The 57,671-nt window shown below is 40.3% G+C and carries 54 protein-coding genes (1 of these 54 cut by a window edge); 29 read left to right on the forward strand and 25 right to left on the reverse strand.

The window, feature by feature from the left end; genetic code table 11:
• Positions 1-305: 305 nt before the first annotated feature.
• Positions 306-1,607 (reverse strand): two-component system sensor histidine kinase EnvZ, encoded by a 1,302-nt coding sequence (envZ, locus tag KO525_RS04195; RefSeq protein WP_215962533.1) that lies wholly within the window; start codon positions 1,605-1,607, stop codon positions 306-308.
• Positions 1,608-1,640: 33 nt separating this feature from the next.
• On the reverse strand, positions 1,641-2,360 hold the full coding sequence (ompR, locus tag KO525_RS04200; protein WP_215962534.1) for a two-component system response regulator OmpR: 720 nt from the start codon (positions 2,358-2,360) through the stop codon (positions 1,641-1,643).
• 435 nt (positions 2,361-2,795) lie between these two features.
• Here ompR and greB point away from each other — a divergent pair, with 435 nt between their 5' ends.
• From greB to KO525_RS04220, 4 genes are all read left to right on the forward strand, one after another.
• Complete coding sequence (greB, locus tag KO525_RS04205) at positions 2,796-3,278, forward strand: transcription elongation factor GreB (protein WP_215962535.1); 483 nt, start codon at positions 2,796-2,798, stop codon at positions 3,276-3,278.
• Positions 3,279-3,377: 99 nt separating this feature from the next.
• Positions 3,378-5,714, forward strand: a complete 2,337-nt coding sequence (locus KO525_RS04210) for a Tex family protein (RefSeq protein ID WP_215962536.1) — start codon at positions 3,378-3,380, stop codon at positions 5,712-5,714.
• Between the two features lie 379 nt (positions 5,715-6,093).
• Entirely contained in the window at positions 6,094-7,041 is a 948-nt protein-coding gene (locus KO525_RS04215; RefSeq protein WP_215962537.1) for an SRPBCC family protein, read from the forward strand.
• Between the two features lie 190 nt (positions 7,042-7,231).
• Positions 7,232-7,975, forward strand: a complete 744-nt coding sequence (locus KO525_RS04220; RefSeq protein WP_215962538.1) for an ABC transporter substrate-binding protein — start codon at positions 7,232-7,234, stop codon at positions 7,973-7,975.
• A 182-nt stretch (positions 7,976-8,157) separates the two neighbouring features.
• On the opposite strand, the gene KO525_RS04225 is transcribed toward KO525_RS04220, so the two are convergent.
• Together KO525_RS04225 and KO525_RS19855 are read right to left on the reverse strand one after the other, a co-directional pair.
• Positions 8,158-8,559, reverse strand: a complete 402-nt coding sequence (locus tag KO525_RS04225) for a hypothetical protein (RefSeq protein WP_215962539.1) — start codon at positions 8,557-8,559, stop codon at positions 8,158-8,160.
• Between the two features lie 371 nt (positions 8,560-8,930).
• Complete coding sequence (locus KO525_RS19855) at positions 8,931-14,180, reverse strand: S8 family serine peptidase (RefSeq protein ID WP_215962540.1); 5,250 nt, start codon at positions 14,178-14,180, stop codon at positions 8,931-8,933.
• 197 nt (positions 14,181-14,377) lie between these two features.
• Here KO525_RS19855 and KO525_RS04235 point away from each other — a divergent pair, with 197 nt between their 5' ends.
• The 4 genes from KO525_RS04235 to KO525_RS04250 are packed head-to-tail and all read left to right on the forward strand — an operon-like array spanning position 14,378 to position 17,466.
• Entirely contained in the window at positions 14,378-15,205 is an 828-nt protein-coding gene (locus KO525_RS04235; protein ID WP_215962541.1) for a MipA/OmpV family protein, read from the forward strand.
• Positions 15,193-15,564 carry a DUF3019 domain-containing protein gene (locus tag KO525_RS04240; RefSeq protein WP_215962542.1) on the forward strand — a complete coding sequence of 124 codons (372 nt, stop codon included), beginning with the start codon at positions 15,193-15,195 and terminating at the stop codon, positions 15,562-15,564. Before KO525_RS04235 ends, KO525_RS04240 begins: the two co-directional genes overlap by 13 nt.
• Positions 15,564-16,262: a response regulator transcription factor gene (locus KO525_RS04245; RefSeq protein ID WP_215962543.1), complete on the forward strand. Its 699-nt coding sequence runs from the start codon at positions 15,564-15,566 to the stop codon at positions 16,260-16,262. Before KO525_RS04240 ends, KO525_RS04245 begins: the two co-directional genes overlap by 1 nt.
• The gene (locus KO525_RS04250; RefSeq protein ID WP_215962544.1) at positions 16,249-17,466 is read left to right on the forward strand and encodes a sensor histidine kinase KdpD; all 1,218 of its coding nucleotides are present in this window, start codon (positions 16,249-16,251) and stop codon (positions 17,464-17,466) included. The genes KO525_RS04245 and KO525_RS04250 overlap by 14 nt, the downstream gene beginning before the upstream one ends.
• 69 nt (positions 17,467-17,535) lie before the next feature.
• Here the strand turns inward: KO525_RS04250 and KO525_RS04255 are convergent, their stop codons facing one another.
• From KO525_RS04255 to KO525_RS04280, 6 genes are all read right to left on the reverse strand, one after another.
• On the reverse strand, positions 17,536-19,227 hold the full coding sequence (locus KO525_RS04255) for a response regulator (protein ID WP_215962545.1): 1,692 nt from the start codon (positions 19,225-19,227) through the stop codon (positions 17,536-17,538).
• A 183-nt stretch (positions 19,228-19,410) separates the two neighbouring features.
• Entirely contained in the window at positions 19,411-20,343 is a 933-nt protein-coding gene (gene xerC / locus KO525_RS04260; protein WP_303522621.1) for a tyrosine recombinase XerC, read from the reverse strand.
• Positions 20,336-20,995 (reverse strand): DUF484 family protein, encoded by a 660-nt coding sequence (locus KO525_RS04265; protein ID WP_215962546.1) that lies wholly within the window; start codon positions 20,993-20,995, stop codon positions 20,336-20,338. Before KO525_RS04265 ends, xerC begins: the two co-directional genes overlap by 8 nt.
• Positions 20,992-21,822: a diaminopimelate epimerase gene (gene dapF / locus KO525_RS04270; protein ID WP_215962547.1), complete on the reverse strand. Its 831-nt coding sequence runs from the start codon at positions 21,820-21,822 to the stop codon at positions 20,992-20,994. The genes KO525_RS04265 and dapF overlap by 4 nt, the downstream gene beginning before the upstream one ends.
• A 15-nt stretch (positions 21,823-21,837) precedes the next feature.
• Complete coding sequence (lysA, locus tag KO525_RS04275) at positions 21,838-23,088, reverse strand: diaminopimelate decarboxylase (protein ID WP_215962548.1); 1,251 nt, start codon at positions 23,086-23,088, stop codon at positions 21,838-21,840.
• A 48-nt stretch (positions 23,089-23,136) separates the two neighbouring features.
• Positions 23,137-23,361, reverse strand: coding sequence for a lipoprotein (locus tag KO525_RS04280; RefSeq protein WP_252736790.1), 225 nt, complete (start codon positions 23,359-23,361; stop codon positions 23,137-23,139).
• A gap of 70 nt (positions 23,362-23,431) precedes the next feature.
• On the opposite strand from KO525_RS04280, the gene cyaY reads away from it, so the two are divergent.
• The 6 genes from cyaY (at position 23,432) to KO525_RS04310 (ending at position 30,165) form a co-directional block, all read left to right on the forward strand.
• The gene (gene cyaY, locus KO525_RS04285) at positions 23,432-23,749 is read left to right on the forward strand and encodes an iron donor protein CyaY (protein ID WP_215962549.1); all 318 of its coding nucleotides are present in this window, start codon (positions 23,432-23,434) and stop codon (positions 23,747-23,749) included.
• A gap of 303 nt (positions 23,750-24,052) precedes the next feature.
• Positions 24,053-24,457, forward strand: coding sequence for a DUF2914 domain-containing protein (locus tag KO525_RS04290; RefSeq protein ID WP_215962550.1), 405 nt, complete (start codon positions 24,053-24,055; stop codon positions 24,455-24,457).
• Positions 24,458-24,615: 158 nt separating this feature from the next.
• Positions 24,616-25,554, forward strand: coding sequence for a hydroxymethylbilane synthase (gene hemC, locus KO525_RS04295; protein ID WP_215962551.1), 939 nt, complete (start codon positions 24,616-24,618; stop codon positions 25,552-25,554).
• A gap of 1 nt (position 25,555) precedes the next feature.
• On the forward strand, positions 25,556-27,784 hold the full coding sequence (locus tag KO525_RS04300; RefSeq protein WP_215962552.1) for a uroporphyrinogen-III C-methyltransferase: 2,229 nt from the start codon (positions 25,556-25,558) through the stop codon (positions 27,782-27,784).
• A gap of 9 nt (positions 27,785-27,793) precedes the next feature.
• Positions 27,794-28,984: a heme biosynthesis HemY N-terminal domain-containing protein gene (locus KO525_RS04305; protein WP_215962553.1), complete on the forward strand. Its 1,191-nt coding sequence runs from the start codon at positions 27,794-27,796 to the stop codon at positions 28,982-28,984.
• Between the two features lie 29 nt (positions 28,985-29,013).
• Positions 29,014-30,165, forward strand: a complete 1,152-nt coding sequence (locus KO525_RS04310; RefSeq protein WP_215962554.1) for a GGDEF domain-containing protein — start codon at positions 29,014-29,016, stop codon at positions 30,163-30,165.
• On the opposite strand, the gene KO525_RS04315 is transcribed toward KO525_RS04310, so the two are convergent.
• Positions 30,162-31,220 (reverse strand): mechanosensitive ion channel family protein, encoded by a 1,059-nt coding sequence (locus KO525_RS04315; protein WP_215962555.1) that lies wholly within the window; start codon positions 31,218-31,220, stop codon positions 30,162-30,164. The two genes, KO525_RS04310 and KO525_RS04315, sit on opposite strands and share 4 nt — an antisense overlap.
• 76 nt (positions 31,221-31,296) lie before the next feature.
• Here KO525_RS04315 and KO525_RS04320 point away from each other — a divergent pair, with 76 nt between their 5' ends.
• From KO525_RS04320 to KO525_RS04340, 5 genes are all read left to right on the forward strand, one after another.
• Positions 31,297-31,629 carry a DUF2956 domain-containing protein gene (locus KO525_RS04320; protein WP_215962556.1) on the forward strand — a complete coding sequence of 111 codons (333 nt, stop codon included), beginning with the start codon at positions 31,297-31,299 and terminating at the stop codon, positions 31,627-31,629.
• 71 nt (positions 31,630-31,700) lie between these two features.
• Positions 31,701-32,414 (forward strand): ABC transporter substrate-binding protein, encoded by a 714-nt coding sequence (locus tag KO525_RS04325; RefSeq protein WP_215962557.1) that lies wholly within the window; start codon positions 31,701-31,703, stop codon positions 32,412-32,414.
• 56 nt (positions 32,415-32,470) lie between these two features.
• Positions 32,471-32,890 (forward strand): hypothetical protein, encoded by a 420-nt coding sequence (locus tag KO525_RS04330; RefSeq protein WP_215962558.1) that lies wholly within the window; start codon positions 32,471-32,473, stop codon positions 32,888-32,890.
• 145 nt (positions 32,891-33,035) lie between these two features.
• The gene (locus KO525_RS04335) at positions 33,036-33,920 is read left to right on the forward strand and encodes a peptidylprolyl isomerase (protein ID WP_215962559.1); all 885 of its coding nucleotides are present in this window, start codon (positions 33,036-33,038) and stop codon (positions 33,918-33,920) included.
• Between the two features lie 150 nt (positions 33,921-34,070).
• Positions 34,071-34,313 (forward strand): RNA-binding protein, encoded by a 243-nt coding sequence (locus tag KO525_RS04340; RefSeq protein ID WP_215962560.1) that lies wholly within the window; start codon positions 34,071-34,073, stop codon positions 34,311-34,313.
• Between the two features lie 133 nt (positions 34,314-34,446).
• Here KO525_RS04340 and KO525_RS04345 read toward each other — a convergent pair whose 3' ends face one another.
• Entirely contained in the window at positions 34,447-35,124 is a 678-nt protein-coding gene (locus KO525_RS04345; protein WP_215962561.1) for a hypothetical protein, read from the reverse strand.
• A 199-nt stretch (positions 35,125-35,323) separates the two neighbouring features.
• On the opposite strand from KO525_RS04345, the gene KO525_RS04350 reads away from it, so the two are divergent.
• Positions 35,324-36,199 (forward strand): DMT family transporter, encoded by an 876-nt coding sequence (locus tag KO525_RS04350; RefSeq protein ID WP_215962562.1) that lies wholly within the window; start codon positions 35,324-35,326, stop codon positions 36,197-36,199.
• Between the two features lie 86 nt (positions 36,200-36,285).
• On the opposite strand, the gene KO525_RS04355 is transcribed toward KO525_RS04350, so the two are convergent.
• The 6 genes from KO525_RS04355 to KO525_RS04380 all read right to left on the reverse strand — a co-directional run bounded on the left by KO525_RS04355 (position 36,286) and on the right by KO525_RS04380 (position 41,528).
• Positions 36,286-37,269 (reverse strand): rhodanese-related sulfurtransferase, encoded by a 984-nt coding sequence (locus tag KO525_RS04355; RefSeq protein WP_215962563.1) that lies wholly within the window; start codon positions 37,267-37,269, stop codon positions 36,286-36,288.
• 191 nt (positions 37,270-37,460) lie between these two features.
• Positions 37,461-38,783 carry an MFS transporter gene (locus KO525_RS04360; protein ID WP_215962564.1) on the reverse strand — a complete coding sequence of 441 codons (1,323 nt, stop codon included), beginning with the start codon at positions 38,781-38,783 and terminating at the stop codon, positions 37,461-37,463.
• A 164-nt stretch (positions 38,784-38,947) separates the two neighbouring features.
• Positions 38,948-39,433 carry a GNAT family N-acetyltransferase gene (locus KO525_RS04365; RefSeq protein WP_368668263.1) on the reverse strand — a complete coding sequence of 162 codons (486 nt, stop codon included), beginning with the start codon at positions 39,431-39,433 and terminating at the stop codon, positions 38,948-38,950.
• Positions 39,434-39,468: 35 nt separating this feature from the next.
• Positions 39,469-40,077: a peroxiredoxin gene (locus KO525_RS04370; RefSeq protein ID WP_215962565.1), complete on the reverse strand. Its 609-nt coding sequence runs from the start codon at positions 40,075-40,077 to the stop codon at positions 39,469-39,471.
• Positions 40,078-40,214: 137 nt separating this feature from the next.
• Positions 40,215-40,868, reverse strand: coding sequence for a GntR family transcriptional regulator (locus tag KO525_RS04375; protein WP_215962566.1), 654 nt, complete (start codon positions 40,866-40,868; stop codon positions 40,215-40,217).
• A 231-nt stretch (positions 40,869-41,099) separates the two neighbouring features.
• Entirely contained in the window at positions 41,100-41,528 is a 429-nt protein-coding gene (locus tag KO525_RS04380; protein WP_252736791.1) for a MarR family winged helix-turn-helix transcriptional regulator, read from the reverse strand.
• 93 nt (positions 41,529-41,621) lie between these two features.
• On the opposite strand from KO525_RS04380, the gene KO525_RS04385 reads away from it, so the two are divergent.
• Entirely contained in the window at positions 41,622-42,035 is a 414-nt protein-coding gene (locus KO525_RS04385; RefSeq protein WP_215962567.1) for an MAPEG family protein, read from the forward strand.
• Positions 42,036-42,126: 91 nt separating this feature from the next.
• Here KO525_RS04385 and fre read toward each other — a convergent pair whose 3' ends face one another.
• From fre to rho, 4 genes are all read right to left on the reverse strand, one after another.
• The gene (gene fre, locus KO525_RS04390; protein ID WP_215962568.1) at positions 42,127-42,837 is read right to left on the reverse strand and encodes an NAD(P)H-flavin reductase; all 711 of its coding nucleotides are present in this window, start codon (positions 42,835-42,837) and stop codon (positions 42,127-42,129) included.
• 15 nt (positions 42,838-42,852) lie between these two features.
• A complete protein-coding gene (locus KO525_RS04395) occupies positions 42,853-43,146 on the reverse strand; it encodes a 2Fe-2S iron-sulfur cluster-binding protein (protein ID WP_215962569.1) in 294 nt (97 codons plus the stop codon).
• Positions 43,147-44,631, reverse strand: coding sequence for a 4-hydroxy-3-polyprenylbenzoate decarboxylase (ubiD, locus tag KO525_RS04400; protein ID WP_215962570.1), 1,485 nt, complete (start codon positions 44,629-44,631; stop codon positions 43,147-43,149). It abuts the gene before it with no gap.
• A 109-nt stretch (positions 44,632-44,740) separates the two neighbouring features.
• A complete protein-coding gene (gene rho / locus KO525_RS04405) occupies positions 44,741-46,009 on the reverse strand; it encodes a transcription termination factor Rho (RefSeq protein ID WP_215962571.1) in 1,269 nt (422 codons plus the stop codon).
• A gap of 288 nt (positions 46,010-46,297) precedes the next feature.
• Between rho and proB the strand changes: the two genes are divergently transcribed.
• From proB to KO525_RS04420, 3 genes are all read left to right on the forward strand, one after another.
• Positions 46,298-47,410, forward strand: a complete 1,113-nt coding sequence (proB, locus tag KO525_RS04410; RefSeq protein WP_215962572.1) for a glutamate 5-kinase — start codon at positions 46,298-46,300, stop codon at positions 47,408-47,410.
• Positions 47,411-47,412: 2 nt separating this feature from the next.
• Positions 47,413-48,663, forward strand: a complete 1,251-nt coding sequence (locus KO525_RS04415; RefSeq protein WP_215962573.1) for a glutamate-5-semialdehyde dehydrogenase — start codon at positions 47,413-47,415, stop codon at positions 48,661-48,663.
• 160 nt (positions 48,664-48,823) lie between these two features.
• Positions 48,824-49,231, forward strand: a complete 408-nt coding sequence (locus KO525_RS04420; protein ID WP_215962574.1) for a VOC family protein — start codon at positions 48,824-48,826, stop codon at positions 49,229-49,231.
• 240 nt (positions 49,232-49,471) lie between these two features.
• Here the strand turns inward: KO525_RS04420 and KO525_RS19930 are convergent, their stop codons facing one another.
• Both KO525_RS19930 and KO525_RS04430 read right to left on the reverse strand, forming a co-directional pair.
• Positions 49,472-51,625, reverse strand: a complete 2,154-nt coding sequence (locus tag KO525_RS19930) for a response regulator (RefSeq protein ID WP_215962575.1) — start codon at positions 51,623-51,625, stop codon at positions 49,472-49,474.
• A 95-nt stretch (positions 51,626-51,720) separates the two neighbouring features.
• On the reverse strand, positions 51,721-52,962 hold the full coding sequence (locus tag KO525_RS04430; protein ID WP_371744372.1) for a PotD/PotF family extracellular solute-binding protein: 1,242 nt from the start codon (positions 52,960-52,962) through the stop codon (positions 51,721-51,723).
• 292 nt (positions 52,963-53,254) lie between these two features.
• On the opposite strand from KO525_RS04430, the gene KO525_RS04435 reads away from it, so the two are divergent.
• The 3 genes from KO525_RS04435 to KO525_RS04445 all read left to right on the forward strand — a co-directional run bounded on the left by KO525_RS04435 (position 53,255) and on the right by KO525_RS04445 (position 55,177).
• Positions 53,255-53,902: an energy transducer TonB gene (locus KO525_RS04435; RefSeq protein ID WP_252736792.1), complete on the forward strand. Its 648-nt coding sequence runs from the start codon at positions 53,255-53,257 to the stop codon at positions 53,900-53,902.
• Between the two features lie 82 nt (positions 53,903-53,984).
• Entirely contained in the window at positions 53,985-54,575 is a 591-nt protein-coding gene (locus KO525_RS04440) for a sigma-70 family RNA polymerase sigma factor (protein ID WP_215962577.1), read from the forward strand.
• A gap of 2 nt (positions 54,576-54,577) precedes the next feature.
• Positions 54,578-55,177 (forward strand): hypothetical protein, encoded by a 600-nt coding sequence (locus KO525_RS04445; protein ID WP_215962578.1) that lies wholly within the window; start codon positions 54,578-54,580, stop codon positions 55,175-55,177.
• Positions 55,178-55,229: 52 nt separating this feature from the next.
• Here KO525_RS04445 and KO525_RS04450 read toward each other — a convergent pair whose 3' ends face one another.
• Positions 55,230-55,889 carry a CPBP family intramembrane glutamic endopeptidase gene (locus KO525_RS04450; RefSeq protein WP_215962579.1) on the reverse strand — a complete coding sequence of 220 codons (660 nt, stop codon included), beginning with the start codon at positions 55,887-55,889 and terminating at the stop codon, positions 55,230-55,232.
• Positions 55,890-56,090: 201 nt separating this feature from the next.
• On the opposite strand from KO525_RS04450, the gene KO525_RS04455 reads away from it, so the two are divergent.
• Together KO525_RS04455 and KO525_RS04460 are read left to right on the forward strand one after the other, a co-directional pair.
• On the forward strand, positions 56,091-56,966 hold the full coding sequence (locus KO525_RS04455; RefSeq protein WP_215962580.1) for a transporter substrate-binding domain-containing protein: 876 nt from the start codon (positions 56,091-56,093) through the stop codon (positions 56,964-56,966).
• A 497-nt stretch (positions 56,967-57,463) separates the two neighbouring features.
• On the forward strand, positions 57,464-57,671 hold the start of the coding sequence (locus tag KO525_RS04460) for a FlgO family outer membrane protein (RefSeq protein ID WP_215962581.1). Its footprint extends 1,928 nt past the window's final position; 208 of the gene's 2,136 nt are visible here — the first part of the coding sequence; it begins with the start codon at positions 57,464-57,466; its stop codon lies off the right edge, out of view.

A 57,671-nucleotide genomic window follows, 5' to 3' on the forward strand; every position in this document is an offset into this window, starting at 1 on the left:
TCGTAATCAACCTGGAAAGCTGCGCTTAAAAACTTACGTGTTTTTATTGAACGAAAACAAGTCTATCGTAATTCCTGAAAGTTTTGTAGCCCATACTGAAAGTTTTCTTTAGAACTTTCAGTTTTGTTTGGGTAATTATGAGGCATAAGCGGAAAACGCATCAGAGCGGTTATTTTAAAAAATAGAACAGAGATTTATTTGTATATATTTCATATAGATAAACAAAAACCGGAGCATGGGAGCTCCGGTTTTTATATTGTGACTGGATATTTATTCACCGACAAAAAAATGAATATAATATCGAATTAGGTTCGTATTGGCAGAGAAACTGTCGCGGCCAACCCAGGATTTACATTATGTAGCTTAACCTTTCCATCATGCATATCGACAATTTTTTTGATAATAGCCAACCCTAATCCACTGCCTTCGCCACCTCGAGCTAGGTCGCCTTGAGTAAATGGTTCGAACAAACGCTCTAGATCATTTTCATCTATACCAGGGCCTGTATCGCTTACTCGAAAATGCACTTTACGATTTTGTTGGTCGTAATGACTGCAAATAGTTATGTCACCCTCGGAGTATCGGATGGCGTTTTCAATCAAATTTGCAATTACCCTTTTTAAGGCAATCGGTCGTACTTTCACTTGTGGTAATTCAGGGTCAAATACAAGATTAAAGTTACGACCTCTATTATTATTTTCAGAATCGGCCACATCTTGTAGTAACTGGTTTATATCTACCGCTTCTAATTCTTCCAATTTGTGATGTCGGATAAATTCCATGAACTGATCAATAATCGCATTCATATCTTCGATGTCATTGACGATCCCGTCTTTTAAAAATTCATCCGTGCCGCTCATCATTTCAGTCGCTAATCGAATACGGGTTAGCGGCGTTCTTAAATCATGTGATACACCGGCCATCAGTAAGTTACGGTCTTTCTCCAGTTGTTGGATACCCGCCGACATTTGATTAAACGCCTGAGTTACCGCAATAATTTCTTCTGAACCGCGCTCACGTAGGGTTTCTGGAAACTCTCCTTTCCCCACTTCGATTGCCGCATTTTGCAGTGCTTTTAACGGCCGATTAAGCTGCCTCGCAAAGACCCAACCACCAGCCACACTCAACACACCTATTGCCACTAAATAGATAACCAAAGGTGAAAAACTCTTTTGTTGAAAACCATCAAGCGGAATTTTAACCCAGTAGTTTGGCGCTTGAGGTGGTTTTACCCAAAAGAAACTCAGTTCGCCGTGAGATATACGTACTTCCGCTTCACCACCCAATTTCTTAGACATCTGTTCCGAAAAATAAGGGTAATGTGCCGCTTCATCTAATCCATTCCAACGTGCATCTTCCTCCTTCATGACCTGAATTTTGGTCGCCTGGATAAAGTCTTTAGACAGCTGAGTTGGCACACGATAGCCATTTTCTTCGCCTAAAAATAACACTTTCACCTGACTCGCCATCAGATTATTGATCTGTTGGTAAGCCGGTTCGAACAAATAAAATACAACGCTAAGATAGGAAACAATTTGATTGATCAACAACAGCGAACCAATTAAAAATACTGTTTGCCCAAACGCACTACGTGGTAACACCTTCATATGCACACCTAAAGAACAACGTTAATAAAACAATTAACCTTTACCATCTGGGATAAATACATAACCAATTCCCCAGACCGTTTGTATATAACGCGGTTTAGTGTGATCTTCTTCAATCATTTTACGTAATCGACTCACCTGCACGTCGATACTTCGCTCAAGTGCAGAATAATCTCTGCCACGTGCCATGTTCATCAGCTTGTCCCGTGACAATGGCTCTCTTGCGTGGCTAATTAAAGCTTTTAAAACAGCAAACTCGCCACTCGTTAACGGCATTACTTCATCACCGTGATGCATTTCACGGGTCGCTAAGTTTAATTTAAAATCACCAAATTCAACTTCTTCCTCCTCAAGCGTTGGTGCGCCCGGTAGCTCTTTTGTTTTACGACGCAAAATTGCTTTAATACGGGCCAATAGCTCTCGGGGATTAAACGGTTTGGGTAAGTAGTCGTCAGCGCCTAATTCAAGACCGATTATTCTGTCTACTTCATCACCTTTAGCCGTTAGCATAACAATTGGAATTTCGTTGCCTATTTGACGCAATCGGCGACAGATAGACAAACCATCTTCACCAGGTAACATTAAATCGAGTACCAACAGGTGAAAGTTTTCGCGTTCGAGTAATCGGTCCATTTGATCCGAGTTACCTGCACTGCGAACGATATAACCCTGTTCCGTCAAATAACGCTCTAACAAACTGCGTAAACGCATGTCGTCATCTACAACCAAAATTTTCGTGGTTTCTTGTTCCATTTTTAGGTTCCAAATTTGCCTGTCTGTTTACACTCAATTGTTGAGTGTGTTGATCTTTGGTGTCAATTTTCAATTTAGCCCATAGGGTAAATTGGCTAAACGGCCAGTTGAAAGTACATGGGGTTCGGCTAATGTTTACAACAAAGATCAAAACACTATAAAGAATATAAGGCATTTTTTAGGTGGAAGACAGTAAAGGGATGTTACAAAGTTTGTCTTCGTAAATTTTCCAAGTGATTCGGTCACTTTTTGAATCACCCCAAGCATTCAAACCACACGACCATTTAGTTTCGCATTGCTAAATTATATCAACCTGAAAATTGGTGCGCCCCGCGCAGCGCAATATATTTGCTTAAAAAGAGGGATCACCATTGATTTCTTTTTGCAGTCACGACATATTGTGCAGCCAAACATTAAACGAACTTATGCGAGCAAATGAAGACAAATCTAGTCACCCGTGAAGGTTATTTAAAGCTACAAGCTGAACTTGACCATTTATGGCGCACAGAACGACCAGAAGTTACCAGAAAGGTCGCCTGGGCTGCGAGCTTAGGTGACCGCTCCGAGAACGCCGATTATAAAGAAAACAAAAGACTTCTGAGACAAATCGACCGTCGTATAAGGTATTTGCGCAAATGCCTCGAAGAGCTAAAGGTTATCGATTATTCGCCAGAACAAGAAGGCAAAGCCTTTTTTGGGGCATTGGTTCAAATCGAAAACGAACAACAAGAAACCCTTACTTTTCGTATTGTCGGCCCCGATGAAATTTACGGTCGAATGGACTACATTTCCATCGACTCGCCAATGGCAAAGGCAATCTTAAAATGCGAAGTAGATGATGAGTTTTTTGTGCAAACCCCAAGCGGAAAAAAAACCTGGTTTGTTAACTCTATTAGCTACCCCGCAAAACCTAAATAAATGCTTTTCGCACTAAATTTTTAGTTACCGTTTAAAAAGAGCAAATGAACCACCATAAAAGGAGATCATTTTGCTGAATTCAAACCTTGGAAGTGAACTATGTCAGCCAATCAAATAATTCAAATCATCGCAAGCGAGTTAACTGCGCGCCCTGAGCAAGTTTTAGCGGCAGTTAAACTGTTAGACGAAGGTTCTACTGTGCCATTTATCGCACGTTACCGTAAAGAAGCCACAGGCGGCTTAGACGATACCCAATTAAGAAACCTAGATACCCGACTTAGCTATCTGCGAGAACTCGAAGAACGCCGCGCTGTCATTTTAAAGTCGATTACCGAGCAAGATAAATTATCACCGGAGTTGGAAAAAGCCTTATTAAGTGCAGACAACAAGACCCGACTTGAAGATTTATATTTACCCTATAAACCTAAACGCCGTACTAAAGGTGAAATTGCCAAAGAACAAGGTTTAGAACCGCTTGCAGACAAGCTTTATAACGACCCTTCATTAGACCCAGAAGCAGAAGCGAGTCACTTTATCACTAATGATGTCGCTGATACCAAAGCGGCATTAGATGGTGCTAAATATATTTTGATGGAACGCTTTGCTGAGAACGCCGATCTGCTGAATAAAATTCGTCGTCACTTAAAACAAAATGCGTATCTAGAAGCTAAAGTCATTGCCGGTAAAGAAACCGAAGGGGCAAAGTTCAGAGACTATTTTGAACATTCAGAGCTCGCTGTTAAAACGCCATCTCACCGTCTTCTAGCCATGTTACGTGGTCGCAACGAAGGGGTTTTACAACTTACCTTGAATGCCGATCCTGGCTACGAAACACCGGTAAGAGAATCACAATGCGAAACCATTATTGCGCAGCACTTTGACTTAACATTCAATCAAAAAGCCGCCGACAAGTGGCTAAAATCGGTTGTTCAGTGGACGTGGAAAATAAAAATATCCATGTCGATGGAAAACGAACTTTTAACCGAGCTTAGGGAAAAAGCGGAACACGAAGCTATTCGCGTATTTGCTAAAAACTTACACGACTTATTAATGGCCGCCCCTGCGGGTGCAAAAACCACGATTGGCATCGACCCTGGTTTTCGTACCGGCTGTAAAATTGCCGTCATTGATAAAACAGGTAAATTGCTCGACACTGCTACGATTTACCCACATGAACCACAAAACCATTGGGAAAAGTCAAAGCGGACCATTGAACATTTAGCCCGTACTCACAAAGCTGAACTAATTGCCGTCGGCAACGGTACAGCATCTCGTGAAACGGACAAGCTAGCCGCCGATGTAATTACTGCGGCACCTGAACTTAAACTGACTAAAATTATGGTCAGTGAAGCTGGCGCGTCAGTTTATTCAGCCAGTGAATTTGCAGCAAATGAGTTTCCAGACTTAGACGTTTCTATTCGTGGTGCAGTTTCTATTGCTCGCAGACTACAAGACCCGCTAGCGGAGTTAGTGAAAATAGATCCTAAATCAATTGGTGTTGGCCAATATCAACACGACGTAAGTCAAAGTGCCTTATCTAAAAGCCTAGATACTGTTGTTGAAGACTGTGTAAATGCCGTTGGTGTTGATTTAAATACGGCGTCAATCCCACTGTTGACTAAAGTTTCTGGCCTGAACAAAACCCTCGCGTCAAACATTGTTAAATTACGAGATCAAATAGGTGGCTTTAAAAACCGTACAGAACTTAAGAAAGTAGAACGTTTAGGACCAAAAGCGTTTGAACAATGCGCTGGTTTTTTAAAAATTGCTAACGGCACAAATCCGCTAGATGCGTCATCGGTTCACCCTGAAGCTTACCCGGTGGTCACACGGATCATCGATCAAAATAGCAAAGCGGTAAATGATGTTTTAAACAACGCAGAGTTTTTAAAACGCCTTGAGCCTAAACAATACATTGATGAAAATTTTGGTTTACCGACCGTTGAAGACATCATAAAAGAGCTAGAAAAACCAGGCCGTGATCCCCGTCCTGAGTTTAAAACGGCAACATTTAAAGAGGGTGTAGAGTCATTAAATGACCTAAAACCGAATATGACCCTTGAGGGCGTGGTGACTAACGTCACAAACTTTGGTGCATTTGTTGACATAGGTGTGCATCAAGACGGATTAGTTCATATTTCGTCATTGACTGACAAATTTGTTGCTGACCCTTCCGAAGTCGTGAAAGCGGGTGACATAGTAAAAGTTAAAGTCATGGAAGTTGACGTTCAGCGAAAACGCATTAGTTTATCAATGCGGCTCGATGAACAAGCTAGCGCAAAACCGTCACAAGTTAAAAACAATGCGCCGAGTCGAGCGCCGAACAAAAAAGACAATCAACGACCACAGAAGTCTTCTGGTGGTGGCAATAAAAATGCAGGCAACGCTGCGATGGGCAATGCATTTGCCGATGCCTTTGCCAAATTGAAAAAATAGCCAGACCTTAATAATAGTCACCTTGTCTCTAACGTTATGTTAGGGACAAGTGGCTAACTTAATTTTTCAACAAAACACCACCAACTAATGCCCCGAAGTAAAACCCAATTATGACCATCTGTTGGATGCGTTTATAAGCTCCCGTACGACTAGCTAAACGTTCGTTGCTGACTTTGAAAAGAACGTCATCTCTCATAATAAAAGGTCTGCAATTAAATCTTCGTTTTCACCACCTTTCACTATCGCTAAATGAGTTACTCATTGTGCAAAGTGCTACAACGTAATAGAAACCAATCAAACCAGATAATCTTTATAAATAACATGCAATAACAAAAAATTTGCACTAATCTAAAAAAAACAATTATTGGAGCAACGCCCTATGTTTTCTATCCCATTTGAATTAGACCGCACAATAGTTATCAATAAGCCCGTTGCGAGCGTATTTGATGTCCTGGGTGATTTTAATGACTGGGACAAATGGTCGCCGTGGATAATTCAAGAGCCCACATGCCCAATTAAGGTTGAAGGAAACAAAGGGGAATTAGGTCACAAGCAATCATGGAATGGCGAACGTATTGGCTCTGGAACTATAGAAATTATCAATAAAGAAGCGGATAAGAGTATCGAATTTGATCTGCATTTTATTTCACCATGGAAAAGCCATTCTAAAACCCAATTTCAATTTGAAACCATTACTGATGGCGAAGGTAATGACGCGACAAAAGTTACATGGGCCATGCAAGGTACACTGCCTTTCTTTATGTTTTTTATGAAAAAAATGATGTCGGTTTATGTTGGTGGCGATTATGAACGTGGTCTAAAAATGGCCAAAGAGTTTATTGAAACCGGCGTTGTTACATCCAAAGTCGACATCACCGGTGTAGTGCATAAAGATGGTTTTTATTATGCAGGCTGTGCCTGTACATTTGCCGCTAACAAGGTAAGTGAAGCGGTTGGTCCAGCTTTTGAAAAACTCCATGCTATGGACATACCACAACCCGACTTTGTAGCCACTATCGTCAACGAATTTGATTTAGTCAAAAACCAAGGCGATATGATAGCTGCCTTTGGCTATAAACAACGGCCAGACTTTACGCTGCCGCAAGGTATGGTAGAAGGTGAACAACCGCCACATAAAGCCTGTGAAGTGATCCATACTGGCAGTTATTACCATATTCCAAATGGCTGGGTTACTTTGATCAACTATATGCGGTTCGCTAAGTTAAAAAACAATAAAAAAGCAAAAGATTACGAAGTTTATTTAAACTCGCCAATCGAAACAGCGCCAAAAGATTTAAAAACAATGATGGTAACGCCAATTAAGTAAAATGGACGCTTTGTTAATGATATTTAGTCGGTGATATATAGGATCATTTAAAGACCGACATATGGCAATGTCATTGCTTTTTTTTGTTAAAAACTTTGTTACAGTTTTGTACGTCAACCACCAGAGTAATAGAGTAAAGTTGCTATCTTTACTAATAACAATGGCAAGTAGTATTGAATTAGGGAGGAGCATGCTAAAACTTATCTTGATTATATTGACCAATACCTTGGTATTTAATGCGTTTGCGTTCGAACACAAAAAACCTTTTGATCTATTTACTTACATAGATAAGCCCCCTTTTATTCTCGATCAAGAAAAAGAAATTGGTATGAGTTACGACTTAGCTCGTTCACTAGAAGCTTTTGCCCCAACGTATCATTTTCAGGTGGTTTATGTACCTAAAATTAGAGCACTCAAAATGCTCAACGAAAAAAGCGGTGCTTTGTTGTGGACCAACCCTCTTTGGGTAAACGATCGCAAAAAGTCAAAATATGATTGGATTAGCAATTTAATGCTTGATAGCGAACTCTACATAACCAATGATAAAGATTTAGTCTACAAAGATATTTCATCGCTCAATGGTAAAGTCATTGTTGGTGTCAGAGGGTATGTTTACGTAAATTTTGAAGACGGAGCTAGCCAACATAATTTCACTCGGTTTAATGTTAGACATGAATCCTTGGTCGCGGATATGTTATTAAAAAACCGAGCTGATGTTGGCATCATTGGGTTGCAATCATATTGGTTTATGAAACGAAACAACCCCGATATTTCAAAAAAGACTTATATTTTAAATGGCGACGGTACGCCTTTTTACAGAAGCATTCTTACCTCTAAAGCGAGCCCTGAGCTTAACAATATTATGGTCCGTTGGCTAAGGTCTGACCTAGGTAAAAAACAGTGGCAGGCTATTAAAAATAAGTGGTTACATTAATTCAAACTAAGTCTGCCAAATCAGTAATAACTGCAAGCATATCTAATAAAATGCAGACAAGTTCATATTTAATTGTCTCGTCGTTTTAGACATTCCTTAGCTTGTAAAATTAGTTGAACTTAAGCGATATTCAGAGTGTCCTGCCGAGTACGGAGGAATTCCCCTCCACTAACTCCCTTACATTATCCAGATTTTTTACCTGACCTTGATAGTACCGTGGTGTGACTAGCCCCAGTAAAGGTAACAAACAAATCGGTTACATAGACATTATTAACATTGCTACCATCAATAAAACCACCCGATTTTACTTGCTTCAAAATATGGTGTTTCGCTGTCTCGACGCCATTGAGAGTTAACTCTTTTAACGTCAAATTACTCAAAGCCATAGCAATTATTTCTCTTGCGGCCAATGTATCTTCCGCCTGTCCAAATGGTGAATCTACGATAAGATGGATTGTCGCAGTAACTTTATGCGAGGAATCATTATGTGGGTTTATTTCTATATTATTGAAGCTTTCAATAGAGCTCGCATATGACACGCTAGAAACAAACATTAACACCACTAAAAACACTAAATTTTTCATACAAACCCTTGTAAATTAACACCCTATTTAAGTTAAACAAAACGCTGAACTAGTAGAAAAACTCTGTTGGCTAAGGAGTACAAATCGAGGAATGCTGATATTGGCGTATTAAGTTACCTTAAAAACATTCCTTGTTTGAACTCGCTACAACTGATATTCCCTATCGACAGTCACACCTCAATCAGAGGCACACATCTTGTTGTGTGATACTTTAGCGAGTTTGTCGCTATAGTCCAACGGTTTTTTGCTAACAAGTTTTGCAAAGTCACGATTTTTAAAACATGGCTGCGCGGAATACCTGATTAAGGATAAAAATCAGCAAAAAAAAGGTTTTCCAATTTGGAAAACCTTTGATTATCAAAACGAACGTTTTACTTAGTGCGTCTTCTAAACATAAGTAATGGTACTAATAACAAAGATAAAAATGCCATTGAGCCTCCTTTACTGTCTTTTTCTTGTTTAGCGACGGCATACTGGCAGCTATCGTTGCTTTCTGTTGCTTCAGCATCATAGTTAGTTGCTGTTGAGTCCATACAACCTAATACATGTGCCACACCATCAGAAACCACGGTTAACATAAAGGTCGAGTAACCCATGTCTGTAGGATTACTGCTGTCAGCAACTTTCACCATAACTTCAGTTTCACCATACCAGTTGGCTTCTGGGGTTATTGTAACCTTCGAACCAATTTGATGACCATGAACAACCGCGCTAATGTGCTCACCTTCAACTGATATCACGTTAGGGTTAATGTCAGAATCGACATAAGCGACAAGTAAATCAACTGAGCCGTTTTCATCAACTTCTAAGTCATTCATTTGAGGTACCGTTAAGTTACCAACAACTTCAACAGGTGACATTATAGAAACATCGCCCATTCCCGATACATGGCTTTGTAGTTCGATATCAAGCGCTTTGCCCGCTGCAAGTTCAGATACGCGTACTTGGAATGAAACATCAAACTGGCTCGCTTCAGGTCCTGTATAGTCGTAACAAACGGCCATGTTCTCTTGTAATTTAGAGCTCAAGTCGTTGTAAGCATAGTTAACCCCAATCTCTTCACCAAATGGAAAACCAAAGATATCAATTGGGCCGTAATTACCATGTAGACCAACCGAGCCGTAATCACCCACATCTGCGTAATCTAATCCACCGTATGCCATGATAATTTCAAACTGACCTGCACCAAAGCGATTACCATTATGTAGGATTAAATTAAATGTATAGCGGTCGTCACGTTCGCTGTCTGGCACGATATTTTCACCAAACCAACTTGCTTCAATACTTTCCGAGCGTGAATTTAACCACTCAATGATAATATCGTCTTGTTCACTCGCTTCGTCAATGGCATAGGCAACCATCATCCCAGACATTTTTGAAGGATCGCCATAGTCAATATTTAATGGCGTAGATAGTGCTTCAATGACTTGATTAAAGCCTGCGCCTGGTAACGTTTGACCTTTCCACAACACACCAATAAATGGCGCATAAGGGTTCATTAGATAAGGGAACGGTTGACTAACAGCGTGTTGACTTCCTGACCACGCATTATCAAATGAAACAAACCCTTGAGGTGACAAGTAAAGGTTTGAGTATTTACGGTATGACTCATTGTTAAACAAATTAATATGACCGTCTTCGCCCCAAAACTGACTTAACGGTAATTCAAATTGGTTACTAAACTCAGTCCAATCATCATTCCATGAACCAGCCCAATCGATAGAAGACCCACCAACTTCTGGTGTAAATCCATAATTTTCGTAAAGGCCAACAAAACCTCTGTCATTGCTACCATAGTTAGGTACCTGACAAAGTTCATCTTCAACACTTGTTGTAACCTTATAAGAACGAGCCCAATTGGACGAATCAGGTTGTGTCCCGGTTAGTCGAATAACATTGCCATCCATAACTAACCCAGGTGCTAACTCAGGATAATTTACGTTAAGTGAGCCTTCTACCAACGTCACACCTTCTGGTAAAGATAAACTTAGATCAATATCTCTATCCATCCCAGTATTATTCGGTACGACATGGACACTAACGTCTAGCGTTTCACCACCACGAGCGCGGTTTTTATTGGTGATAGTAACGTCATCTGGGCCTCGCTCTAAGCGAAGTGGTACAAAGCCGTATGCATTAGAAACATTATTCGAGCCAATTTCAAATGCGCCGTAAGCTACGTCACCTTCGACTAAATCATCCAAATCCCATGATAGATCTAGGCCAATTTTCGCTTCCGTATTTGCCGCAGGGCCCGTTACGCTCAAGTTATTTTGGTCCATCGGAACTACTGCCGTAGCTATGGAATAAGTATCTTTTAGTAAGTCTGGTGAAAATCCATACCACTCTTCAAAAAACTCAATGTCTTCAACAGCCCAGTCATACATATTGGCAGAGGTATTTGAGTAAACTACCCAATATTGACCGGCATTTGGTTTAGTTAAGCTACAGTAGTTTAATTCGATTTGAGTCGTTGACGAACAAACCCATTCGTTATCAAAATCTGGTAAACCATTACCGTCTGTATCGATACCAATATGAATTGCCAGTGAACCATTAACATTACCGACATTTTCCTGCACACCAGGTCCAGCTTCATGCCCCAACACTTCAACAACAAAACGCGCGGTGTTTTCAGGAATATCAATTAAATCAACTTTGTAATGCTCAGTACTTAGAACTTCATTGCCTTCCCAGTCGGTTGAAGGACCCGAATAGATAGGTTTGTGATTGTTGTCCTGCGGTAACGTAATTTCCGTAACATCCGCTTTCACCGGACCGTGACCAAGATAAGCAATATCACTTGTTACTGGCATTGGTAGGTTGGCAACATGGTATGCACCTTGGTCGCGGTTGACGGTAACATTTACGTTTTCAGGCATACCTTTGCGGTCAAAGTTAATTGATACTGGCCAGTGAGAATCTGGCGTAGTGGCGTTACTAGATGTTAGGTAAACGTTGTTCCATAACTCCAGACCTTCGTAATCACCCGAACCAGTAAGTCGCGTATCATACTGATATTGAACATCTTTAATATCAGCTTTAACAATAATACTTTGTGACTCACCCGCTTTTAAGGTGAATGTCGACGGGTAGAATTCCATTTTGGCGTTTTGTATATTTATTTCGCCTTCATAAAGTGACGTCCAACGGTCATAGACCCAATCGCCCTCGGTAATAGTCCATGTACCATCTTCGGTTGCCGTAACCGTTCTAAGCCACGAACAAACACCACCACGACAATTAGAATCCATTAATTGTGGTAAATTAAGTTGGCGTACATCACCACCTTCCACGGGATTAGCCAATTCAAAGTTTTCAACGGTTTCATCCATTATCAAACCGGCTTTGACTGCGGCCGCAACATCGATACGGCCCGAGCCTGCGCGATGTACGGTTGCCGGTAAACCTTCAGGTGCAATATCTGGTTCAACATTTCTACGAACCGTATTTTGCGACGTCATTTGCAATGCAGACTGCACTTCAGCTGCGGTCCAATCTGGGTTAGCTTGGCGTACTAATGCCATAGCACCAGCCACATGTGGGCTGGCCATCGACGTACCACTGATAACCGTCCAGTCTTGCGACAAAGCTGAGTCAGGGTTTAATGGATGTTCATCCGCGTATGGCGCTAAAATATTAACACCTGGTGCCGAAATATTCGGCGACATGTGATGCTTAAAGGTTGTTGACGGCCCTAAGGAAGAAAAGCCAGCTAGAATATCAGCTGCCGAATCATCTTGGAAAACGTCCACTGAACCTGCGCTAATTGACATTTTGTGGTCTTCACCACCATCATTAATCCAACTAATTATGCTTTCACCGGTTGATCGTCCAACATGCAAACCTGGTAGTGGGAATGTATCGTCGATTAAACCGAGTTCTTGTTCTGTGCCTTCCCAATTATATAAATCGTTATATAAGATAAAACCACCTGCGCCACCAGCCATAACATTGTAAGCTTTAGAAACGCGAGCATTTTCACCTCGTTTACAAATCACGATTTGGTCAGATGTAAATGTGCCTTCCGCAAATGGATTTAGACATAACTCGTCACCGTAATCCACAGCAACAACAGGGGTGCCATTTTCAATTCCAGTTGTGGAATATCCAGCAATACCATCTGGCCAATCAGCGTCTGGATTAACATCTATCCAAGGAACATTAAGACCACCACTTAAGGTCAAAATACTATTATTAACATCAATGACTCGGTCGTGGGTCGACGCCGCAACAACCATAGACCAAGGTGCTGAATGACTCAGGCTAGCAAAGTAAGTGTTGTTATCATCTCCACCGGCATTACCCGCAGAAACTGCGATGGATATACCCGCTTCGCGCGCCGCTAACATCGCAAGTTCAGTAGCGTCTTCCCACGGAAATGGTTCTCCCCCACCTATCGAGAAATTAATAACATCTACGCCATCTTCAATTGCCTGTTCGAGCGCTAATACTAATGCTTCTTCTGGACAGCCCGCTAATTCACATGCTTGGTACGAAATGATATTGGCATGGGGCGCAACACCTGATGTAGATGCAAAAGTATAACCTTTTTCCACCCCATCTCCGTCGCCTAACGATGCTGACAATAACGGTACGTTTTCAACGTAATTACCAGCCGCAGTCCCCGCAGTATGAGAGCCATGGCCTTGATAATCTTCACCGGTAGCAGGCGCTAGATCACCATATGTATCGGTAATAACAGGCCACGAATAGACACCAATTAACTTGTCGTTACATTGCACGGTTCCGTCGGCACAATCACCCAAATAAACGCCAGTGCCCAAAGGATTTGTGTGGTCATAACCATCACCACCGATGTCGGCAAACGCCACATGGTCACTATTAATTCCGGTATCGATAATACCAACGATGATGCCTTCACCTTTGTAACCAACATCTGTTGACGTTTGACCGGCCCACACTTTATCAGCACCGATAAATTGCGGCCCAGTGTCAGTATGTAACTGCAACATTCTTGAAGGTTGAACAAGTTTAACTTCCTTCATTTCCGCTAGATTTAACGCTTCGTTGTACGTTAGATTTAACGACATGCCGTTTAACGAACTAAAATAATCTGCACGGACTTTGTCGTCACCGCCTTTGGCTCTAACGTTATTAAGTACCAGTTGTTTTTTAGAAGTCAGATACGTTTTGTAGGCTTGTGTGCGGGTTTGCTGGATCTGATCTATTGTTTTAGCATTGGCTGCCGGACTGTTACTTCTTGCCCGTTTCACATTACCTTGCTTAGCCGTTAACTCATTTGCAATCGTGCTACGCGCGGTTGCTGGCAAGCCTTTGATATTGCCGGTATAGGTGGCAATTGGTTGATCTTTCAGTTGGATAATGTACGCTCGTTTGCCATCATGAGGTTCTACCTGGGCAAATTTACTTTTAGCAGAGGCATTATTTATTAATTGATTTCTAGCCCCTGGCATTGTTTTAATTCTGTTTAGAGAATTTGGAACTGTGTGATTCCGTTTCTTTATTGTTGTTAAATCGACTTGTTGTATTACCCCATTTGCCGATGTTTTGTTTGATGGCGCTGCATCAACTGATGCTGCTAACCCCAAACCATAAAGCACCGACAAAGCAGTTATTGCTATTTTGCTATTTTTCACATTAACTCCGAAATTTATATACTATTTCTATAATATTTATTGGAATGAGCGCCTTGGAGTTGCTCATTCGTTAAGCGGTTATAACGTGAATTTATTTTTAAAAGAGTGCAAAAGTGTACAGATCAATAATTAGCGATACTTTTATAGGTTTGGATTTGATATAAAATTGATAGAACTTATTTAGGTACCATTTTTTTATGAAAACGTTGCTCCACTTTGCCATTAGCTTAACAATGGTTATTTCCCTAGGTTTTTGTGTAAAAGCGGATGAGGAACAATTAAGTGCCAGTATTGCGATTGGTTATGGTTCATATTCTTCGATTATGGCCGGCGGAAGCGAGCAAAATTTTTACTTGCTGCCTCGTTGGTCTTATTACCACAACAACTTCTATATTGAGAACCTAGATTTAGGTTATAACTTTGCCGAATTAAATGATTGGTCATTCGATTTAACCAGCAAACAGAGTTTTGATTCACTCTTGTTTCGCGGCGATTCGATATCAGATGCATTATTAAGAGGGATAATGGCAAACCCCGATCTGCCTCTAAACGCCCCCTTTAATACACCGTTACAAGATTTACTAACACCACAAACTCGTCGTTCAAGCTACCTCGCAGGTGCCAGTGTATTTTGGCATTCTGAGCATTTTCAATTCAAATCAGCGATGCATACTGACATCACTTCGGTTCATAACGGGTATGAGTTTTCCAATGAATTACGAGGGCTATACCAAACAGAACATTTTTCCATCGCGACGACCGCGGGCATTCGTTATTTAGATAAGAAATACAGCGATTACTATTTTAGTGTAACCCATGCAGACACCACTGGTAGTTATCAATTTTTGCCCGGTGCGAGTTGGCTACCATCCTTTAAACTAGAAACGAGTTGGAAGCTCAATGAGGAACTCCGCATTTTGCTCCATGCGCGCCGAGAGTGGATGCCTTCAAATTTTGACGGCAGTATTCATATCGTTAAACAACATCACGATATTATGTTTATGGGATTAATATGGATGCCGTAGGCAAATTACTTTGTGTATTTATTACCCTCAATAGCCTTAAGTCTTTTAGTGCTGATGCGACTTTCGACGTACTGCCCAGAGTTTGCTTATATCAAACCGATCCCATCTGTAATGTCGATTTGACAATAAGTTGGCGACATAACAAAACCGCCTGCCTAAAAATATCCGGCCATGAACACCAAATCCAATGCGCTAAATCAGTAGAAAACATCCACCTCAGCATCCAACTTTACAGCGACACCACTATTCAATTAGTGGATGCCAAAACAAGCCAACAAGTCGACAGTCACACAATAAAACTACTAAGTGCAGAGCGCCCAGCTTTAAAAAAACGTCGGCTAAGCTGGAGTTTATTTTAATGAAACGTCATATTTTAATTTTAGAAGACGACCTTGAACTCGCTCGTTTGATAAAGGCCTATTTGCAAGACCAGAGGTTTATTGTGACTCACTTTAGTCAGGCCCATACGGCGCTAAAACAATTGCCCGAGCAACAATTTGACATGTTACTTTGCGACATTAATCTGCCGGGCAAAAATGGCTTCGAATTTGTACAAGAAGTCCGCGCAGAGTTTGCCGGCCCTATTTTATTTATGACAGCCCTGACTGACACAAAAAGCCAATTAAAAGGTTATGAGTTAGGGGCTGAGGACTATTTAGTTAAACCGATAAACCCCGAACTATTGCTGGCAAAAATAAATGTGTTTTTCAAATTGGATAGGCAAGTTAAACCCCAGCAAACTTTATTTCAAATGGGTAACCTGACGTTAGATACAAACTCTAAAACAAGTTACCTAAATGGCGAAAAGTTAAATCTAACCTCTGCTGAATTTAGGTTGTTAACCGCTTTACTGGCTCAGTTTGGACACGTAGTCAGTCGCGAATGGTTGTTTCAGCACCATCTTGGTCGTGAATACGACGGTATCGACCGCGCAATGGATGGCAGAGCATCTCGGCTTCGTAAAAAACTGCAATTAATCGACCCGAGCTGGAATGTGATTACCGCCTGGGGTGAAGGATATTACTTGTCAAAGGATGATCACATTGAAGGTCAATAACCCTTTATTACGATTCTATTTCGCTTTAGCTATCACTTTGTTGTTGCTGATATTTAGTGTCGACCAAATTTTTGAATCAGCCCAAAGTGATCAACCGCCAGTAATTGACGCCGCACTTGTGTTGCAAAACGTTCAACAGCTTACAGCTAAAAATCGGCCGATTCGATGCGATGCGCAGTCAAAATCGTCATGTGACGGTGCTTTATTTGTTGAATATCCTGCTGAATACTGGGCCGGCGCATTACCAACAAATGAGCAGCCGCTATTTGAATTGACCGACAGCCAAGGCAAAAGAATGTTATGTCTTACCGACAATAGCGATAAGTTACTTTGCATTAACCGGATAGATTGGCCGGCGTCTGCTGAGTTTACTCTAGACCTTGTTTACTTATTTTACTTTTTGCTGTTCCTTATTCTATTTCTATTCAGTCGGTCATTATTCAACGACATTGAAATTTTACGCAACAGTGCCCTTGATGAGATCAAGTTTGGGAAGTTCCCCAAGTTTAGCCTAAGTTCTCGTTCCTATTTACAACCTCTTGCGGAGTCACTGAGAAACTTAACCACACGGATTGAGCACCTAAATCGCTTTCAGGCGGAAATGGCGGAAACCGTTTGTCATGATATAAAAACGCCCCTTGCTCGGCTGAAGTTTATCAACCATATGAGCAAACAAGAAACCCTTGCACAGTCGAAAGGTCAAATTGAAAATAATCTTAACGATATTGAAGCGAATATTTATGATTATCTGCGGCTTGCAAAAAATGAATACCGGGAGCAACCGCTTAATATAACGTCCACCGAATTACTTCGCGAAGTAAAAGCATTAACCGAAGTATTTATTGAAGATAAAGATCGCACTATTCATTTAAACATTGCAGAAGGAATAGTAATTAATGCGGATATAAAACTGCTTGCCCGGGCGATAACGAACTTAGTGAGCAATGCCCTTCGATTCTGCCAACATAATATATGGATAACTGCCAGCGTAGAGCATAAAACGTTATTGTTGGCTGTTGAAGACGATGGTTTAGGATGGGATCAGACATCTTCGAATGACGATATTATTCCGGAACATCACCAAATTGGACTTGCAGTCGTTCGCCGTGTGACAGAGCAACATGACGGCCAAATGGCAATTTCTAAGTCTGTATACGGTGGTGCGAAAGTGGCACTGCATTTACCAATAGTTATGTCGCAGTAACGATGCTCAATTACTGCGACTATTAACGTCTAAAGAGATAATCAAAGGTAACACTAAGGTCTTTCCTAGTTAGATTGGTGTGACGATATCACCCTCTTCAACATCACCGGCTTCATCAACACATACAATTGGTCCTAACTCCGCTCGTATTTCGTCATAGTGCAATTTTTGTTTATCTTCGAGCTCGCCACTGTCAATCATTTGCAATGTACTTTTAGCAAGTTCTTTCTGGTCTAAATCCAACCCTTCAGAGCGATGTATTGCCTGGATAACCTTTAACAAGCTTAAAGCCACCTTGATATTCCTAGGCGTGAGCCTTAGTGCTTTATGCAATGAATCTAACGCTGGTGCCATTTTCTTGCGCTTGAAAAACTCTACGGCCATGCTATTTAACTGCTTAGGGGTAAAATGAATTTCCGCTTTTTCTTCCGCTTCTTGCTCAACAAATTTATTTGTAACTGCACCGGCTAATGAATCACAGGCAATTTGCTTTTTCACCGCCTCAAGTAACGCTAGGGCTTCTTCTCGCATACCTAGTTCGTGGAAAACTTTTACCTTGTCCAAATTGTCCTCTACTGACATATTTGGTCTAGGCGAAACTTGCATTTCAACTAACCTAAGCGCCTTTTGCTTTTCTTCTCTAGCATTAAATATTCGAGCTCTTGCAACAATCAGTTGCTCTTTAAAATGCCCCGCATCTTCGTAATCGACTTCGAGTTGATGAATGTATTTATCGGCTTTCCCCAATAAATCTAGCGACTCATGCACATCAACTGACGTTGCCAAGTCGATGGCTGAACGGATCACATTTAGAAGTAACTCAGGGGAGTCGTGAACTGACTTTTTAGCAAATTTAGCCATGTTAACCGTTGCGTGGTACTGCTCACGTTGATCATGATTCAGTCGTGCTAAATCCCAAACTTTTTTGTTTCTTGCGATATTTCTCGGCGCTAACTCAGCCGCTTTTTTAATTTCATCGTAGGCTTTTACATAGTCTTCATTGTCAACATAGTATTGCGCTAAAAGGTCGTAGGTCGCAAATCGGGTGTCCACTCTGTGGGTCATTGAGTCAAGCAACTGATCAATTTCATCGATCTTATTTTGCTTTAACAACGCATTTACAAAACCGAGGTAGACCCAAGACATTTTATATTTTTGACGTAACTCACGGTAATATTCTTCCGCATCCACAAATTCCATCAACGACAACAAACATTCACCTTTTAGGCGTCTGAGGTTCATGTGGTATTTTTTTAGTTCAGGGTTTTTAATATGTCGTTCAGCGTAATAAATTGCCTTACTAAAATCGCCATTATCAATGCATTCAAAAACATTAAATAACTTACGCTTAACATCCAGAATATAACTCAAGCGAGTCGTTACATTTTTTGCGTTTAGAGGTTTAACCCAAAAATCATCAGGTTGCAATTCAGCGATACTATTAACTAAGGTTTCGTCTGTTTCAGAACTTAAAAATATCAGTACGGTTTGTTTAGTCACAAAGCCTTTAAATTTCATTTCTTCTAAAATATGAAATCCATCTTTATCACTTTTTACATTAAACGCACAGATCACGATATGAAATTGCATTTCGGTACACAGTCTTAAACCATAAAACGCATTTTCGGCACAACGCACATTAACAATACCCATATCATAGAAGGTATGTTTTATAAGGTCGTGAACCAATATATTGTCATCAATAACTAATACATTAAGCTCATTGAAGTTTGTTATTTTGTTTAACCCAATATGTTCCATTTGATCCTACATCTCTTAGTTCCGGACATATTATTGACAATTTCGGTAATCGCCAACGGTACATTAATACTAGTTAATCTACACTCTCATCCATTATTTATGGCCATCACTTGAGCACCTTACGAGGGTTGCTATTTCTAAATTATAGGCTGGTTAGTCAAATTTACAGCTTAGTTTTCTAATTTAGTTAGACTTTTTTGCTCTTGGATGTGCCTGATCATACACTTTGGCTAAATGTTGAAAGTCCAAATGTGTATAAATTTGTGTTGTACTTAAATTTGCGTGACCTAATAATTCTTGCACTGAACGCAGATCGGCACTTGATTCTAAAATATGCGTAGCAAAGGAATGACGTAATTTATGGGGGTGGACCGTATTGGCCATTCCAAGCTTTTGACCCCAATATTTTAATCGCTGTTGAATTTGTCTCGCGCTTAAACGGTTACCCAGCTTACTGATGAAAAGCGCATCGATATTGTGTTTATTTAAGCTTGGTCGTACTTTTATCCAGTCAACAATCGCGTTAATCGCTACGCTGCCAACAGGCACGATTCGTTGTTTGTTGCCTTTACCAGTGACTTTAACCATACATTCTTGCACATCAACATCGACAACGTCTAACCCGGTCAATTCAGCTAAACGTAACCCAGATGAATAAAATAGTTCCATATAAGCTTTGTCGCGAAATTCAATATCTGATTCCGGAATAAACGACAATAAGTGATGCACTTCATCGGTTTCTAAATTTTTAGGTAACGGTCTATCTTGTTTAGGAGAAACCAGCAAGTCGGCTGGATTTATTGCAATCTCGCGCTTTGACACCAAATATTTAAACAAGCCACGAACCGCAGACAAATGAAGTTGGATCGAACTAGCCTTTAATCCTTCTCGTTTAAACTGACCAATCCACTGCTTCAACAACGTATCGTCAATATCTTGCCAGCGAACAAGGTTTTTTTCCGCAGAAAACGTCATTAAACTTATTAATGTATGGCTATAATTGCTAACGGTATGGTCAGAATAAGCGCGTTCAAACTTGAGGTATTGTAAATATCGAGTGGTTAGGTCAACCAACTCTGTGGGGAGCGTGTCTGAGTTTAACTCAATCTTATTCACGTACTAAATGCACAAAGTGCTGACTGAGAAGCCGCGCGAGTTCACGGATAAAAAATGTATCCATGTGTGGTTGGAAATGGTCGTGTTGCTTTGCTGCAAACGCTCCGATACCAAAAATTTGCTCGTCATCTTCAGACTCGTGCACAACTTCTATTAATGCAACCGAGCCAGCGGGTTGATCAAAAACAACGTCCATTAGGTCGGCTTTAAGGCGACCTAAATACGTGCCTTTGGAATTTAATTTAGCTTGTAGGTGCAAGTAAGCTTCGTCTTCAGGTTGCAGCAACCTAAATTGCACTAAATACAAATGCTCTTGGCAGACTTTATTAACCGCCTGTTCTAAATCACTAATCGATTGGCAACCAACCAATGAAATATAGATTTGGCTAATCGCTTTAAAAATAATCTCATTGGCACGGGCATGGCCCATTAATGAGGTTAATTCTTCTTCCATCAGCGTAATTTTATCGCGTTGTACCTCTTGACGTTTTTCCAATAGAGAAATCGCCCCCTTTGCTACATGGGGGATTTTTAACTGAGTCACTAGCTCAGGATGCTGGAGAAAAAAGTCGGGATTTTGCTGTAGGTATTCTTTTACCAATTCAGCATCCAATTCCAACTCGTCAAAATTAGGTGTCAACGCTTTACTCATAAATGTAATTGTCCATCAAAAACATATTCTGCAGGTCCAGTCATTTTGACCGGTGAGTTTTCATCATGCCATCGAATATGTAATGTGCCACCTGGTAAATCTACTTGAACTTTACTGTTTAGTAAATCTTGAATTCGCCCGACGACCACAGCGGCACATGCGCCACTGCCGCAAGCCAGTGTTTCACCTGCACCTCGTTCGTAAACACGCAATTTAACGTGGTCACGGGACAGGATCTGCATAAAACCAATATTGGCTTTTTCTGGGAACCGTTCATGGCATTCTAAACGAGCACCGAGATCTTCAACCGATGCGGTGTCTACGTCATCGACAATTACCACGCAATGCGGGTTACCCATAGAGGCGACACCACACATTACCGTGTCGTTGTTACTGCGAAGCAAATAAGTATTTTCTTGTTGCTGTGCAGTAAACGGCACTTTTTTGGGTTCTAATATCGGACGGCCCATGTTTACAGTAACTTGGTTGTTGTTTTCGAGGTACAACACCATATTGCCAGATTTTGTACTGACCTTAATCGCCGTTTTATTGGTTAGGCCTTTTAAATGCACAAAGCGAGCAAAACAACGAGCGCCGTTTCCACACTGTGACACTTCCGTTCCGTCAGCGTTAAATATTCGATAATGAAAATCTAAGTCTGGGTCATAAGGCGGTTCGACCAACAACAATTGGTCGAAGCCAATACCAAAATTTCTATCGGCTAACTTTTTAATATGATCCGGTGACAAAAACACATTTTGTGTCACGCCATCAACAACCATAAAGTCATTACCTAAGCCGTGCATTTTGGTGAAATTTAACATCATGTTCGATATTCCAAATTACTTATCTAAGACTGATTCACCAGCCCACAATGAACTCAATGTTTCTCGTTGTCGAATAACATGTGTTTGATCACCATCAACCATTAACTCAATCGCTCTAACTCGAGAGTTATAATTTGAACTCATGGTAAAACCGTAGGCACCAGAAGAACGAATAACAAGGTAATCACCTTCTGCAACCGCTAAATCACGATTTTTCCCCAAAAAGTCACCTGTTTCACAAATAGGGCCAACAATATCGTAATTATTTACTGGACGGTCTAATTGCGCAATAGGTTCGATTTTTTGCCACGCAGAATACAATGCCGGTCGAATAAGATCGTTCATCGCAGCATCTACAATACAAAAGTGTTTGCCTTCGTTTTCTTTCAAAAATTCTACTTTAGTCAATAAAATTCCAGCGTTGGCCATAATCGCACGACCTGGCTCAAACAAAATAGTTAGGTGCTTATGATTCTCTAAACGCGCCATCAATGCTGAAATATATTCACTTGGCTGCGGAGGTTGTTCATTGTCGTATGTCACGCCTAAACCGCCCCCTAAATCTAAGTGCTTAATATCAACACCAAGATCGGCTAGTTGGTCGATTAGTTTTAATAAAATATCAAGAGCATCTAAAAATGGTTCGATCTCAGTAAGTTGAGAACCAATGTGGCAATCGATGCCTTGTACATCTAGATGTTTGTTGTCATTTGCCCAAGGATATATCGATAAGGCTTTTTCTACGCTAATGCCAAACTTGTTTTCTTTTAATCCAGTTGAAATATACGGGTGAGTCCCTGCGTCGACATTTGGATTAACGCGAATTGACACCGGGGCCACTTTATTTAGTGCCTTTGCAACTTTGGCAATACGATGTAATTCAGGTTCAGACTCAACATTAAAACATTTAATTTCAGCTTCTAAGGCGTATTCGATTTCGGCTTCTGTTTTACCAACACCTGAGAAAACAACCTTGTTCGGGTTGCCACCAGCTTCAATCACACGGGCGAGTTCACCACCAGATACAATGTCAAAACCAGAACCCAATCGCGCCATGACATTAAGTACGGCTAAGTTTGAGTTTGCTTTTACAGCATAACAAATGAGGTGTGGATGATCTTGAATGGCGTTATCAAATGCTTTCCAGTGGCGTTCAATTGTCGCACGTGAATAAACATAGGCAGGTGTGCCAAAATTAGCAACGAGGTGCTGACTAGCGACGTCTTCGGCAAATAATTGACCGTCGCGAAAATTAAAGTAATCCAAAGTTATGTTCCCAAAATAATTATCAAAATATGTGGTTTACACCAAAGTCTATTTATTATCTTTTTTTTGTTGTGTGGGTTCAGACTGTTTTGACGATTGTTCTTCTTTTTGTTTTTCTGTTTGTGTTACTTCAGCTTTTTCTGGTTGGTCAGGTAAATATAACGGCCCTTTAAGGCCACAACCAGACACAGCAACGAGTAAAGTCGTTGTAAACAACATCTTCATTATAAAATATGCAAAAATTTTACGGTAAAAATTAAACGGACGTTTCATGTTTTTACGGTATCTATTATAGTTGCCGCTATAATCTCACTATCAACAACAAATGCAAGTAGGATCTACTATGAATGACTCTGAATATCATCAACTCGCTGACGATTTTTTAATGAAATTACAAGACGCCGTTGATGAAGTCGACTTTGATCTCGATTACGAAAGCGCTGGCGGCATTGTTGAAATCATATTCCCTAACGGCACAAAGATTATCGTGAATAAACAAGCACCACTGCAACAGCTATGGGTTGCCACTAAATTTAATGGTCATCACTTTGAATATAAAGATGGTCTGTGGATTGATAATCGAGGCGGGTCTGAACTTTGGGCGCTTATTAGTGATGCAGCAACAAAACAAGCTGGTGAGCCAATTTCGATTGCGCCTTAAGCTAACGGAAAATAAATAGTCACGAAATAAACGTTATCGAGTGCCAATATCAGGTTTTATTGGCACCTTTAAATTCCTGCAACATTTGTTTCTAAATATTTTGTTGTTAAACCCCACCTGTTTTCGACCCTTTCTTCACGCATATGGTTAAATATGCATAAAATTCAAAAATCTACTTATCGCTTACGGAATATTTCACTACACTATTAATTGTGCGATTTAATGTAATATTCAATACATTATTTTTTACGCCACTAAAGACATTCAGCATGTTAATTCTAAATCGATTAAAGGGTCAGCCTTATGAAATTTTTTATCCACACTTTAGTTAGCCTTGTTGTATTTTTATCGAGTTTTTCTGCATCTAGTGAAACAATCGCACCATCGGTTAACCGCGCGATTATTACAACCGCCATTGCCGATCGCGAGCCCGTTGATAATTACAACGAGCAAACTTTGCCCTCTGGCACAAACAAAGTATTTTTCTTTACTGAAGTCATGAATCAAGCAGATTCGAACGTCACGCATCGCTGGTTTTTAAATGGCAAATTGGAGGCCGAAGTTAAGCTTAATATTGGTTCTAATCGCTGGCGTACACGTTCAAGTAAAAACTTAGATGCTAATTTTCACTCTGGTAGTTGGGAAGTGATGGTTGTTGCGGCCGACGGAACCATATTAACGACTGAGACTTTTTTATTTGAGCCTTAAGTTTTCAACAAAATGAACAACGACATTTTATTGTCTTTATTTTCAGCGTAAAGTTGATGTATATCAGGCATAAACAATAAGAATACCAGTTAGTCTTTAGCAATAATGTCTTAACTGGTATTCTCTGACTATAACTTTAAGCGATGGTTTCTAAATTAATGACAGCTGTATCTCCTATTCTACGTATCGCTACGCGAGAAAGCGCGTTAGCTATGTGGCAAGCAAATTACGTAAAAGACAAACTTGAACAAGCCCACCCAAATTTGACGGTTAAGTTAGTGCCGATGACAACAAAAGGCGATCAAATTTTGGACACGCCGTTGGCTAAAATAGGTGGCAAAGCACTATTTGTTAAAGAACTCGAAGTGGCCATGTTAGAAGACCGAGCTGATATCGCGGTACATTCGATGAAAGATGTCCCTGTCGACTTCCCAGATGGTCTTATGTTGTACACCATTTGTGAACGTGAAGACCCACGTGACGCCTTTGTTTCAAATACCGTGACTGACTTTGAAAGTTTGCCGACCGGCGCCGTTGTCGGAACATCGAGTCTGCGTCGTCAGTGCCAAATTAAAGCGCTGCGCCCAGATATTAAAATTAAAGACTTACGCGGCAATGTGAATACTCGTCTAAGAAAGTTAGATGAAGGCGAATACGATGCCATCATTCTTGCCTCAGCAGGCCTCATTCGCTTAGGCATGATTGAACGAATTAAGCAGTATTTACCTGTTGAGTTTATTCTACCGGCCAATGGTCAAGGTGCCGTTGGCATTGAGTGTCGAGTGGACGACACTCAAGTACAACAATGGCTATCTGTACTAGAACACTCTGAAACTCGATTTCGTGTGACCGCAGAACGCGCCATGAACCGAGCGTTGCAAGGTGGTTGCCAAGTACCGATTGGCGCTTATGCTGAAGTCATCGACAACGAACTATTACTTAAAGGTTTAGTGGGCAGCTTAGATGGCGATAGTATCATCGAAGGTGAGATTTCTGGTCCTTGTGCTGACGCAGAAAAACTAGGTGAAATTCTTGCCAATGAACTGTTGGAAAAAGGCGCTGACAAAATTTTAACAGAAGTGTATAAAACGGTTTAAAATGAGCAAATTAACTGACGCAGCTGCGTTACCCAATACACGGTTACTCAATACACGTCCGTCGCCTATGGCTGAAGAGCTTTCAGCACTCTGCGAACAAGTGAATGTGGAAACACACGTTGCGCCAATTATAACGACAGCCCCATTTGCGAAAGAAACACTTGATGTAAGTTTGACTGCGTTATTAAAAAATACCCCTGATCCAGATTTTATTTGGATTTTTGTCAGTCGTACCGCAGTCAGACATTTTGCGACGTATTTACTACAAAACAAAATTGCTTTTATGCCCAAAGGTAAAATAATTGCCGTCGGGCCAGGGAGCCGAGATGAACTGATTGCGGCATTTAGTCATCTTAATGACCAGATCATCTGCCCGGAAGAGTCGAATAGCGAATCGTTAATTTTATTGCCCGATTTAAACGACGATAAAAAAATTAACGCTGCCATACTAAAAGGCAAAGGCGGCCGCGACGTGATTAAACGTCATATAGAAAGTCAACTAGGGGTCGTTACTGAAGTTGATTTATATGAACGTCAAGTCACCAAGCACGCTACAAATGACATAAAAAACTGGCTTACTGCCGACTTTATATTGGCAACAAGTATCGATATCGCCGATGGCATTTTCGAGAACGTTGTGTCAGCTGTAGATAAGGCACAGATATCAACGCTTACCAATAAAAATTGGATTGTCATTAGTCACCGTATCCGTGACCATGTCATAGCGTTAGGTGTTGATAAGAACAAGGTAAAAGTCTCTGAACACACGACTAATCAGTCGATTATTCAGTTGTTAACCCAATGGCAAGGCGAAATTTCGATGAGTAATAAAGATAACAAAACCTCAACAACGCAATCTTCTAGTAAGGAAGCGCCTGCTTTGAATAAAGACAAACAGAAACAAGAAGCCGCGTTGAAAAAACCAGACACGTCGGAAAAATCCGTTGATGAAGCTCAAAATAAAAGCAATGAGGCGTTAAAGAAACTCGAGCAACAAGTACGTGCCGAAAACGAAGCTATCGCTAAAGAAAAAGAAAAAATAGCGGCGAAAGCAACAGCGACAACACCACCTGAAACAGCGACAAACCCTAAAGCAACAGAGTCTAAAACCCAGACCAAATCAAAACCTACCTCGAAAACCGAACATAAAACGGCGCAAACTGAGCCTACGCCAAAACAAACGGCGAAACCTCACAATACGTCAAAAGAGTCCAATTCAAGATTAAGTAAAACAGCGGTTTTTGCCTTATTGCTCAGTTTTGTTGCAATCGGAGCCATTGGTTTTGTCTGGTGGCAGGGCCAAATGTGGCTTAAAACGCAAAGTCAGGTTGAAACGTTAAACCAACAAGCGGTTAATAATAATGTCGCAGAAATCAAAAACCTTAAATCGCAAATCAGTCAATTAAGTGGTCAACTTAATAGCCAACTGAAAGTCCAACAAAGTCAGGATAAATCGATTGCGAATAATGTTAAAACGTTAACCAATCGAGTAAAAGAATTAGGCCAAAGCCAACCGAATGAATGGTTAGCCTCTGAAGCCTTATACTTAGTTAACCTAGCTGAGCGAAAAATCATTATCGATCAGGATGTCGACACTGCCCTAATGTTGCTAGCAAATGCCAATAATCGACTGGCTGCAATGAATGACCCAAGTGTTTTTCCACTTCGCCAAAGCATCAGTGAAGATGTTGCAAAACTCCATGGCGCTAAACAACCAGACCGAGACAGTTTATATTTAAGCCTGTCTGGTATTCTCGACCAAGTGAATACCTTAAAGTTCTCACATATATATATCCCAACAGCAACGGCGATCGAACCAGACTCGGCTGTGTCTGATGAAATTCAAGATTGGCAGGCCAACTTAAAAACCAGTTTTAATCGATTTATGACAAACTTTGTCACGATTAAACATCGAGAACTTGCCATAGAACCGCAAATTCCGGCTCAGCAACAATGGTTTATTAGAGCAAATATTACACGCCAGTTGTTAATAGCACAGCAAAATATTTTGTTGCAAAACAACGCACTATATAACGATGGTATTGTACGGAGTCTATCTTGGATGCAGCAATATTTTGACCTAAACGACCCACAGGTGGTTGCAACTATCAATACCTTAAGCGAATTGCAAAACCGCAACATCGAACTCAACTTGCCAACCAAATTGGGCAGTCAGTCTGAATTAACTAATTATGTCTCGCGCCAACAGTCGCGCATGTCTGGGCAATAGGTTATACCGATGATGAAATTTACTAAGCAAATCGTCGCGCTTTTAATTATTGGACTGTTTCTAATATTTGCGCCGAATATTAAAGGCGACCAAGGCTACGTGTTAATTGCGATAGGCAACTACACAATCGAAGGCAGTATTGTCGAATTTGGCGCTACTATTGTCATGTTTGTTGTTGCGTTATGGATGGTGGTTTGGCTATTAAAGCTGGTTTATACCACATTGATTTTGCCTACTTTGTGGTGGCAGTCACGTCAAAATAAAAATCAGGCAAATTACCTCCAAGCCGGAATTGACTACATGACGTTGGGCCAATGGCAGCAAGCAATTAATCAATTTGCCAAAGTAAAACGCACCGAACGATTGGAATCTGCAAATAAACTTACGGGCGTATGCCGTGCTCAATTAAATGAGTCAGATACTTTACTGCTGACCGACGACATAGCAAAAGATACTAAGTTAACTACCCCATTTGCGACCTTAGCCGGACTTATGAAAGCGCACAAATATGAAGACGCGAACCTGCTAGTGCAAAGCCTAAAATTGCCTATTGCCAAACAACCACTGCCTTTTCAGCAACTATGTTTAAGCGTGTATGCTCAAAACTTTAACTGGAATGAAGTGGCTAGCCATTTACCTCGTCTAAATAAACTGGCTAAAAAACACAGTGACGTTAACGCCTTTGATGAATTACAGCAGCTTAATCAAACCATGTTCTACAAAGCGTTTACGCGCTATATCTCTGCGTTTTCCATTAATCAACTTCAGACGGTTTGGACCGGTTGGCACAAAGCGATTAGGTCAGATAGAGCATTACAAACGTCTTACATCTTAGCGTTGTCAGAACAACAACAGAGCCAACTTATTGAACCGATATTATTGGAAAACGATTTATTGAAGCAACAGGATTGGTTGCTAGAAGTGATCCGACATATATTCAAAAATACGACGTTTGTGTCAATGGATCTGCTGTTTTCGCAAATACAGAAACACATCACCAAGCAACCGGATAATAAAACACTATTAACTATTTATGCTTATCTAGCTGCCGGACAAAAAGATTTTCAGCTGGCAAAACAAGCCCTCGAACAAGTTGTTTATTCCAATAACAACTTGGTAGACAAGCGTTTATACGCCATGGTTCTAGCTGAGTTAGGTGAATTACGCTACAGTGTAGATGTCTTTAAGTCTATTACGTGACTTTTTAAATACGTTTCCAGGAGACGCGATTGACAGCTGAATTAATAGGACAACTTACTTTTATCATCGTAATTTTATGCAGCAGTATCATATCCGCTGCATTTATGATGTTTAGTCCTGTTGCCGAATCGACTAATGCTAAAATAGTGACTCGCTATTTCTCGTTATTTTTTTTCCTTACTTGTTTTGCTTTTTGTTTTTATTTATTCCGGCCATTTATTCCTGAACTTTTATCAATTTTAATCGCTAATTTGTTCTTTCTAGGCAATTTATATGCTTTAAAATTTGGGTTACATTGGCGAATTAGTCAGTATCATCATATCCACCAATGTCCCAAAGCAATAACACACATCTCTATTTTTGTAGTGTCTCAAGTCGGCTTATACCTTTTTTTAGACGACAGCCAGCTCGCACGTTCTACAAATCACGCTTTAAATTCTATCTACATTTTGGCAACATCGCTCACCATTATTTGGCACGATAAAACACGCCCACCCACTTTTGGTGAGAAGTCGTTAAAAATTGCCGTCTATTTTGCCATCATGTGTTTTGTTACGGTTCCAATCGCCTATGTTTATATTCCAAACAACTACCAGTACATGAGCGTATTGCTATTACTGCAGGTGTTATCCGTATTAATGATGATGGGAGGATTACAATCTTTGCTTATGTCAGACACGATTAATCAGCACTATGAATTATCAATCCGCGACCCGCTTACGGGGATCTATAACCGCAGGTACTTTTTCGATAAAGTTAAAGACTGCCATATGGATTTTGACAAAGAACCGCATTCCATCATCATGTGCGACATCGACTTTTTTAAACGCATTAATGATAATTATGGTCATGATATTGGTGATTTGGTTATTGTCGAGATTGCGACCCTTATCACTCGACATACCGGAGAATTGGGTATTGCCGCCAGATTTGGCGGGGAAGAATTTACGATTTTATTGCACAACCATGGCCTAAAGAAAGGCCTCGATTTTGCAGAAGAATTGCGGCATTTAGTGCGCGCAATCCGCGTTAACACTCACAAGGGACAAATTAGGGTTACGGCAAGTTTTGGTGTCGCGGAAGTTTGGGATATTCCGGATATCGACTTAACCATTAAACTTGCCGATCAAGCTTTACTCGCTGCGAAGGCAAATGGCAGAAACCAAGTATGTGCTGGTTAAGCTTCTGGTTCTGCAACTGCCATTTTTATTGTTTGAGTTGGGAACGCAAACTCTGCCCCATGACTTTCAACAATGCCCGCAATATCTAGCAATAGTGTTTCTTTATGTTGATGAAACGTAACCCAGTCAATCGTTTTGGTCATACAGTAAACCAAAATATTAAGCGACGAAGTACCAAAGCCATTAAAATTAACAATAATCACTTGGTCCTGAGCAATTAAATCAGATCCGCTAATATAGTTCCGAATTGCTTCCACAATATCATGCACTTGTTCGACATCATCATAGCGAACACCTATTGTTTCATTGATCCTACGGTGCGTCATTCTCGACGGATTTTGCACTGTAATGTTATTAAACATTGCATTTGGGACATATAAAGGCCGTCTATCAAATGTTTTAATCCGAGTGATCCGCCAGCCAATATACTCGACCGTGCCTTCAATTTCGCGGTCAGGGCTTCGGATCCAATCGCCCACTTTAAACGGTTTGTCTAAGTACAACATCACACCACCAAACCAATTTGATACCAAGTCCTTTGATGCAAAAGCTAAGGCTGCGCCTGAGACACTACCAACTGCAATTAAACCCCGAGGGTCGAGACCTAGCAGATCAAACGCGACAATCATGCAGATCACCGCAAGGAGCAAACGAAATATCTTCGCAATTCCAATTACTGCCGTTGCGTCAAGCATTGTCGGTTCTGTTTCGTTTAATGTTTCACTTTCAATAGTATTAACGACTCGGAAGCCATACCAACTTAAATGCAAGACCGCGAGTAATTGCACAATTGGGTATTTATCAAACTCAAAATAATCACCACCGAGCACGTTGAACAAATCAATTAAGTGCCAGGTCGACAGCAAAATAAGGAAAAACTTCGCGGGTAAATACAATGCATAAACACTGGCATTGAGGAGAGATTGTTTACTTCTATTAATTAATCGTCCTTTAAAAGTACGCAGAATAAGTAACGAAACAATGGACGTGAATAAGGCAAAAAACTGTTGGAAATAATAATTATTTGGATCAAGTAGTTCTCGCATCCATTCCATAAAAGAAAACCTTAATTTGAAATTACAACTGAATGGCAGTAGGTTAAACCAAATTTGATGAGAAACCAAAATCTGTATGACAAAAAACACCATTTCAGCACAAACCGAAAACGAAGCGATGACAATTGCCAAAGCGACACAAAAACCAAATCAAACCAAAGAGCAAACTAAGTTGATTGCTAAAGGCATCGAAAAAGGCATCGCCGAGTACAAAAAGAGACATAAAGCCAAATCACGAGATTTAGACAAAAAGCGAAAGAAACTAGAAACCAAAATACAATCTGAACACCCTCAGCCTAATGACGACAATGTGGTCACCAATCGTCCAAACCACAATTATTTGATTATTAATCTAATATTAGCCGTCAGTTTAATTATAAATGTCCTACAATTTATAAACATCATCTAGTTCAATCAGTCATTGAATAAAGTCGATTTTTGAAAAATCGACATTTGTATTTTATAACTTGCGGAGACCCAATGAAATTATTTGCGGTTTTGTTGTTATTTATTGGGAATAGTTTTGCAGAAGGATTTCATTTTTCATCCATTAATTTTTTGACCGAGCAAGAAGTTGGTCGCATTGTTTTACCCCAAATATATTCAGAGCTTGGTATCGTCATTAGCATTACACCGCTGCCGGCTCAACGTGCCCAGCTCTCAGCAACTTCTGGCGTTAGTGATGGCGAAATAATGAGGATATTCAGTTATGGTATTGAAAACCCAACCACAATAAGAGTACCAACGCCTTATTACTACCTTGAGACCACAGCCTTTGTGCATAAAGACAAAGATATCGTAATTGAGAAAAAAGACCATCTAGAAAAATACTTTGTCGCAAAAGTTCGTGGAGTAAAACATACAAACAGAATTACTGAGGGCCACTCTCAGGTGATAGACATGAACTCAACCATTGAGATAATGCGCATGGTTGATTCAGGCCGCGTTGACGTTGCATTAACCAATACCATTGATGGTTTAATGGCACTTAAAGAACTTGGTTTAAAAAACGTAATCGCTATTAAAAAACCGTTAGCGACTTTCGATTTGTATCATTACATCCATCTTGACCACAAACATCTTGTTCCAATTGTTGACGCAAAAATCATTGAAATGACAAAAAATGGAAAACTCGCAAAAATTGTTAATGCCGCTGAGCAAAAAACGTTATTGTCTAAATATCAAACCAATTAATAACTCGATTAAAAAACCAGTATTGGCCTCCCTTTAGGCCACCAAAGAGAGACACAATGTACCGACCTATTTTGCAACTCAGATTTATTTTTCTTTTTGCCGTTTTTAGTAGCAGCGTTGTCAAAGCAAGTGAACTAAACCATAACCTAGGAACAGGATTACAGTATTCCGGTTTAATTGGCTATCAAATCTCACTACAGAAAGAGCAGCATCTTTTGCGAGGTGCGGTTGGTTTAATAGGCGCTAGCGCAGGCTATGATTATTTGCTTAACAGTAACTGGTCAATCGGAGCGACATATACAGCTACCATACGATCGGTTTATTCTCTAAATATTAACTACTACCCACAAAGTTTAACTGATGGTTTCCGAGTTGGACTGGATTTGGGCCATATGCCGGATACCGATGGCGACGGTTTTTTTAGCACCGATGGCGCCAAAAATGTAATTTGGTTAAGTGCAGGATTCGCTTTTTAGACCAGTGTATATCCGTTAAGGTTGGCATCTAGTATTTACAAAATGCACAATTGGTAAAGTCTAGAACAACATCGATGTATTGAATTGGCGTATAAAAAAGGTCACAGTATCGGCTTAAAATCAATCTGCTCACTGGAGTGAACGTATGTTGGCCAAAACCTGTAAAGCCACATTTGGACTTTTGTTTTTTATTTTCTGCTCAGCGGCAATAAGCCAAGAAAACGAATATTCAGTTCCGCAGTCAGACTTAGTCTATTTAGAAACCACCGAAGGTTTAGTGATCATTCAACTATTGCCACAGGTATCACCAAAACATGTTGAACAGTTTAAGCAACTTGTCAGCAGCCAATGGTACAACGGCCTCCCTTTTTACCGAGTCATTGAAGGCTTTGTTGCTCAAGCCGGTGAAGGTGAAGGCGAATGGAATAATGTAAAAGGAAAACCCTCTAAATTTAAACAGCCATTAAAGGCCGAGTTTACCCAGCCAGTCTCAGATAGCTTTACCTTAATCCAAAGCCCCGATCTATTGGCTCCACAAACGGGCTTTATTAATTCAGTTCCCGCTGGCCGTGATCTTACAACTAATGAACAGTGGTTTTTGCACTGCTCCGGCACAGTGGCGATGGCAAGGGGCAACGGTGCTGATAGTGCCAGTTCTGAGTTTTATATCGTCATAGGGCACGCTCCGCGTCATCTCGACCGTAATATGTCGGTGTTTGGTCGAGTTGTTTTCGGTATGGACGTTGTACAACGACTGCCTCGAGGAGATAAGCTCAAGGGGGGCATAATTGATAGCGACCAACCAAAAGGAATGATTAACAGTGCGCACATTGGCGATACATTAACTACAAACAAGCAATATACCGTAAAGGTACAAATGGTCGAATCGGCTGCATTTCAACAACGAATCGACTCGTCTAAAAACCGGACCCATGAGTTTTATACGTACCCTGGGAATGGAAATATCGATGTTTGTTATTACCAGCCAAGTGTTAACGCGACACCTACGGCGAATAACCTCATCAAATAGTGCCAAATTGGCACGCTTTTATGGGGTTATATTTGATTGAAGTGATACATTTACTTGTGGTCGCGTTCATTCACTCTTATCATGACCAGCATACCCTTATTTACCGTGTTGAGTTACGCGGTAATTTGAGTTCATTACAAATGAGATCACATGAAAATAATTGCTAGAAATTTATCCCGTTCAACAACCGAAGAGCAGCTTACTGAAGCTTTCACCCAGTTTGCTGAATTAGAATACTGTACATTGGTATTGGACAAAGTCACCGGTAAATCCAAGGGATTTGGGTTTGTTGAAATTAATGACGACAAAAAAGCCCTTTTAGCCATAGTTAAGTTAAACGGCACAAAGCTAGACGGCAAAGTAATCCGAGTAAAAAAAGCTGAAGATCAATAAACACTAAGGCTTGGTTAAACATCTCGCTGTTGTCTAAAGACGGCACCAAAAAACTGCTAGCCGCTTGTATTTATTGACGTGGCTATCAGTTTTAATTTTTCTATCGCGGGTAATTCAGAAACGTCCCTTAGCATCAAAGCCGAACACCAGTGACAAAACTACAATTTGGGAAAAATCGATATTGGTCGACTGGCTTTAACTCTACTATTTGGATTTTACTGACCTTATCAACTTCAATTTTTTGTTCAATTTCAAAATAGAACCACCATTGCTCATTCAGCGAAGTGAGCTCTAGATACGGGTAACTTCTTACCTTCCAGTAGCCATTTAGGTGATCTGCTTTACTCTCTTTGTTTTCAGAAAACATCATCGTATAACGGTTGTCATCTTTAAGACTAATTTTCACCGACTCATTACAGTTACGACTTTGGTAATCATCGGCTAAATCTTGAGTCGCGACTTTATTAGCCGTTTTAACGCCGTCTGGCAATAAGTACAAACCGACGCTATTTTTGGTATACCAATGATTTCCTGCAACAAGTGCCCGCGTTTGTTGGATAGGCCAGCCAATCTCAGTAAGTGTTTTAGTCAACAATGAGACACTTTTGTCATCTTGAATAAATAAAGAATATAACACTGCAGACTGTTCTATGTCCTCGGGAAAAGCATATCTATTTTTAACGACAGTAAAGTTGGCGTCCTCTAATGCTTTGGTTATTTTTGAGACATCTGTGGTGGGTAAATATCGGGTGTAAAAATGAACTTTAGTGCTAGTACAGCCAGTCAAATAGAGGCAAAATAAAATACTCATTATGAACCGCATTTTACCTCCCTAATATATTTTCTCTCTTAAATATTCTGCTTAAGAGCTTGAGTTCGATAAGCCATTAACCACTGACAATAGCAAATTCAGGTAGCTAATATAAGATATAAAACAAATCCTATTGTCATAAACAATGGTTAGAGTAATCTTCTGTTTTCTTTAAATATAATATTTTCAGGGCAATGTAATGACTTGGGTTTTATTTACGTTACTAGCGGTTGTTATGCAAACATGGCGCAACGCCTTGCAAAGCAAACTGAGTGCACATGTACACACGTCTGGCGTGACTTTGTCGCGCTTTTTGTTTGCGCCACCTATCGTCGCGATTTACCTATACGGTTTGTATTTGTACCAGCCAATGGCGATACCTGAATTTAATACCCGCTTTATTATTTATGCCTGTATTGCGGCGGCCACCCAAATTGCAGCGACGGCTTTTATGGTTATCTTGTTTAAGCAAAAAAACTTTGCGGTTGGCGCCGGACTGGCAAAAAGTGAAGCGCTTGTGGCCGGCGTTTTAGGTGTGTTGTTTTTTGGTAGCAATTTGTCATTGTTAGGTTGGCTTGGGATTTTTATCGGGTCTATAGCCATTTTTGTTTTAAGTAGTGCCGGCAAAAAAGGGTCGTTAAGCCCTAAAACCTTGATGATTGGACTTGCCTGCGGCACTTGTTTCGCCCTTACCTCTTTGCTAGCAAGAGAAGCAAGCCATTTACTTGATGTGCCATTTCATGTCGGCGCGGCGTGGTCTTTATTGTGGGTTTTGTGTATTCAAACTTTAGCGCTAACACTTTATATTTTTAAACAACAACCACAGGTTTTAGCTGAATTAAGTCAACATAAAATCATGACAATCGCCACTAGTATAACGAGTTGTATTGGCTCTATCGGTTGGTTTACGGCAATGGCATTACAGCACGTGGCCTTAGTTAAAACATTGGGCCAAACCGAAGTGTTATTTACGATTATGATCTCGGTATGGTGGTTGAAAAAGCCAGTACAACGTTATGAAATTATTGGTTTATTGTTAATTGCAGTGGCGGCAATACTTGTGATGTGGAGTTAATTTTGAAGAACGAATAAAACAAAAAAGGCAACGTAATACCGATTAGTATAATACGTTGCCTTCGCTAAAGAACGGCGTCTTAAAAATTACGCCTTAGCGTTTCTAGCTTGTTCTTTTTTTTGCAGTTTTAGCGCTTTTCTAGCTTCAATAACGTCTTTGGCTTCTGAGCCAATATGTTCTTCGCCACGTTGTTTCGCCAATTCCATTTGCTTTTGACGCTCCGCAAATCGTTCACGCTGTTCATCTGTAACTTTGTCGATGCAATGTGGGCATGAAATACCGACAACATAGTGCTCTGATTGTTTTTCTTCTTCAGTGATCGGCATACGACACGCATGACACTGGTCATATTCGCCTTTTTCTAAATCATGATTTACCGTTACACGATTGTCAAAAACAAAACACTCACCTTGCCATTTGGTCTCTTCTTTTGGCACGTCTTCAAGGTATTTTAAGATACCGCCTTCAAGATGGTAAACTTCTTCGAAGCCTTGCTCTTTTAGATAGGCTGTAGATTTTTCGCAGCGAATGCCACCAGTACAAAACATCGCAACTTTTTTATGTTGTTTCGGATCAAGATTTTTTTCGACATATTCAGGAAATTCGCGAAACGTTTCAGTGTTAGGATTTACCGCCCCTTCAAATGTACCAATTTGCACTTCATAGTCATTACGAGTGTCAACCAATACCACTTCTGGGTCACTTATTAACGCATTCCAATCTTTGGGTTTAACATAGGTGCCAACCACTTCTCTAGGGTCAATACCTTCAACCCCCATTGTCACGATTTCTTTTTTAAGCTTAACTTTGCAGCGATAAAATGGCATTTCATCGTCGAAGCTTTCTTTAGTCGAAATATCAACTAAACGAGGATCCTGACGAAGCCAAGTTAATAACGCGTCTATTCCTTCACGATGACCGGCTACCGTACCGTTAATCCCCTCTTCCGCTAACAACAAAGTACCTTTGATACCGTTAGCTTCCATTGTATTTTGTAATGGCTGACGGAGTTCTTGAAAATTTTCTAAGCGCACAAACTTATACATTGCGCACACTACTACTTGTGACATGTCGATTCCTCTTGCCCCCCGGAACGTAAAACCGGAGCATATGGATAATTTTGGAGCGCGATTATACCCAATAATTAACAAAAAAAAAGCCAAGCTGACTAAATTTCAATCAGATGCCTCGGTACGGCACCAAAACATTGATCTCGCTCAATATGATTTAGATCACTCCTCGCGATTAAAAGTTCATCCGTTTATCGTTGCCCAGTAGATTTAGCTTCGGTTTTAACGTCAGGTCCCGACATATGTTCCAAAACGTGATACAGATAAATGATAAACAAAGCCAACAAACCACACCCCAAAAAGAGTATCGGTCCGCCGAAATAATCTAAAATGATACCACCGCCTAACGGTGCAAAGGCAAAGCCAAAATCATAAAACGATGCTGCACCAAAGTACGCACCTCTTAAATGCGCGGGCGCAATCCGGTCGATATGAACGTTCATCGTTGGGAACAAAATCGCTTCCGCTAGACTCATAATAATCACCGCTGCAATCCAGCCCCAAAACATAGTGACCGGGTTTAACGCAAACCAAAGTTGCGATATGGCTAATAACAACAAGCCGATTTGTACTCGCCTTATGAGACTTTGTTTAGACATCATTTTAAGCAAAATAAATTGGCACGTTATGATCACCATCGCATTGGTAAATATCATTGACGATACCAACTCCAATAAGTCGGTTACTTTTTCACGGGTTAAGTATTGTATTAATGAACTGTCCATTTGGCCGTAAATAAACATACACAACACGTTCGCCAAGATTAAATATTGCAGCAGTTTGTCTTGTCCTAAGATCCGTAAAACATATTTTAATCCGCTTTTTGGTTTATCACTTTTAGACTCATTATTAGTTAATGTTTGTCGCTTATCGAACTGAACCTGAACCATATCTTCAATGGGATCTAACGTGTCGATTTTGGCTTGGCGGTCAAAATGACGGAAGCCCAAAAACAATAAAACGAGCAAAAATCCAAACGCATAAGTTGTGAAATAAAAGCTCGACTGTTGACCTGTTAACCCCAGCCAAACACCGACAATTGGACCAATAGCACAGCCAACATTTACGGCAAAATACAATGACTGCATGGCAAGCTCTCTGACGCCTGAATCATCAATAACATCGCCAATTAACGCCGAGGTAAGCGGACGCCAAAGTGCGGTGGCAATGGAACACAACGTAATAACAATTACAAAGCCATTTACTGTATTTGCTTCAGCTAAAAGACTAAAGGAAATGATATACAACACGCCCGTGGCATACATCATAGGCCGTCGACCTATTCGGTCTGATAAACTGCTGACTACAAAACTGACTAAGACCGAGACTACCGCTGCTGAGGACAAGATAAGCCCGATTCTAGTAGCCGAAAGCTGAAACTTTTCAAAAAGTATCACCGCCAAAAACGGCCAAACCATATAAAAGCTGCCACGGGTGATAAAAGACCCAAATAGTAATATCCACATTAACAACGGAAATCGTTTAACAGTTTTAAACGATACGGACTGAGTCATAAACATTCCTAATAAAAGTGGAGCTTATTACCGAGAAATAAAAGCATATAAATTTAAGAGAAGTAAGTCGAAGTATTAAACAGATAACGAGTTAAGTATCGACAGGACGTATTAATACTAAGTCGTAGAATTATTAACCGTCCTGTTTGAACAACGCGGATAAATTATTTAATTGGCTTTTCCCAGAACATCGCTTTGCCCATTTTGGGGTCAAGCTCGTATCCAGTAAAACCGTATTTTAGATAAGCATTTTTGGCAACCTCATTGCCTTCCAATACTTCTAGGGTAATTTTGCATGCGCCACGTTCTTTCGCCACTTGTTCTATCATTGCGATCATTTTCTGACTTAGGCCTAATCCCCTATAGCCATCATTAACCCCCATATCATGGATATTGACAATAGGTTTGCATTTGAAAGTTGAAAACGTCTGGAAACAATTTCCCAACCCTGCAATTTTACCGTCAACAAAAGCCAAAACGGTAAACGCATTTGGCGTGGATTGTAGGCCAGCTATCAAATTTGCCTGAGCAAATTCTGATAATGCTTGGCCGCCACCCATAGGGTCTTTGGCGTACATATTTAAGGCCAAAACAATTGCAGAAGCGTCCTCAGCGTCGTCGTAATTTGCTAATCTAATATCAATATTCACATTTATTGCCTTTTATCCCACAGTGGAACATTTTGTTAATTAGTTGATGGTTTAGATATTAATGCTTTTACTTGCTCTAACAACTGTTCACCCGTTGGTCGGGTGGTATGGTCGGTTGAAACGTAATACCAGGCCACTTCCGACTCCGAAAGCGTCGGTGCCTGTTTAATCAAAAATACCGCAGGATGCGGCAACCCTTCTTCTGAATTAATGCCGTATTGTTTTGTGACCTGCAGGTCAGTGTCCATCAAAAAAGTATAATCTTGGCCAAATTTGCGTTGCGTATTTTGAGCAGCACTTTGTTGATCTGGCGAAACCGCGACTAACTTAACATTATATTGTTTCAGCTGTGGCAGTACTGGCTGAATCGTACTGAATTGATCAATACAATACGGGCACCAATCTCCACGGTAAAAAACCAAAAGCACATGTTGGTCGGTTAGTATATCAGCTAGACTTAATTTCCCCCCTGAAGCACTCGGTAAATTAAACCCAATTGGAGATTGACCTTTTTGAATATTAAAACCGGCAAGATCGGAGTAGTGCCCCGCCAAATTTTGATTGTTCGCAGGACTAATTGAGCATGCTACTGTGACAAATAACAAGGTTACGATTGAAAGTAGTTGAACAAGTTGCTGTTTCATTTCAGTTCCTAATTTATGCCACACTGTAATTTATGGCACACTTTAATTTATGGCACACCGTAATGATAATAAGAACCAACTTTTACTGATTTTATTGCAGATGAAAAGACTAAATCGCGTTATTGTTCTATTTTGCTTTAACGCGACTCACTTGCTTCTATTAACGTAATAATATTGTATTTTGCTTTAAGAATATGATCCCGCAAATATTCACAAGCCGCGTTAATTCGTTTTTCAGCACAAAGTACCAATAATTTTTTATGCTCAATTTGTGACGACTTGTCCCCGCCCGCTAACGTCAAGTGCATTCGAATATAGCGCAGCGAGTTTTTAATCAGGACGTCCGCAAGCTCAAATGTATGGGGCCGGTCTGCGCGGCTATATAGAATATTATGAAATCGATAGTTGAGTTCGCCTAGTGTTGTACCGTGATCTTGGCACTCGGCCATTTTATCCATGAGTTCTTGCGCATAGGCAATATCGTCATCTGTTAGATTGGGAATTGAATAAGACAATAATTCGGTTTCAAGTAAACAACGTAATTCAAATACTTCATCAACTTGTTTTGCAGACATATCGGCTGCCGTTGCTCCTTTATGCGGTTCGAAATTAACTAGGCCTTCCGCTTCTAGTTGCAACAACGCTTCTCTAACCGGGATCCGACTAACATTAAGTTCTTCAGCTAATGCCGCTTGACGTAAAGGTTCTCCGGCTTTAATTTCGCCCTGCAAAATTCGCTCTCTAATTGCCTCTGCAACAAGCTGGGTACGAGTTTTATGTACTATAGCCATATGTGTCCTTTTATATTGCGTGTTTAAATCCGCTTTCCAACTCACATGGTGTTACATGACCGATGAACACTAGAAAGCGAATTTAATTATACAAGCTAAAGGCTGACGGTCTAAGGATTCAATTGTTACAATTTGCTATAAATAAAAATAAAATGCTTTGCTCATTCTTTAGACTGAATCGGACTAGATTAACTCAATTGGCAATAACTTTGCTGGGTAAACGGTCTGACATTACTCAATTAAGTTTTCCACCAATTTGTCGGTAAGCGTTTTAAGTAATAAAACCTCTTCTCTCGACATATTAGAAACCTGACACATTAATTTTTCAGGAATACCACTCGCTTCTTGCTGCAATAGCCAGCCCTTGTCAGATAATTGAACATGTTTAATTCTTTTATCCAGTTCCGACGGCACAATATTGATAAGATTTTTGGCTGATAACTTTTTTAAAATCAGCGATAAAGCGCCGCCATCGATATGAGTCTTGGCCTTAACTTGTTTCACTTCAACATTGTCTTCTTCCCATAATGCCATTAATACAACATACTGAGGATAGGTGAGCCCAAGCTCATCTAAAAGTGGGCGATACGCCCTTGTTATCGCATTAGATGCGACGTAATAACGATGACAGATTTGGTTAGATAATTTTAGCTGTTCCATAATTCCAAATTTATTTTGTACACAAACAAATTGATTTTAGCAGATTACCCTAGTATTATAATTTGCATACAAACTAATAACTGAGGAAACAAAATGTTTGAACAATACACACAGGTTTTATTTGTCGTCACATCCTTACTTGCCATGATGGTTCTGCAAGCCTTAATTGCGACAGGAGCTCATAGAAAACAAACTGAATATGTGCCAGGAATTGTCAGCGCAGAACTTGATCATTTTTCCTTTGTATTCCGCAGTAATCGTACTTTTCTTAATTCACTGGAAAACGTGCCTTTGTTTGTACTTTCAGTTTTAGTTGCATGCTTAGTTGGTGTAAATGCTGAGCACTTATTAACAGTAACCGTGATATTTTTTGTTGCTCGTTTGGTTCATATGGTGTTGTTTTATGCTATCGCGACCAATAAAAACCCAAGCCCTCGCAGTTACTTTTATATGATTGGTTTATTTGCCCAGTTGTACTTGATAGGCGTTATCTATGCGTCATTTTAACTGCTAAAAACCGTAATTTGATAAAACCAAGACATAAAAAAACCGTAATTAATATTACGGTTTTTTTGTAAATCGTGTATTAACCAATATGTTAAATAAAGGCAAAAGCGTCAGCGTATAAGTGCTCTAAAACAGCGCCATGTTTGACAAAATCTTCACGAGCAACTCCTGCCATTTTAAATGGCCCGGCTAAATAAACATCAAATGCTTCTAAGCTCGCAAAGTCAGCCATAACCGCTTGGTGAACATAACCCGTTTTCCCCTGCCATTCCGCCGTAGCTTCTTCAATTACCGGGACATAAGTAAAATTAGGGTTTTGTTTTGCCCATATCATCATTTCGTCACTGGCATAAAGACTCTCTTCATCCTTTGCGCCCCAGTAAAAAGTGACATTACGCTCCGGATAATGATTTTTAATATGTTCTGCAATCGAACGGGCATACGAAAAACCAGTTCCACCCGCCATTAAAATAATTGGTCTAACGCTTTTCTCTTGATAAAACGCGTTACCAAGCCCAATTTCAAGCGTCACAACATCATTGTTCGCCATGTGATCCAAAGCACCACGCGGATAAGCGTCATCAGGTCCCGCACCTATATGCAATTCGATATGTTGGTCATCTGGGCAACTGGCAATCGAAAAAATCCGCTTGTCTTCGTCCGACAAAACAATTTGCAGATATTGACCAGCAAGGTAACTTGGCTTTGTTAAAGGCTGTAGTTTCACTACATTTACAAAATCGGTCACGGCTGTTATTGAAATCACTTCTGCCTGAATCGTTTGAGCACTAACAACTTGCATTAAATCTTTACTCTTTTATTTAATAAATGGATGGTGCAATACCATGTCCGTTAATGGATACCCGATACAACTATAGGTATATTTTTGAGGGTTGTCTGGATCTGTGCCCATCGTTAACGATAAGGACTCTGGATCACGGTCGCCATAACTGACTTCCCCACTTAATGTTTTACAAACACATGCTGTACACACGCCTTGTCTGCAACGATATGGAAATTCGATGGAATTTCGTTCTGCAGCTTCTAAAATCGTTTCGCCTACGGCAACGTCAAACTCAATATTGTTTGGCTGAATGGTTACTTTAGTCATTTATTTATCTCCATCCGGCAGAGGAATGTTTAGGTCATCCCAAATAGCATCAATTCGTGTTTTTACAGCTTCATCCATCACAATGGGAATACCCCATTCGCGGTCGGTTTCACCCTGCCATTTGTTTGTGGCATCAAGGCCCATTTTAGAGCCTAAGCCAGAAACCGGTGAGGCAAAATCCAAATAGTCGATTGGGGTATTTTCAATTAATACGGTATCTCTAGCCGGATCCATGCGGGTCGTTATTGCCCACATAACATCTTCCCAGTTTCTTGCGTTAATGTCGTCATCACACACAATAACAAACTTAGTATACATAAATTGGCGTAGGAAAGACCAAACGCCCATCATCACGCGTTTGGCATGACCTGGATACTGCTTTTTCATGGTAACGACCGCTATACGGTATGAACAGCCTTCTGGCGGTAAATAAAAATCAACAATTTCAGGGAATTGCTTTTGGATAATCGGCACAAAAACTTCGTTTAATGCCACTCCCAAAATAGCTGGTTCGTCTGGTGGACGACCGGTATAAGTGCTGTGGTAAATCGGGTCTTTACGGTGAGTAATATGCGTTACCGTAAATACTGGGAAGTCATCAACTTCATTATAGTAACCAGTATGGTCACCATATGGTCCTTCTGGTGCCATCTCATTTGGGTCTATGTATCCTTCTAGTACGAATTCCGCAGAGGCCGGAACTTGTAGATCATTAGAAATACATTTTGTCACTTCAGTTTTGCTACCACGCAATAAGCCAGCAAAACCATATTCAGACAGAGTGTCAGGAACCGGCGTTACTGCGCCTAATATCGTTGCAGGGTCGGCACCTAATGCTACCGACACTGGGTAATTCTCGCCTGGATTAGCCTTTTTAAATTCGAGAAAATCTAATGCGCCGCCACGGTGCGACAACCAACGCATAATCAGTTTATTTGGCCCCAATAACTGTTGACGATATATCCCCAAGTTTTGTCTTGGTTTATTAGGACCCTTAGTGACGGTTAATCCCCATGTCACCAGTGGCGCGACATCACCAGGCCAACAATGTTGGATTGGCAACTGGGTCAAATCTACGTCGTCACCTTCAATAATAACTTGCTGACAAGGTGCTTTTTTCACTTCTTTTGGCGCTAAATTTAACACTTGTTTAAAAATAGGCAATTTTGAAAATGCATCTTTAAGACCCGCCGGCGGCTCCGGTTCTTTCAAAAATGCTAACGTTTCACCGACACCACGTAATGCCGATACATCTTCTTGTCCCATACCCAGAGCAACACGTTTTGGTGTACCAAACAAATTCACTAGGACGGGAATGCTTGAGCCTTTTGGATTTTCAAACAAAATGGCAGGACCTTTGGCACGCAAAGTACGGTCGGCTATTTCGGTCATCTCAAGATAAGTATCAACTTCAGTGGTGACGCGAACCAATTCGCCTTTCTCTTCCAAAAGTGCAATAAAATCGCGTAGATCTTTGTATTTCATTTCAGGGTACCAACAGATAAAGAAGTGTTTTTATTGCTTTGAAACTAAAAATAAACCCCAATCTAAGTTGGGGTTTATTATCAATCAACTAACTAAATTGATCGGATGGTTAGTTGCCTTTTTGGCGCTTCATTGAATCGAAAAACTCTTCATTCGTTTTGGTCAACGAAAGCTTGTCGATCAAAAACTCCATCGCTTCAATTTCTTGCATCGGATGAACAATTTTGCGCAGGATCCACATTTTTTGTAGTTCATCTGCCGATGTCATCAACTCTTCACGACGCGTACCACTGCGGTTAAAGTCGATAGCAGGGAATACACGGCGCTCAGCAATCTTACGATTTAGATGTAACTCCATGTTACCCGTACCTTTAAATTCTTCGTAGATAACTTCATCCATCTTAGAACCGGTATCTACTAACGCAGTTGCGATAATCGTTAAACTACCACCTTCTTCTACGTTACGAGCAGCACCAAAGAAACGTTTTGGTTTGTGCAGAGCATTTGCGTCAACACCACCTGTCAGTACTTTACCTGACGAAGGGATTACGGTGTTGTATGCACGAGCCAAACGCGTTATTGAGTCAAGTAAGATAACAACATCTTTTTTGTGCTCAACTAATCGCTTCGCTTTTTCAATTACCATTTCAGCAACTTGTACGTGACGACTCGCTGGTTCGTCAAACGTCGATGCAATAACTTCACCTTTTACTAGGCGTTGCATTTCGGTTACTTCTTCTGGACGTTCATCAATAAGTAGAACCATTAACGTCGCTTCAGGGTGGTTAGCGGCAATTGAAGTTGCAATATTTTGCATCAACATTGTTTTACCCGCTTTAGGTGGTGCAACGATCAATCCACGTTGTCCACGACCAATTGGTGAAGCCAAATCTAAAACTCGAGCTGTAATATCTTCAGTCGATCCATTGCCGCGTTCCATAGTAAAACGGTCAGTTGCGTGCAGAGGAGTAAGGTTTTCGAAAAGAATTTTATTGCGGGAGATTTCTGGTTTGTCGTGATTGACTTGTTCAATTTTTAATAGTGCGAAATAACGTTCAGAGTCCTTCGGAGGGCGAATTAAGCCTGAAATGGAGTCCCCTGTTCGCAAATTGAATCGTCTAATTTGACTAGGAGAGACGTAAATATCGTCTGGGCCTGCCAAATAAGAGGAATCGGCACTGCGTAAAAATCCAAATCCGTCTTGTAATATTTCTAAAACACCATCACCGTAAATGGATTCTCCACTCTTGGCGTGTTTTTTTAGGATGGAAAATATGATGTCTTGTTTGCGTAGACGAGCCATATTTTCTAAGCCCATCGATTCCGACAGCTTAACTAACTCGTTAATCGGCTTATTTTTTAATTCACTTAAATGCATATAGGATGTCTTTATATTTGATATGAGCTATCTGAAGTTATTGTTTGTTTAGAGTAACTAGGCGTGCGGGGTTTGCACAAACTGTTAAGTAAGTTAGCAGTATTTTTAACCAGCGTAAAGCTAACAGAGCCAAATCTTAATATAAAATCGTTTTTTTTTCTATTTTTTTCTATTTAACCGACATTACACCGTAAAAACATACATTATTACTTTTCGATGTCGACCGAACGCACAATATTGGGTAGAGTCCCTTTAAAGTATTTATTCTATTTCAGGGTATCGGTAAAAATGGCAAACGAAGGGTTAAATTGGCAACGTGCAGTAATAAAAGTTGGTAGTGCACTCATTGCTCCCGATGGCAAACAAGTTAGTGGCCAATATGTATTACCCATTGCAAAATTTATCAACGAACTAAAAGCGCTTGGTAAAGAAGTGGTTTTAGTCTCTTCCGGTTCTGTGGCAGCAGGTCGTGGTTTAATTAATAGCCATGAACAAGGCACCACGATCGCAGAAAAACAAGCGATGGCTGCGGTAGGTCAAGCAAAAATGATGGCCAATTGGCAACATCACTTTAACTTCCCCTGTGGCCAGCTTTTAATTACCCAGGGCGATTTAAAAGACCGCCGTCGTTACGTTAATATCAAAAATACAGTACGTGAATTATTGGCGAATCAAGTATTGCCAATCATCAATGAAAACGACACTGTGGCGACAGCAGAGATAAAAGTAGGCGATAACGACAATCTTGCGGCTTTAGTTGCGCTCGTTTGTGAAGCCGATGCACTATTTATATGTAGTGACATCGATGGCCTATTTGACGCCGATCCAAATCGTTTTCCAAATGCCAAACTGATCCCTGAAGTCAATCAGATTACACCTGAGATATATAAATTAGCCGGCGGTACAAAAAATAAAATCGCAACCGGTGGAATGAAGACTAAACTTCAGGCAGCTGAAAAAGCCACAAGTAACGGCGTAAATACATTTATTATTAACGGTAAAAAAAGTAGCGTATTTAATGATATTTTAGAAAACAAATCGGTGGGGACCTGGTTTAAACCGCTAGCACTAAAAGATAGTGCAAAAAAACAATGGTTAAGACACACGTTAAAAGCGGCAGGTTCACTGCAAATTGACGACGGCGCCGCAAATGCTCTACTCACGTTAGGTGCGTCACTTCTGGCAAAAGGCATTACTGCTGTACACGGAGAGTTTGCTCGAGGTGAAGCCATAGATATACTAGCAAACAATAAAGTGATTGCCCGTGGTTTAAGCCAATATTCTAGTGCCGAGTTACTTCAAATTTCCGGCCTAGAAAGCAAAAATTTCGAAACAATCTTAGGTTTCAAACACAAAAATGAGGTCGTTCACCGTGATGACCTTGTGTTATTCAAGGACTAATTATGACTTTTTCTATACAACAAATGGCAAAAGACGCAAAAGCTGCGTCGGTACAAGTTGCCAATTTATCGACTCAAACAAAAAATGATGCACTGCTTAGCATTGCGCGTCATTTACGTTCAAATACACCAGCAATTATTGAAGCAAACAAACTGGATTTAATCGACGCCGAAAAAAATGGCTTAGCTGCGGCTATGATTGACCGTTTAATGTTAGATGCAACTCGTATCGACAGCATAGCAGCCGCGGTAGAACATATTGTCTCGTTGCCAGACCCTGTTGGCATGATCACAAAAAACGATGTGCGCCCAAATGGCATTAAAATCGCTAAACAACGTATTCCATTAGGTGTTATTGCAATGGTATACGAAAGTCGTCCAAACGTTACCGTTGACGCCGCCGTATTATGTTTTAAAGCAGGTAATGCAGTTGTATTACGTGGCGGTAAAGAAGCGATTAACAGCAATAAAGCTTTAGCTGAATGTATCCATCAAGCCTTTGTCGAACATAACATCGAGCCTGCTGCAGTTAGTTTAGTACCAAATCCTGACCGCGAGATCATGAACGAAATGTTAACGTTATCGGACACTATCGATTTGGTCATTCCGCGTGGTGGTGAAGGTCTAATTCGATTTGTGACTAAAACCAGTCAAATTCCAGTGATCCAACACTTTAAAGGGGTGTGTCATTTATACATCGACAACCAAGCTAATTTAGACAAAGGATTAGCAATATTATTAAACGGTAAAGTTCAGCGTCCTGGTGTATGTAATTCATTAGAAACTTTACTTGTCCATAAAGATGTAGCTGCAACGTTTTTACCACAAGTGGCCACGGAATTTGCCAAAGCTGGTGTAAAAGTTCATGCCTGCGATAAGTCACTTCCATATTTCGAAAATGCCGACCTAGCTACCGATTTGGATTACGACGCGGAATACTTGGCACTTGAAATTGCTATCCGTGTTGTCGACGACTTTGAACAAGCCGTACTGCACATTCAACGTTTTAGCTCAGGTCACACTGAAGTTATCATTAGCCAAGACATTTCAAAAACCCAAGAGTTTGTTCGCCGTATTAACTCTGCAGTTGTAATGGTTAATGCCTCGTCACGATTCTCAGATGGCGGAGAATTAGGACTAGGTGCTGAGATTGGTATTTCCACCAGCAAATTGCATGCGTACGGTCCAATGGGACTAGAGTCGCTAACAACGGAAAAATTTGTTGTAACCGGCGATGGTCAGATCCGAGGGTAGTTGTTAGTCAAATAGTTCTAATGATAACTATTTTTGTAATAGCCAATAAACGGAGTGCCTTTAATTAGGTTCTCCGTTTTTTTATGGCATTAATTTACTAAATGGCGCTATTAGTTATTATTAGCAATACTAGTTTCACAAAACTTTTGAGGTAATGGCCATGTCAAAAATGATCTTTATAAATCTACCAGTTAGTGACCTGCCAACATCCGTCGCGTTTTATCTATCCCTTGGCTTTACAAATAATCAAAATTTTACGGATGAAACTGCCGCTTGCATGGTTTGGAGTGATGCAATAAATGTGATGTTACTCACACATCCTAAATGGCAAACATTTACAAATCGTCCAATTCCACCGTCAAATTCAAGTGAGGTTATGTTGGCGTTATCTTTTGATTCACGAGAAGCCGTTGACCAATTTAAAGATGCCGCTATGGAAAATGGTGGCACCTTGGATATTAACCCACCTCAGGATCTAGGTTTTATGTACAATCGAAATATTGCCGATCCAGATGGTCATGTTTGGGAAGCATTCTGGATGGATCCGGCTTCCATACCAGGCAATTAATAATTCAGTTCCGATCTTCTTCGAAGTCGGGGATAATTTCATAAATTGTTTTTAATCGGTTAGTTAATTCAGAACAAAAAACGTCATCCTAAAATAGCCACAGCGATATTTGGGATCTCCAACCAAGTGCAGAGGAATTGACAAAATCAGCAACACTGACCTCATTGGTTTTACCATTGGTTTGGGCTTCATTGGTTTCGGAGGACGTTCGTCATTTGCATTCCATTGTGAGAACAGGACTTATATTAATGCCTGTTTTAACTTTTCTGGTTCAATTGGCTTAGCTAAAAATTCGTCCATTCCCGCGTCAAAACAGGACTGTTGATCTTCAACTAACACATTGGCCGTTAACGCCACTATTTTTTTTGATTTGTAATTTATCAGTTTGCGGATTTCTCGAGTCGCTGTTAAGCCATCCATTATTGGCATTTGCATATCCATTAAAATAATATCAAATTCAAACTCATGACAAAGTTGCACTGCAATTGCGCCATTATCGGCTATTTTAATATCTTTGAACCCAAACCCTTTTAACATGGCATTTAACACCGTTTGGTTAATTTTATTGTCCTCTACTATCAAAATACGCTTTGCAGGATCAATTACGATCTTTTTGTTTTCATTTTCAAGCTTATGGGTTTGACCCGTGCTAATTGGTAATAATAAAGAAAATGAAAACTTGGAGCCTTTACCAATCATACTTTCTACTTTGAGGGGCGCGCCCATTAACGTCAACAAACGATTTGAAATCGTCAATCCTAAACCCGTTCCACCGAATCTGCGCGTTATCGACGTATCTCCCTGCGAGAAAGCATCAAACAGTTTTTTGATGACTTTATGTTCAATGCCTATTCCGGTGTCGACGACGGCTATATTCAAACTGACATTTTTATCCGTCAAATTATCCACCGCGATTCGCAAAGTTACGGTGCCATGTTCAGTAAATTTGACGGCATTGCTTAACAAATTAATGAGTACCTGCTTTAAGCGGGTCACATCCCCAACAACATTTATTAAAGCGAGTTCTGGCACAGACGTAATATGGAACTCAATATTTTTCTCAGCAACTAATGGCTCAAACATGTGGCGCAGTTCGACGATAACGTCGTTAAACTTAAATGGTTTTTGCTCTAACAGCACTTTGCCAGACTCTATCTTACTGATATCCAAAATGTCATTAAGTACCACCATAAGGCCTTGTCCGGATGACTCGATAACGCCAACCATTTCACCTTGCTGCGGTGACAGTGTCGTTTTCCCGAGCAAATTAACCATTCCCAAAATGCCATTCATTGGCGTTCTGATTTCATGGCTCATATTAGCTAAAAATTCGGTTTTTATTTTGCTGGTTTTCTCAGCCTCACGTTTGGCCTTTAACAAATCTTGGTTCATTTTTTTAAATTCACTGGCCGCTTTAGCTAATAAACCTATTTCATCTTTACGTTCTGTATCTGATATTTTGGGGGAGAAATCGCCAGTCAAAAATGACTTAAATGCATAAGTTAAACGCTTAATTGCAGCGGTAATATGCAACTGAAAGAATAACGCGAATCCCAAGAACAAAATCAATCCAACGGCGATAGAAGCTTTAATAATAACCTCAGTAATTTCAACAGCTTCCGCACCTGACTTTTTGATCGCACTTAACAACCCCAAGGATTGGGTTTTTAATAACTTTGCTTGATTAGTAAATTCAACGGCGTCACCTGCCATTACAACATTAATCAGCCCAAGAAAGTTTCTGTTGGCTTGAACGCTTTTAGCAAAGAGGGTTTGATATCTGTTGGTTAATGCTAACAAGGATGCAAAGTGAACCTCCGAATTCGCTTCGCTTGTTTGAGCTAATTCTGTGAGCTTCTGATTCAGTTGACTTATCGACTGATTTACAACGCTACGTTGTTTAAACTGTTTTTTATTAAAAAATAGTGTTGAACTGCGCTCCATTTGCAACCAAAGGTTATGCGCGACGAGCGCCTCAAAAAGTAACTTTTGATTGTTATTCACTTTCGCTATTTGGTTAAATGCTTTTACGCCCTGTTGGAACACTTCCGGTAGTTCAATGTCGATATAATTACTTTTAGTTTGATATAGCTGAACCAAAACCCCCAAGTTTTCACCATAGCGAACCACCAACGATTTCATATTTTGAATGGTATTGAGTAACTCGTCGTTTTCTGTTTGTCTTCGGACCTCCTCCAATCGACTTTTGATACTGTCATGAGTTGTCATCATCTTAGCAAATATCGTGGTACTTCCACCCTGTCCAAACACTGTGACGTCACGTTGTAATTCAACAATGTCCTTGTTGATTTCTAGTACAATAATTGAATTATTTGATATCTGTAAAATTCGTTCTACTGAATATTGAACAGCGCTAATTTTATTTGTTAGCACTCTGTAGTTTGCTAATAACGTTAATATTATTAAAAATAATAACACCCCGATTTTTAAGGCTATGGTATTTTGTAATTTAACAATCATATAGGTATTTACGCATTTAGAAGCTCAAACCAACGATCTAAACTATAATCATAATTGTCCATTACCGTATTCCACACCGCGATATTTGAAAAACGCTTAACGTAACTTCCGCCATCTCTTATCTCACCAGCTTCGACTGAAACACGACCATCCGTTCCTTTTAATTGCGTGTTAGACTGTTTACCGTCATACCAGTAATCCCATTCGTTTCGGTGCATCAAGGACCGACTCCGTTCTGGATTTGAGATGTAATACCCTTGTCTTGCGATAAACGCACCAGGGTAACCAGATAGCCACCAATTCATATAATCATACGCGGCATCTTTAACATGGCCGTTGGTCATTGCCGATAGACACATAACCCCATGCCACGCTCGGTACCCTTCTTTAGGAGAAGCATAACGCACAGGAACCCCTTGGCCACGACATGCACTCACAGCAGGAGAAAACATACTCTGAATATGCACACGCTTGTTCGTCATAAACTCCACTGACTGAGGTACAGAGGTCCAAAAGCCAGCAAACTGCCCGTTACGTTTTTTCTCTAGTAATATGCTAAACAAGGTGTCTATTTCATCGATGGTCATGTTTGCGATATCACCAAACTTCATCAATCCTTTAGCTTGAGCCGCTAAGGCAGCGTCAAATATTCCTATGGTCGGCGCATTAACCAATGCGACGCGTCCTCGGTTGGCGTCATCGAGTAACCATCCCCAAGACTCAGTTTTATAAGCTTCTTCAGGTTTTATAAAATTTGTGTTGTAACCAAACGAATCGACATTGTGGACATAGGGCATAAAGCTAACTTTTGAACTTGCGGCTTTACCTAAAGAGCCGTCTTGCTGCACATAAAGCAGTTTATTTGGGGAATCACCAGCACCGTATTTTGCTGAGGGAACTATTTTCCCTGTTTTTGTTAATGGGTTAATCTCATTCCAGTATTTTAAGCGTTCGATTTCTATTGGCTGAATCGAGCCTGCATGCCATAACACGTTGATTGAGTCTGACCATTGTTCATATAAATCAAAAGAATGAGGCGCAGCCGCCGCTTTTTGCAGTACCGCAGCACTGCCCATTGCGGTGAACTCTAGATTAATCCCTAACTCTCGCATCGCCTGTTGTCGTAGCTCTTCTTGCAAGGTGACATGAGTGCCCAACACCCTTAACGTAACAGGCTTAGAACGGGAAAAAACATATGGTGCGTTTAATATAAGTGCAGCACTTGTTGATGTCGCTGCAACGTTTTTTATAAATTTCCGGCGAGATTGATTTGTCGGCACTCTCGTTCCTAGTTTGTTGTATTAACTGAAGTATAGACAGTGAATTTCAATTTATCGTTTTTTATAAGAATATATGAAATGTTTAATACAGATAACGAGCTGCCTTTTCCTCCAAGTCGCTATTATTTAAGGGAGTCTCTTAAGCTAGCAATATTTTTTATAACATTTAACCCCTTTTCTAATGACCAAACGTTTTATTAATAAGGTTATTCATTTGGTGCCAACTGACCTTTTAAATTAATGACAATGTGAGGAAATACAGATGAACCAAGCCACAACTAAAATTGCCCCAGAAATAAAGAGTATAGGTAAATTTACTGCCTTTACTTTACTCGGCGCGACGGCATGTTTTGCCCTTTTTGTTTTGATGGGAAAGTTAATAGAAAACGATAACCTTTCTTTTGCGGAACCCAGTGAAACATTTATAACTGAATTACTCGCGGTGCAAGAAGAAAAACCGACAATAGTAAAACCAAATGTTTTACCGCCACCGCCTATAGCAAAAGCGCCGCCCCCACCACCGCCAATTCCAGTGGATACGACCAGCGAAAATTTGTTGGCTATGAATACAAACTTTGGTATCAAGATCCCCCCTACCCAACTTGGCCCTATTGTGTTTGAAGGTCGCCAGGACAACTCCGCAACGCCAATTGTCAGGGTACAACCAAGATACCCAATTAAAGCAGCGCGGGATGGCATCGAAGGATGGGTTAGTTTGTCATTTAGCATAGATGCCGTAGGTCGTGTTATCGATATTGCTGTTATAGAGTCCCAACCTGCAAGGGTCTTTGACAACGAAGCTAAAAAAGCGTTAAAAAGGTGGAAGTACAAACCACAGATTAAAAACGGTAAAGCAATCACGTTGCAAAACCAACAGATAATGCTCGAGTTTAATTTGGGCCAAAGCTAAGTTATTACAACTTCAAGCCGCGATAGACTAGCCGTTTTAGCTAACAAAAAACGGTTAGTAAACGCCGAAGTTAAGGATGTTGATGAATATTACGATCGGATTGAAGAACTGGCTTAATATTGCCGAATCAAACGAAAATCTCATGTTGAAATATGCGGACTCGGGCGAATTAAAATACATAAAAGAAATCGTAAAACGACTCGAAAAAGATCTTTACCATTACTTGTTTAGCCAAGTAGGCCCTGAACTAGCCTCCGATGTCTGCCAAATGGCATGGGAAAAAGTCATTAAAAATAGACGCTCATTTTCTGACACAGGCACAGTAAAAAGTTGGTTGTTTAAAATTGCCCGAAGCGCACTTATTGACGAATTACGAAAACAACAGCGATGGCAAGTTGAAGAGTTTGACGAATCAAATATAAATGACCATTCAACACCATCCAAAGCTCAATTTGATGTTATGAATGAAATAGAACAACAACAGCGTTTCGACGCGGCCTTTAATGAATTACCTTTTCTCCAAAGAGAAGCGTTTATTTTGCAGCAAGAGGGGTTTAGATTGAGAGAAATTGCTCAAATTACTCATTGCGAAATGGAGACAGTTAAAAGTCGCTTACGTTATGCTAAACAAACACTAACCACCCTCATTGGCGAAACACGAGAGGGGGAGTAATTATGTCAAACAAACACACAGAAACTCGATTACAAGAATGTTACGAAAATCGAAAAAAAAACGTAATTCCACCGCCTAATTTGCAGGAAGCCATATTGGCAAATGCTAAACAAACAAAACCCTCTATTTGGAAATGGGTGAGCTGGCAGTACGCCATGGGCATATTTGTCGCCGTTATTATATTTGGTTGGAATAGAAACGACGCCCCACTACAGACTAATGAGCAGTATTCCGTTGTAGCTACTTATAATACGGACCATACAACAACCTATTACCACGATGTAACGTTTTTAAGTGCCGACCAAAACGATGTTAAAAACATTAAAGAAAATGCACATTACCAGCAATACCTTGCCGCCATCGAATCATTAAAAGATAAACGTAAGTTGCCCGGTATCGTAAAAAGCATAGACAATGAAATTGTCATCCAAGTATGTGATGTTGGTGTATTTCAGCTGTCGCGAGAAATGGTTAATCACCTTCTTCATGCACCAAGCCATAGTCAGATGGTTGCTGGCAAAGCGGTTTATCTTATGGCGGATGAAAATGGATTTATTACCGCAATTGAAAACCGAGATTCGCTTCAACAATGCCCGTCATAATCATCAATTAAACATGTCATTCGACAGCGGCTGACAGTCCCAGCTTTTAGGCTTAGGTCAACATGCCGCTGTCAAAATGTATGCCTAGACCGGCAGTAAATAACCAACAGCCCCATAAACTGTGCTCTAGAGTCACAAGTAAAGTTGAACGACTGTGCATATAAGTATAAGCAAAGACCAATCCTGCAAAAAATGACCCCACAACTGCTATCCAGTTGGCAAACATTAAATGTGCTAATGCAAAGCTGAGTGCACTTAACCAGGCTCGTAAATTTTTACTTTTGAATATATGTTTATATCGATGAAATAGGTAAGTTCTGAAAATTACTTCCTGTGGCCATGCGGATAAAACCGGATATAAAAATAGCAGGGCAATCCACATTAGGGTTTGCTCTAATGGCAGTGAGAATAGCCACTGGGGCGTAAACCACCAACTCGCCAACGTGATAACAAACGCCGCCAGTAAAAAGGTCTTCATGACATTAGGCAGAAATTCTCGCAGTTTTTCTAAGTTCCACAACCTGAAGCGCTTAAAACGCGGGTCTGTTACCAGTGACAACAAACACCAAAGTAAAATTGTGATCAGACACAATAATAAATAGGGTGCTACTGTATGCCTTAAAAAATAAACAACGATGGGTAAAACGATAAACAACAAAACAAACTCAACATACATTACTGGCTTGTAATAAGCCTTGGTCAAACTAACCACCGAGTTCTCCACACAAAACAACTAATAAATATAAGCTTAAGCTAAATATCTAGATAAACTTCGATTCACAAAAATTTAATATAAGTGGTGATAAATGGTGGGGCGACAGGCTAAATTTAATATTCTCAACCGCATTTAAAATCTACTGCTATATTTTTAATATAGGTTTCGCATTTTATAATCCAAATTTGGGTGTCGTTTTTGAAAATAACAAAAAGTCAGCTCTACATCCTTTCTTTTACCTTGCTCTTGGTCGGGATGGGACTTAATGCCCAGACAAACATAAAGTACATGGCGCAGCTCGATACAGCGGCACAAAATACAAGTTATAGCGTTAGGATGTTAGAAGAAGTCTGCCTTGTCATTAATCGCGATTTCGGTGGCTGTAAATTAGAGCCGGTGTCGGTCCCAATGTTACAGCGAAGGCAGCTTAAAAGTTTGACTCAAAAAAAGCTCGATATTGTTTGGACGGTAACCACCGCCGAGCGTGAAAAAAATTATCGACCGATACGCATCCCCTTAATGAAAGGGTTTATCGGGTACCGAATTGCCACAACGAACACCAACACCAAACATCATTTTACTCAGCCGGAAAACCTGCCAGCCATAAAAAGCCTTTTAGCCGCCCAGGGCCACGATTGGCCAGATTCAACAATCCTAAGGAACAATGGATTTAACGTGTTTGAAACCACACTGCTAGATCAAATATACCAAAATGTTGGGCGCAGTATTTATGACTATACGTTAAGAGGTGTGCTTGAAACCTATTCAGACTTATCAAATGTAAAGGGGAAAAACCTCCACGTAGATGAAAATTTGTTATTTAGATACCGCTCTGCCATTTACTATTTTGTTCGGGCTGAAGATGAGGCATTGGCAAATAAAATACAACAAGCGCTTTTGGTACTGATCAAAAACGGCACCTTTGACAAGATATTTTATGAGTTTAATGACCACCAAAAAATTATTAACGATGCCAACCTAGAGCAACGCCACATAATCGAATTGCAAAACGACGTTGACTTTTCTTTGATCCCGTCAGGCTTTAAACCTTGGTATGACATAAAACCGAGCTAACAATTGTAGTTTTGTTTGCGTTAACTAATCGCGATAAAGGTTACAAAATAAAAAACCAGAATAACACAGCGCATTATTCAGGTTTTTCTTCAAGGGGTAGAGCTAACTCAAGAGCAAGACTTTACTAAATCAAGATGCGAAGATTTACCCAACGTACATAATTTTTAACCTAGTATCTGTCTCAAGACTTTATTTGCTTTCTGTTCGTTCATTCTGCTAAGCATTTACATAATTATGAAGAACTTTCAAAGTATGTTGTTGAATTAGGCATTAGGGATACGCTCCAACAGCCATTTACCAATTATTTTCAAAACTAGCGACAGTCGACTTTTGGCTAGCTGAATGAGTTTCCAATGATCACTCGCTTAATGTAAACAACATTAATCTGCACCTGTAGTGGAATCGTGCGGTTTAAACTTTAGATTGATTTGTATATCTATTGTACTGTTGTTGTTAATCCATTATTGTTAATTTATAAAAAATAATGAGCATCACGGATGACATTTTTTACCGAATTAAAACGCCGAAATGTATTTAAGGTTGCCAGTGTTTATTTGGTAACCTGCTGGATTATCCTGCAAATTGTTGCGGTGATTTCACCCGCTTTACACTTGCCTATTTTATTCAGCACCATTACCACGGTTATTCTGACGATTGCCTTTCCTTTTGTATGCATTTTTGCCTGGGCATTTGAACTCACCCCTG

Origin of the sequence: Psychrosphaera sp. B3R10 (assembly GCF_018861025.1) — a bacterium.
GTDB lineage: Bacteria > Pseudomonadota > Gammaproteobacteria > Enterobacterales > Alteromonadaceae > Psychrosphaera > Psychrosphaera algicola.

Excerpts from the sequence above, each read along its gene's own strand:
- envZ (WP_215962533.1), bottom strand. The coding sequence starts at position 1,607 with ATGAAGGTGTTACCACGTAGTGCGTTTGGGCAAACAGTATTTTTAATT.
- ompR (WP_215962534.1), bottom strand. The coding sequence starts at position 2,360 with ATGGAACAAGAAACCACGAAAATTTTGGTTGTAGATGACGACATGCGT.
- greB (WP_215962535.1), top strand. The coding sequence starts at position 2,796 with ATGAAGACAAATCTAGTCACCCGTGAAGGTTATTTAAAGCTACAAGCT.
- KO525_RS04210 (WP_215962536.1), top strand. The coding sequence starts at position 3,378 with ATGTCAGCCAATCAAATAATTCAAATCATCGCAAGCGAGTTAACTGCG.
- KO525_RS04215 (WP_215962537.1), top strand. The coding sequence starts at position 6,094 with ATGTTTTCTATCCCATTTGAATTAGACCGCACAATAGTTATCAATAAG.
- KO525_RS04220 (WP_215962538.1), top strand. The coding sequence starts at position 7,232 with ATGCTAAAACTTATCTTGATTATATTGACCAATACCTTGGTATTTAAT.
- KO525_RS04225 (WP_215962539.1), bottom strand. The coding sequence starts at position 8,559 with ATGAAAAATTTAGTGTTTTTAGTGGTGTTAATGTTTGTTTCTAGCGTG.
- KO525_RS04235 (WP_215962541.1), top strand. The coding sequence starts at position 14,378 with ATGAAAACGTTGCTCCACTTTGCCATTAGCTTAACAATGGTTATTTCC.
- KO525_RS04240 (WP_215962542.1), top strand. The coding sequence starts at position 15,193 with ATGGATGCCGTAGGCAAATTACTTTGTGTATTTATTACCCTCAATAGC.
- KO525_RS04245 (WP_215962543.1), top strand. The coding sequence starts at position 15,564 with ATGAAACGTCATATTTTAATTTTAGAAGACGACCTTGAACTCGCTCGT.
- KO525_RS04255 (WP_215962545.1), bottom strand. The coding sequence starts at position 19,227 with ATGGAACATATTGGGTTAAACAAAATAACAAACTTCAATGAGCTTAAT.
- KO525_RS04265 (WP_215962546.1), bottom strand. The coding sequence starts at position 20,995 with ATGAGTAAAGCGTTGACACCTAATTTTGACGAGTTGGAATTGGATGCT.
- dapF (WP_215962547.1), bottom strand. The coding sequence starts at position 21,822 with ATGATGTTAAATTTCACCAAAATGCACGGCTTAGGTAATGACTTTATG.
- KO525_RS04280 (WP_252736790.1), bottom strand. The coding sequence starts at position 23,361 with ATGAAACGTCCGTTTAATTTTTACCGTAAAATTTTTGCATATTTTATA.
- cyaY (WP_215962549.1), top strand. The coding sequence starts at position 23,432 with ATGAATGACTCTGAATATCATCAACTCGCTGACGATTTTTTAATGAAA.
- KO525_RS04290 (WP_215962550.1), top strand. The coding sequence starts at position 24,053 with ATGAAATTTTTTATCCACACTTTAGTTAGCCTTGTTGTATTTTTATCG.
- hemC (WP_215962551.1), top strand. The coding sequence starts at position 24,616 with ATGACAGCTGTATCTCCTATTCTACGTATCGCTACGCGAGAAAGCGCG.
- KO525_RS04300 (WP_215962552.1), top strand. The coding sequence starts at position 25,556 with ATGAGCAAATTAACTGACGCAGCTGCGTTACCCAATACACGGTTACTC.
- KO525_RS04305 (WP_215962553.1), top strand. The coding sequence starts at position 27,794 with ATGATGAAATTTACTAAGCAAATCGTCGCGCTTTTAATTATTGGACTG.
- KO525_RS04315 (WP_215962555.1), bottom strand. The coding sequence starts at position 31,220 with ATGGAATGGATGCGAGAACTACTTGATCCAAATAATTATTATTTCCAA.
- KO525_RS04320 (WP_215962556.1), top strand. The coding sequence starts at position 31,297 with ATGACAAAAAACACCATTTCAGCACAAACCGAAAACGAAGCGATGACA.
- KO525_RS04325 (WP_215962557.1), top strand. The coding sequence starts at position 31,701 with ATGAAATTATTTGCGGTTTTGTTGTTATTTATTGGGAATAGTTTTGCA.
- KO525_RS04330 (WP_215962558.1), top strand. The coding sequence starts at position 32,471 with ATGTACCGACCTATTTTGCAACTCAGATTTATTTTTCTTTTTGCCGTT.
- KO525_RS04335 (WP_215962559.1), top strand. The coding sequence starts at position 33,036 with ATGTTGGCCAAAACCTGTAAAGCCACATTTGGACTTTTGTTTTTTATT.
- KO525_RS04340 (WP_215962560.1), top strand. The coding sequence starts at position 34,071 with ATGAAAATAATTGCTAGAAATTTATCCCGTTCAACAACCGAAGAGCAG.
- KO525_RS04345 (WP_215962561.1), bottom strand. The coding sequence starts at position 35,124 with ATGAGTATTTTATTTTGCCTCTATTTGACTGGCTGTACTAGCACTAAA.
- KO525_RS04350 (WP_215962562.1), top strand. The coding sequence starts at position 35,324 with ATGACTTGGGTTTTATTTACGTTACTAGCGGTTGTTATGCAAACATGG.
- KO525_RS04355 (WP_215962563.1), bottom strand. The coding sequence starts at position 37,269 with ATGTCACAAGTAGTAGTGTGCGCAATGTATAAGTTTGTGCGCTTAGAA.
- KO525_RS04360 (WP_215962564.1), bottom strand. The coding sequence starts at position 38,783 with ATGACTCAGTCCGTATCGTTTAAAACTGTTAAACGATTTCCGTTGTTA.
- KO525_RS04370 (WP_215962565.1), bottom strand. The coding sequence starts at position 40,077 with ATGAAACAGCAACTTGTTCAACTACTTTCAATCGTAACCTTGTTATTT.
- KO525_RS04375 (WP_215962566.1), bottom strand. The coding sequence starts at position 40,868 with ATGGCTATAGTACATAAAACTCGTACCCAGCTTGTTGCAGAGGCAATT.
- KO525_RS04380 (WP_252736791.1), bottom strand. The coding sequence starts at position 41,528 with ATGGAACAGCTAAAATTATCTAACCAAATCTGTCATCGTTATTACGTC.
- KO525_RS04385 (WP_215962567.1), top strand. The coding sequence starts at position 41,622 with ATGTTTGAACAATACACACAGGTTTTATTTGTCGTCACATCCTTACTT.
- fre (WP_215962568.1), bottom strand. The coding sequence starts at position 42,837 with ATGCAAGTTGTTAGTGCTCAAACGATTCAGGCAGAAGTGATTTCAATA.
- KO525_RS04395 (WP_215962569.1), bottom strand. The coding sequence starts at position 43,146 with ATGACTAAAGTAACCATTCAGCCAAACAATATTGAGTTTGACGTTGCC.
- ubiD (WP_215962570.1), bottom strand. The coding sequence starts at position 44,631 with ATGAAATACAAAGATCTACGCGATTTTATTGCACTTTTGGAAGAGAAA.
- rho (WP_215962571.1), bottom strand. The coding sequence starts at position 46,009 with ATGCATTTAAGTGAATTAAAAAATAAGCCGATTAACGAGTTAGTTAAG.
- proB (WP_215962572.1), top strand. The coding sequence starts at position 46,298 with ATGGCAAACGAAGGGTTAAATTGGCAACGTGCAGTAATAAAAGTTGGT.
- KO525_RS04415 (WP_215962573.1), top strand. The coding sequence starts at position 47,413 with ATGACTTTTTCTATACAACAAATGGCAAAAGACGCAAAAGCTGCGTCG.
- KO525_RS04420 (WP_215962574.1), top strand. The coding sequence starts at position 48,824 with ATGTCAAAAATGATCTTTATAAATCTACCAGTTAGTGACCTGCCAACA.
- KO525_RS04435 (WP_252736792.1), top strand. The coding sequence starts at position 53,255 with ATGAACCAAGCCACAACTAAAATTGCCCCAGAAATAAAGAGTATAGGT.
- KO525_RS04440 (WP_215962577.1), top strand. The coding sequence starts at position 53,985 with ATGAATATTACGATCGGATTGAAGAACTGGCTTAATATTGCCGAATCA.
- KO525_RS04445 (WP_215962578.1), top strand. The coding sequence starts at position 54,578 with ATGTCAAACAAACACACAGAAACTCGATTACAAGAATGTTACGAAAAT.